This window comes from Gordonia westfalica, assembly GCF_900105725.1.
In the GTDB taxonomy this organism is placed as follows: domain Bacteria; phylum Actinomycetota; class Actinomycetes; order Mycobacteriales; family Mycobacteriaceae; genus Gordonia; species Gordonia westfalica.
Window position 1 is genome coordinate 460,138 of record NZ_FNLM01000036.1, and the last position, 57,671, is coordinate 517,808.

General features: G+C 68.6%; 49 protein-coding genes, 3 pseudogenes and 1 riboswitch (2 of these 53 only partly in view). Of the genes and pseudogenes, 28 read left to right on the forward strand and 24 right to left on the reverse strand.

The features are described 5' to 3' along the window. The 6 genes from BLU62_RS28445 to BLU62_RS28470 form a co-directional block, all read right to left on the reverse strand. A protein-coding gene (locus tag BLU62_RS28445) for a M20 family metallopeptidase (protein WP_074853841.1) crosses the window boundary here: on the reverse strand, nt 1-968 show its 5' portion. It extends 256 nt beyond the left edge of the window; the window shows 968 of its 1,224 coding nt (coding positions 1-968); the start codon lies at nt 966-968; the stop codon falls past the left edge of the window. Continuing rightward, entirely contained in the window at nt 965-2,206 is a 1,242-nt protein-coding gene (locus BLU62_RS28450) for an aminotransferase-like domain-containing protein (protein WP_074854303.1), read from the reverse strand. Before BLU62_RS28450 ends, BLU62_RS28445 begins: the two co-directional genes overlap by 4 nt. Before the next feature lie 181 nt (nt 2,207-2,387). Further along, nucleotides 2,388-3,581: a M24 family metallopeptidase gene (locus BLU62_RS28455; protein ID WP_074853844.1), complete on the reverse strand. Its 1,194-nt coding sequence runs from the start codon at nt 3,579-3,581 to the stop codon at nt 2,388-2,390. Between the two features lie 50 nt (nt 3,582-3,631). Then, the gene (locus tag BLU62_RS28460; protein WP_074853846.1) at nt 3,632-5,137 is read right to left on the reverse strand and encodes an NAD-dependent succinate-semialdehyde dehydrogenase; all 1,506 of its coding nucleotides are present in this window, start codon (nt 5,135-5,137) and stop codon (nt 3,632-3,634) included. Then, a complete protein-coding gene (locus BLU62_RS28465; RefSeq protein WP_074853848.1) occupies nt 5,134-8,118 on the reverse strand; it encodes an FAD-binding and (Fe-S)-binding domain-containing protein in 2,985 nt (994 codons plus the stop codon). Before BLU62_RS28465 ends, BLU62_RS28460 begins: the two co-directional genes overlap by 4 nt. A 28-nt stretch (nt 8,119-8,146) precedes the next feature. Then, nucleotides 8,147-9,454: an aspartate aminotransferase family protein gene (locus tag BLU62_RS28470; protein ID WP_074853850.1), complete on the reverse strand. Its 1,308-nt coding sequence runs from the start codon at nt 9,452-9,454 to the stop codon at nt 8,147-8,149. 435 nt (nt 9,455-9,889) lie between these two features. Between BLU62_RS28470 and BLU62_RS28480 the strand changes: the two genes are divergently transcribed. The 4 genes from BLU62_RS28480 to BLU62_RS28495 all read left to right on the forward strand — a co-directional run bounded on the left by BLU62_RS28480 (nt 9,890) and on the right by BLU62_RS28495 (nt 13,230). Beyond that, nucleotides 9,890-10,903, forward strand: coding sequence for a D-2-hydroxyacid dehydrogenase (locus BLU62_RS28480; protein ID WP_074853855.1), 1,014 nt, complete (start codon nt 9,890-9,892; stop codon nt 10,901-10,903). Between the two features lie 49 nt (nt 10,904-10,952). Continuing rightward, nucleotides 10,953-11,870: a type III secretion system chaperone family protein gene (locus tag BLU62_RS28485; protein ID WP_074853857.1), complete on the forward strand. Its 918-nt coding sequence runs from the start codon at nt 10,953-10,955 to the stop codon at nt 11,868-11,870. 99 nt (nt 11,871-11,969) lie between these two features. Next, nucleotides 11,970-12,551 (forward strand): orotate phosphoribosyltransferase, encoded by a 582-nt coding sequence (locus BLU62_RS28490; RefSeq protein WP_074853859.1) that lies wholly within the window; start codon nt 11,970-11,972, stop codon nt 12,549-12,551. Further along, a complete protein-coding gene (locus BLU62_RS28495; protein WP_074853861.1) occupies nt 12,544-13,230 on the forward strand; it encodes a TrmH family RNA methyltransferase in 687 nt (228 codons plus the stop codon). The genes BLU62_RS28490 and BLU62_RS28495 overlap by 8 nt, the downstream gene beginning before the upstream one ends. A gap of 6 nt (nt 13,231-13,236) precedes the next feature. Here the strand turns inward: BLU62_RS28495 and BLU62_RS28500 are convergent, their stop codons facing one another. Then, a complete protein-coding gene (locus BLU62_RS28500; protein WP_074853863.1) occupies nt 13,237-13,968 on the reverse strand; it encodes a VTT domain-containing protein in 732 nt (243 codons plus the stop codon). Between the two features lie 78 nt (nt 13,969-14,046). Next, nucleotides 14,047-15,027, reverse strand: coding sequence for a DUF368 domain-containing protein (locus BLU62_RS28505; RefSeq protein WP_074853865.1), 981 nt, complete (start codon nt 15,025-15,027; stop codon nt 14,047-14,049). Between the two features lie 184 nt (nt 15,028-15,211). On the opposite strand from BLU62_RS28505, the gene fbaA reads away from it, so the two are divergent. Continuing rightward, entirely contained in the window at nt 15,212-16,249 is a 1,038-nt protein-coding gene (gene fbaA / locus BLU62_RS28510) for a class II fructose-bisphosphate aldolase (RefSeq protein ID WP_074853867.1), read from the forward strand. 78 nt (nt 16,250-16,327) lie between these two features. Here fbaA and BLU62_RS28515 read toward each other — a convergent pair whose 3' ends face one another. Next, a complete protein-coding gene (locus tag BLU62_RS28515; protein ID WP_074853869.1) occupies nt 16,328-16,570 on the reverse strand; it encodes a hypothetical protein in 243 nt (80 codons plus the stop codon). Beyond that, entirely contained in the window at nt 16,567-18,690 is a 2,124-nt protein-coding gene (locus tag BLU62_RS28520; RefSeq protein WP_074854304.1) for an Rv0361 family membrane protein, read from the reverse strand. The genes BLU62_RS28515 and BLU62_RS28520 overlap by 4 nt, the downstream gene beginning before the upstream one ends. A gap of 168 nt (nt 18,691-18,858) precedes the next feature. Between BLU62_RS28520 and BLU62_RS28525 the strand changes: the two genes are divergently transcribed. From BLU62_RS28525 to BLU62_RS28545, 5 genes are all read left to right on the forward strand, one after another. Then, a complete protein-coding gene (locus BLU62_RS28525) occupies nt 18,859-19,305 on the forward strand; it encodes a DUF3151 domain-containing protein (RefSeq protein WP_074853871.1) in 447 nt (148 codons plus the stop codon). Between the two features lie 19 nt (nt 19,306-19,324). After that, a complete protein-coding gene (locus BLU62_RS28530) occupies nt 19,325-20,446 on the forward strand; it encodes an FUSC family protein (RefSeq protein ID WP_074853873.1) in 1,122 nt (373 codons plus the stop codon). Between the two features lie 67 nt (nt 20,447-20,513). Continuing rightward, the gene (locus tag BLU62_RS28535) at nt 20,514-21,425 is read left to right on the forward strand and encodes a cation diffusion facilitator family transporter (protein ID WP_074853875.1); all 912 of its coding nucleotides are present in this window, start codon (nt 20,514-20,516) and stop codon (nt 21,423-21,425) included. A gap of 48 nt (nt 21,426-21,473) precedes the next feature. Next, entirely contained in the window at nt 21,474-22,298 is an 825-nt protein-coding gene (locus tag BLU62_RS28540; RefSeq protein ID WP_074853877.1) for a polysaccharide deacetylase family protein, read from the forward strand. Nucleotides 22,299-22,405: 107 nt separating this feature from the next. Continuing rightward, nucleotides 22,406-23,818 carry an MFS transporter gene (locus BLU62_RS28545; RefSeq protein WP_074853878.1) on the forward strand — a complete coding sequence of 471 codons (1,413 nt, stop codon included), beginning with the start codon at nt 22,406-22,408 and terminating at the stop codon, nt 23,816-23,818. A 9-nt stretch (nt 23,819-23,827) separates the two neighbouring features. Here the strand turns inward: BLU62_RS28545 and BLU62_RS28550 are convergent, their stop codons facing one another. Next, nucleotides 23,828-24,484 (reverse strand): hypothetical protein, encoded by a 657-nt coding sequence (locus BLU62_RS28550; protein ID WP_074853879.1) that lies wholly within the window; start codon nt 24,482-24,484, stop codon nt 23,828-23,830. A 91-nt stretch (nt 24,485-24,575) separates the two neighbouring features. On the opposite strand from BLU62_RS28550, the gene BLU62_RS28555 reads away from it, so the two are divergent. After that, entirely contained in the window at nt 24,576-25,862 is a 1,287-nt protein-coding gene (locus BLU62_RS28555; RefSeq protein WP_074853880.1) for an adenylosuccinate synthase, read from the forward strand. 254 nt (nt 25,863-26,116) lie between these two features. Here BLU62_RS28555 and BLU62_RS28560 read toward each other — a convergent pair whose 3' ends face one another. Next, the gene (locus tag BLU62_RS28560; protein ID WP_074853881.1) at nt 26,117-27,523 is read right to left on the reverse strand and encodes a carotenoid oxygenase family protein; all 1,407 of its coding nucleotides are present in this window, start codon (nt 27,521-27,523) and stop codon (nt 26,117-26,119) included. 143 nt (nt 27,524-27,666) lie between these two features. Here BLU62_RS28560 and BLU62_RS28565 point away from each other — a divergent pair, with 143 nt between their 5' ends. Then, entirely contained in the window at nt 27,667-29,247 is a 1,581-nt protein-coding gene (locus BLU62_RS28565; protein ID WP_074853882.1) for an adenylate/guanylate cyclase domain-containing protein, read from the forward strand. A gap of 4 nt (nt 29,248-29,251) precedes the next feature. Here the strand turns inward: BLU62_RS28565 and BLU62_RS28570 are convergent, their stop codons facing one another. Further along, nucleotides 29,252-29,644, reverse strand: coding sequence for a hypothetical protein (locus BLU62_RS28570; RefSeq protein WP_074853883.1), 393 nt, complete (start codon nt 29,642-29,644; stop codon nt 29,252-29,254). Nucleotides 29,645-29,845: 201 nt separating this feature from the next. Beyond that, the gene (locus tag BLU62_RS28575; protein ID WP_074853884.1) at nt 29,846-31,438 is read right to left on the reverse strand and encodes a Na+/H+ antiporter; all 1,593 of its coding nucleotides are present in this window, start codon (nt 31,436-31,438) and stop codon (nt 29,846-29,848) included. 44 nt (nt 31,439-31,482) lie between these two features. Between BLU62_RS28575 and BLU62_RS28580 the strand changes: the two genes are divergently transcribed. The 6 genes and pseudogenes from BLU62_RS28580 (at nt 31,483) to BLU62_RS28605 (ending at nt 37,607) form a co-directional block, all read left to right on the forward strand. Further along, nucleotides 31,483-31,845, forward strand: coding sequence for a UBP-type zinc finger domain-containing protein (locus BLU62_RS28580; protein WP_074854305.1), 363 nt, complete (start codon nt 31,483-31,485; stop codon nt 31,843-31,845). 74 nt (nt 31,846-31,919) lie between these two features. After that, a pseudogene (gene purT, locus BLU62_RS28585) lies at nt 31,920-33,589 on the forward strand (formate-dependent phosphoribosylglycinamide formyltransferase). 15 nt (nt 33,590-33,604) lie between these two features. Then, complete coding sequence (locus tag BLU62_RS28590) at nt 33,605-34,084, forward strand: DUF456 domain-containing protein (protein ID WP_074853885.1); 480 nt, start codon at nt 33,605-33,607, stop codon at nt 34,082-34,084. Between the two features lie 124 nt (nt 34,085-34,208). Continuing rightward, nucleotides 34,209-35,324, forward strand: coding sequence for a ferredoxin reductase (locus tag BLU62_RS28595; RefSeq protein WP_074853886.1), 1,116 nt, complete (start codon nt 34,209-34,211; stop codon nt 35,322-35,324). A gap of 8 nt (nt 35,325-35,332) precedes the next feature. Beyond that, nucleotides 35,333-36,595, forward strand: a complete 1,263-nt coding sequence (locus tag BLU62_RS28600) for a fatty acid desaturase family protein (RefSeq protein ID WP_074853887.1) — start codon at nt 35,333-35,335, stop codon at nt 36,593-36,595. A gap of 131 nt (nt 36,596-36,726) precedes the next feature. Next, a pseudogene (locus BLU62_RS28605) lies at nt 36,727-37,607 on the forward strand (LLM class flavin-dependent oxidoreductase). A 71-nt stretch (nt 37,608-37,678) separates the two neighbouring features. Here the strand turns inward: BLU62_RS28605 and BLU62_RS28610 are convergent. Continuing rightward, complete coding sequence (locus tag BLU62_RS28610) at nt 37,679-39,226, reverse strand: MFS transporter (RefSeq protein WP_074853888.1); 1,548 nt, start codon at nt 39,224-39,226, stop codon at nt 37,679-37,681. A gap of 211 nt (nt 39,227-39,437) precedes the next feature. On the opposite strand from BLU62_RS28610, the gene BLU62_RS28615 reads away from it, so the two are divergent. Beyond that, nucleotides 39,438-40,475 (forward strand): Lrp/AsnC family transcriptional regulator, encoded by a 1,038-nt coding sequence (locus tag BLU62_RS28615; RefSeq protein WP_074853889.1) that lies wholly within the window; start codon nt 39,438-39,440, stop codon nt 40,473-40,475. A 79-nt stretch (nt 40,476-40,554) separates the two neighbouring features. Next, on the forward strand, nt 40,555-41,871 hold the full coding sequence (locus BLU62_RS28620; protein ID WP_074853890.1) for a ClC family H(+)/Cl(-) exchange transporter: 1,317 nt from the start codon (nt 40,555-40,557) through the stop codon (nt 41,869-41,871). On the opposite strand, the gene BLU62_RS28625 is transcribed toward BLU62_RS28620, so the two are convergent. Genes BLU62_RS28625 through BLU62_RS28635 form a run of 3 tightly spaced genes read right to left on the reverse strand, consistent with a single transcriptional unit; the run spans nt 41,868 to nt 44,874 of the window. Beyond that, nucleotides 41,868-42,698 (reverse strand): ABC transporter ATP-binding protein, encoded by an 831-nt coding sequence (locus tag BLU62_RS28625; RefSeq protein WP_074853891.1) that lies wholly within the window; start codon nt 42,696-42,698, stop codon nt 41,868-41,870. The genes BLU62_RS28620 and BLU62_RS28625 overlap by 4 nt on opposite strands. Beyond that, nucleotides 42,695-43,834: a FecCD family ABC transporter permease gene (locus BLU62_RS28630; RefSeq protein WP_074853892.1), complete on the reverse strand. Its 1,140-nt coding sequence runs from the start codon at nt 43,832-43,834 to the stop codon at nt 42,695-42,697. The genes BLU62_RS28625 and BLU62_RS28630 overlap by 4 nt, the downstream gene beginning before the upstream one ends. After that, nucleotides 43,831-44,874, reverse strand: a complete 1,044-nt coding sequence (locus BLU62_RS28635; RefSeq protein ID WP_074853893.1) for a FecCD family ABC transporter permease — start codon at nt 44,872-44,874, stop codon at nt 43,831-43,833. Before BLU62_RS28635 ends, BLU62_RS28630 begins: the two co-directional genes overlap by 4 nt. Nucleotides 44,875-45,045: 171 nt before the next feature. On the opposite strand from BLU62_RS28635, the gene BLU62_RS28640 reads away from it, so the two are divergent. Beyond that, nucleotides 45,046-45,552 (forward strand): hypothetical protein, encoded by a 507-nt coding sequence (locus BLU62_RS28640; protein WP_074853894.1) that lies wholly within the window; start codon nt 45,046-45,048, stop codon nt 45,550-45,552. Between the two features lie 78 nt (nt 45,553-45,630). Here the strand turns inward: BLU62_RS28640 and BLU62_RS28645 are convergent, their stop codons facing one another. Continuing rightward, nucleotides 45,631-47,028 carry an FAD-dependent oxidoreductase gene (locus BLU62_RS28645; protein ID WP_074853895.1) on the reverse strand — a complete coding sequence of 466 codons (1,398 nt, stop codon included), beginning with the start codon at nt 47,026-47,028 and terminating at the stop codon, nt 45,631-45,633. 245 nt (nt 47,029-47,273) lie between these two features. Then, entirely contained in the window at nt 47,274-48,299 is a 1,026-nt protein-coding gene (locus BLU62_RS28650) for an ABC transporter substrate-binding protein (protein ID WP_074853896.1), read from the reverse strand. Between the two features lie 136 nt (nt 48,300-48,435). Between BLU62_RS28650 and BLU62_RS28655 the strand changes: the two genes are divergently transcribed. Genes BLU62_RS28655 through BLU62_RS28665 form a run of 3 tightly spaced genes read left to right on the forward strand, consistent with a single transcriptional unit; the run spans nt 48,436 to nt 50,656 of the window. After that, nucleotides 48,436-49,032: an Rv0361 family membrane protein gene (locus BLU62_RS28655; protein WP_074853897.1), complete on the forward strand. Its 597-nt coding sequence runs from the start codon at nt 48,436-48,438 to the stop codon at nt 49,030-49,032. Further along, nucleotides 49,029-49,442: a rhodanese-like domain-containing protein gene (locus BLU62_RS28660; protein WP_074854306.1), complete on the forward strand. Its 414-nt coding sequence runs from the start codon at nt 49,029-49,031 to the stop codon at nt 49,440-49,442. Before BLU62_RS28655 ends, BLU62_RS28660 begins: the two co-directional genes overlap by 4 nt. Next, nucleotides 49,439-50,656, forward strand: a complete 1,218-nt coding sequence (locus tag BLU62_RS28665) for an O-succinylhomoserine sulfhydrylase (protein WP_074853898.1) — start codon at nt 49,439-49,441, stop codon at nt 50,654-50,656. Before BLU62_RS28660 ends, BLU62_RS28665 begins: the two co-directional genes overlap by 4 nt. 92 nt (nt 50,657-50,748) lie before the next feature. Here the strand turns inward: BLU62_RS28665 and BLU62_RS28670 are convergent, their stop codons facing one another. After that, nucleotides 50,749-51,693, reverse strand: a complete 945-nt coding sequence (locus tag BLU62_RS28670) for an ERCC4 domain-containing protein (RefSeq protein WP_074853899.1) — start codon at nt 51,691-51,693, stop codon at nt 50,749-50,751. Nucleotides 51,694-51,709: 16 nt separating this feature from the next. Beyond that, complete coding sequence (locus BLU62_RS28675; RefSeq protein ID WP_084811984.1) at nt 51,710-52,777, reverse strand: isochorismate synthase; 1,068 nt, start codon at nt 52,775-52,777, stop codon at nt 51,710-51,712. Nucleotides 52,778-52,895: 118 nt separating this feature from the next. Then, nucleotides 52,896-53,010, forward strand: a riboswitch (SAM riboswitch). Between the two features lie 18 nt (nt 53,011-53,028). Between BLU62_RS28675 and BLU62_RS28680 the strand changes: the two genes are divergently transcribed. Next, nucleotides 53,029-54,378: an aminotransferase class V-fold PLP-dependent enzyme gene (locus tag BLU62_RS28680; protein ID WP_074853901.1), complete on the forward strand. Its 1,350-nt coding sequence runs from the start codon at nt 53,029-53,031 to the stop codon at nt 54,376-54,378. Beyond that, nucleotides 54,375-54,827, forward strand: a complete 453-nt coding sequence (locus BLU62_RS28685; protein WP_074853902.1) for a hypothetical protein — start codon at nt 54,375-54,377, stop codon at nt 54,825-54,827. The genes BLU62_RS28680 and BLU62_RS28685 overlap by 4 nt, the downstream gene beginning before the upstream one ends. Before the next feature lie 271 nt (nt 54,828-55,098). On the opposite strand, the pseudogene BLU62_RS28690 reads toward BLU62_RS28685, so the two are convergent. Continuing rightward, nucleotides 55,099-55,281 (reverse strand): annotated as a pseudogene (locus tag BLU62_RS28690) (allantoicase); the annotation flags it as partial. Nucleotides 55,282-55,457: 176 nt separating this feature from the next. Next, entirely contained in the window at nt 55,458-55,970 is a 513-nt protein-coding gene (locus BLU62_RS28695) for an inorganic diphosphatase (RefSeq protein ID WP_074853903.1), read from the reverse strand. A 218-nt stretch (nt 55,971-56,188) separates the two neighbouring features. Between BLU62_RS28695 and dacB the strand changes: the two genes are divergently transcribed. Both dacB and BLU62_RS28705 read left to right on the forward strand, forming a co-directional pair. Continuing rightward, a complete protein-coding gene (gene dacB / locus BLU62_RS28700) occupies nt 56,189-57,589 on the forward strand; it encodes a D-alanyl-D-alanine carboxypeptidase/D-alanyl-D-alanine endopeptidase (protein WP_483099066.1) in 1,401 nt (466 codons plus the stop codon). Further along, nucleotides 57,586-57,671 carry the start of a zinc-dependent metalloprotease gene (locus BLU62_RS28705; RefSeq protein ID WP_074854307.1) on the forward strand. It continues 1,012 nt past the right edge of the window, so the window shows 86 of its 1,098 coding nt (coding positions 1-86); the start codon lies at nt 57,586-57,588; the stop codon falls past the right edge of the window. The genes dacB and BLU62_RS28705 overlap by 4 nt, the downstream gene beginning before the upstream one ends.

The window sequence follows — 57,671 nt, forward strand, 5'->3', positions numbered from 1 at the left end:
TCGGGGGCGGTCGCGAAGCCGGGCATCTCCATGGTGACGCGGACCTCCACCGAGATCCCGTCGGTGTCGATCTTCTTCTCGCGGATCGTCTTTCGGAGGGTCTCGGCGATCGCGTGCGGGTCCTCGTCGGGCATGAGGCGCCGGTCGATACCCAGGTAGCTCGTCGGTGCGACCACCGAGATGCCCTGTCCGCCCCGGATGATGCCGACATTCCAGGTGCCGCACCCGAGGAGGTCGTCGAGGGTCTCGGCGAGACGTCGGTGATCGGCGCGGACGATGTCGACGATCGCGGCGGCCGCGTCGATGGCACTCCGGCCGTCGGACGGACGACCCGAGTGTGCGGCGCGTCCGGTCACGTCGATCTCGATGTACGACGCACCGCGGCAACCGCGGACGACCTGCATGTCGGTGGGTTCGGCGACGATGCAACCGAGGAAGTCGGAGTCGGAGGGACGGCCGACGAAGTCGCGGACGCCGCTACCGTGCTCCTCCTCGTCGACCGTGCACACCAGGCGCACCGGGCCGGAGAGCGCGACGCCGAAGTCACGGGCGCGCGACAGCACGCTCATGGCCGCCACGACGGCCGCGATCCCGCCCTTCATGTCGGTGGTGCCACGCCCGTAGAGGCGGCCGTCACGCGTCCGCACCGTGTACGGATCGGCGGTCCAGTTGGGGCCCGCGGGCACGACGTCGGAGTGACCGAGGAACATCAGCCCCGGCCCGTCTCCGCCGGGGAGGGTGGCGATCAGGTTGGGGCGCTGTGGCGCCACCTCGTGGGTGTCGACGGCGAGCCCGAGAGCACGGCACGCCTTCTCCAGGACCTCGACGGCGGCGCCCTCGGTGCCGCCCGGATTCTCGCTCGGCGCCTCCACCAGCGCGGTGGTGAGCGCGGTGATCGCGGCCTCGTCGATCAGATCGACGATGGACTGCTCGGCTGGACTCAGCTCAGGTTCTCGGTCACCGCTCACCGTGCCATCTTCTCAAGACTCACGGTGAGGCGTCGAATACCTTCGTCGATCCGGTCCGGCGTGCTCGACGCGAAGCACAGACGCATCGAGTTCCGGAACCGGCCGCCCGGTGACAGTGCCGGGCCCGGGATGAACGCGACGCCGTCGGCGAGGGCGATCTCGAACAGCTCACGGGTGTCGATCTCGGCGAACTCCTCCCGCAGCGTGACCCACAGGAAGAAGCCGCCCTCCGGGTTGGTGGTGACGACGCGATCACCGAGGTGCCGCGCGATGGAGTCTAGCATCGCGTCCTTGCGTTCGCGGTACAGCGTGCGGATGCCGGCGAGGTGGTCCTCGAGGCCGCCGCGGGCGATGTACTCGGCGACGATGTGCTGGTTGGGCACATTGGTGCAGGTGTCCATGGCCTGCTTGCCGTTGATGAGCAGCTGCCGCAGCGACGGGTCGGCGTCCACCCAGCCGACGCGCCACCCGGGCGCCAGGATCTTCGAGAAGGTCCGCACCGAGAAGATCAGCGGATCGCCGGGGCTCAGCGTCTGGAAGGTCGGGATGTCGGTGCCGGCGAAGCGCAGCAACCCGTACGGGTCGTCGTCGATGACGACCGAGCCCCAGGTGTGCGCCAGGCGCAGCAGCTCGCGGCGTCGTTCCTCCGACATCGTGACGCCCGACGGGTTCTGGAAGGTCGGGATCGTGTAGATCGCCTTGGGGGTCTTGTGGGTGCGTGCCACCAGATCCGCGAGCTGGTCGACCTGCATGCCGTCGTCGTCGACGGGCACCTCGAGCAGCTGTGCACCGTAGGAGAGGGCCGTCGCGCTGCCGTTGGTGTAGGTCGGGGATTCGACGACGACCAGGTCGCCGGGGTCGACGAACAGCTTGCAGGCGAGGTCGAGGCCCTGCATGCCGCCGGTCGTGATCACCAGGCGGTCGTGGGTCGACGGGTCGGGTGTGGTGGCCAAGTAGTCGACGAGCAGCTGCAGCAGCCGGGGCTCACCCTCGGTGGCGCCGTAGGTGAACGACGTGTGGTCGAGGATCTCGCCGGCGATCTGCCGGAACTCGTCGGCGGGGACGGCCTCGTCGGCGGGTGAACCCATCGCGAAGCGCACGATGTCGTGGGACTGGGCGGCCAGCAGGGAGGTCGACGAGTCGATCATCGAGCCGACGAGATCCTTCGTCCGCCCGGCCAGGGGGAGCGTCGGGCCGGAATGACGCACTTCGTTGACGGATTCGGTCGTTGTGGTCATGTCGTGCACCTCGTCTCACCAGGCCTTCGTGGCTCGTCGCTTTCGCTCCTCGCACCTCAGGCATCAGTTCGGTTGTCGTGTGTTCCTCGTATTTCGGGCAGCAGTTCGGTTGTCGTGTGTTTCTCGTACTTCGGGCAGCAGTTCGGTTGTCGTGTGTTCCTCGTACTTCGGGTGGCGTTGTCTATTTCTGGATCAGTTCCCTCGGGAACGACGTGAAGCATTCGACGCCGGTGGGGCTCACCCGCACCGATTCGGAGAGCTCGAAACCGTAGTTGTCCATCCACATTCCGCAGACGATGTGGAAGGTCATGTTGGTCTCGAGGATGGTCTCGTCCTCGGAACGGATACTGATGGTGCGCTCACCCCAGTCCGGCGGATACCCGATGCCGATCGAATATCCCAGGCGCGATGGCTTCTCGAGGCCGTACTTGGCCAGGGTCCAGTTCCAGGTGGAGGCGAGCTCGCGGGTCGCCACTCCCGGTTTGATCGCCTCGAGGACGTTGTTCAGGCCCTCGGCGGTCGCCTTCGCGACGTAGTCGAGATCCTTGTTCGGCGTACCCAGCGAGACGGTCCGCGCGAGCGGGCAGTGATATCGGCTGTGTGCGCCGGTCAGCTCGACGACCACCGCCTCGTCCTCGGTGAAGGTGCCCTGATGCCAGGTGAGATGCGGGGTGTCGGCGGCCGCGCCGGTCGGCATCATCGGCACGATCGCCGGGTAGTCGCCACCGTAGTCCGGTGTCCCGGTGATCTGTGCCTGCGAGATCGCCGCGGCCGCATCGCATTGCCGCACACCGACATCGATGGTGTCGATGGCGGCGCGCATCGCCTCCGAACACACCATCCCGGCCTGCCTCATCAACTGGACCTCGGCCTCGGACTTGACCGAGCGCACCCAGTTCACGAGCTCGAAGTTGTCGACGAGCTTCCACTCCGGGATCGCATTGTGCAGGGCACGGTATGCCTTGGGGGAGAAGAAGTGTGAGTCCATCTCCAGGCCGACCGAGCCGCCCCGGGAGGCCGGTGCGATGGCGTGGCGCTGGCGCAGCGACCACGCCACCCAGTCGAACGGATGCACATGCGGCCGATGCACATAGCTCTCCGGATACCCGACGATCTGCTCCTCCGGCAACCACGTCGTGCGGTGTGCGCCATGGGCGTCCATCTCCCGGGCGTAGAACACCATGTCGCCCTCGATCGGGACGAACAGCATCTGCGGGGTGTAGAACGACCACGCGTTGTACCCGATCAGATAGAAGATGTTGGCCGGGTCGGTGACGATGATCGCCGACAACCCCTGACGGTCCATGAGTTCACGGACCTTCGTCAGGCGCTGTTCGTACTCGCTGTCGGTGAACAGCTGAGTACCGAGGTACATGGGCTTGTTACTCCTTGCTCACACGTCTGTGGTTCGGGGGATGTCGGTTTTCAGCGGCGGATCGGTGTCGCCGTGTACTTCATGTCGAGGAATTCCTCGATGCCCACGCGGCCACCCTCACGGCCGAGGCCGGATTCCTTGACACCGCCGAACGGAGCGGCCGGATTCGACACGATGCCGGTGTTCACCCCGACCATACCGGCTTCCAGCTCGGCCGACAGGCGAGCGCAGCGGTCGACGTCCTGGCTGAAGAAGTAGGCGACCAGGCCCCATGCGGTGTCGTTGGCCAGCGAGATCACCTCGTCGTCGGCGGCGGGGTCGAGGGGATTGTCGGCGTCGCCGAACGGGATGATCGCCGCGACCGGACCGAAGATCTCGTTGCGCACCAGGTCGGCGTCGAGTCCGACGCCGGTCAGGACCGTCGGCGGGTAGAAGTAGCCGGGCCCCTCGGGAGCCTCGCCGCCGCAGGCCACCGTCGCGCCCTTGGCCACGGCGTCGTCGACGAGCGAGGAGACCTTGGCCACGGCCTTCGGCTCGACGAGGGGCCCGACCTGGGTGCCGTCGGCCGCACCGTCGCCGACCTTCAGTGCGGCCATCTTCGCCGTGAACGCCTCGGTGAACTCGTCGATCACACTGCGGTGCACGAAGATCCGGTTCGCCGCGGTGCAGGCCTGTCCCGTGTTGCGCATCTTGGCCAGCATGAGGCCGTCGACGGCGCGGGAGATGTCGGCGTCCGCGCACACGATGAACGGCGCATTGCCGCCCAGCTCCATCGAGGTCCGCATGACGGTGCCGGCGGCCTGACGCAGCAACGTCTTCCCGACCTCGGTGGACCCGGTGAAGCTGACCTTGCGGGCGAGTCCGCTGTCCATCCACTCGGTGACCACCGACGACGGATCGGTGGTGGTCACGACGTTCAGCACGCCGGCGGGCAGGCCTGCCTCGACGAGGATGTCGGCCAGCAGGAGCGTGGTCAGCGGGGTGAGCTCGGCCGGCTTGAGGACCATTGTGCAGCCCGCCGCGACCGCCGGCCCGATCTTGCGGGTGCCCATGGCCAGCGGGAAGTTCCACGGCGTGATCAGGATGCAGGGGCCGACGGGTTGCTTGCTCACCACGATCCGGTTCGCGCCGTCGCCGGTGGTCGTCTGGTCGCCGCCGATACGCACGGCCTCCTCGGCGAACCAGCGGAAGAACTCGGCGCCGTAGGCGACCTCGCCCTTGGCCTCGGCCAGCGGCTTACCCATCTCGGCGGTCATCACCGAGGCGATCTCGTCGACCCGGTCCATGATGAGTTGATATGCGCGGTAGAGGATCTCGCTGCGGCTGCGGGGTGACGTGGCCGCCCACTCGGCCTGATGCGAGGCCGCGGTCTCGAGCGCGCGCCGGGCATCGGTGGCGTCGGCGTCGGCAACCTGCGCGAGCAGTTCGCCGGTGGCCGGATTGAGCACGTCGAATCGGTCGCCCGCGGCGGCCGGGACCCATTCACCGTCGATGAACAGGTCGGTGTGGATCGACGAGATGGCGTCGGGGACCTGGTGGGTGGCAATGGCCGTCATGATCGGGCTCTCCTCGGTTCTTCGGGGGTCGGTCGGTGTGATGTTGTGTCGGTGAGAAGTTCGGCGAGGTGGACCCCGCGAACCCCACGTGCGTCGGCGAGTCCGTCGTCGACCGTGGCGAGGTGTTCGACGGCCATCGCGCAACTGAACCCGTCGGTGATGACGGTTCGTTGCGGGTCGTCGCGCAGGGCCGGTGCGAGTCCGTTCTCCGCGACGGCCATGCTGACCTCGTAGTGTCCCTTCTCGAAGCCGAAGTTACCTGCCACGCCGCAGCATCCGTCGGCCGAGTGCACCGTGACGCCGAGCGCTTCGAGGGCGGCGGTGCCGGTGCGCGCGCCGAAGACCGCGTACTCGTGGCAGTGGGTCTGGAGGGTCACCTCGTCGGGGAGGGGCGGCGGTTGCCAACCCGCGTCGAGAAGGGTGGGGAGGTGGGAGGCGAAGCTGCGCACTCGTGCCGCCACACGACGCGCACTGTCGGTGGCGACCAGTTCGGGCAGGTCCTTGGCCAGTGCGGCAGCACAACTCGGCTCCGGCACGACGATGGGACGGTCGGTGCCGTCGTCGAGATTCGCGGCAGTGCGTCGAAGTACTCTGCGGGCCTTGCCCAACTGGCCGGTGGAGATCCAGGTGAGGCCGCAGCAGTTCTCCGCGGAACAGCCGACCTGTTCACCCGTGGCGCCCAGGACCTCTGCGGCGGCCGTGGCCACCTGAGGGCGGAATGCGCGGGTGAACGAGTCGACGAACAGAACGATCTGCGAGGTCGGGGACACCGGGGTGAGTGCGTCGAGATGCGTCTTGCGGCTGCGCCGCGTCGAGAACGCCGGCATCGTGCGGCGCGGATCGATGCCGCCGGCGAGTGCGGCGAGAGCACTGAGCTTCGACGACATCGCGCGATTGATCAACGGCGCGAACGCGCCTGCGGCCGACAGCCAGGCAGGCATCCAGCCGAGCGAGTAATGCGACAGCGGGCGGAGGCGGCGACGGTAGTGGTGGTGGAAGAACTCGGACTTGTAGGTCGCCATGTCGACGCCGGTCGGGCAGTCCGTCGAACATGCCTTGCAGGACAGGCACAGTTCGAGGGCCTCGGCGACCTCGGGGGAGCGCCAGCCCTCGTCGACCGATGACGCCGTGCGCACCATGTCCTGGAGCACGCGGGCCCGGCCACGCGTGGAGTCCTTCTCGTCGCGGGTCGCCCGGTAGCTCGGACACATCACGCCGCCGGTGTCGGCGCGGCACCGGCCGACGCCGATGCAGCCCTGAACGGCGTGCACGAAGGGGTCGATGAGCGGTAGTTCGGTGGCTCCCTGGGGCGCATCTCCGTGACCGTGGCCGAGGTCGAACGCGGTGGGCCAGGTCCGGCGGGGAACATCGGCGAGGGCGAGGTCGGCGGTGATCGACGGCGGGTCGACGATGCTGCCGGGGTTGAGTGTGCCCGCGGGGTCCCAGATCGCCTTGAACCGCGCGAAGGCCGCCATCATGCCGGGTGAGTACATGATCGGGAGGAACGCCGAGCGGGCGCGCCCGTCCCCGTGTTCCCCGGACAGCGAACCGCCATGACGGACAACGAGTTCGGCGGCGTCGGTGCAGAAGTGTTCCATCACCGCGCGTCCCTCGGCGGTGCGCAGGTCGAACGTGATGCGGACGTGCATGCAGCCGGCGCCGAAGTGGCCGTACATCACCCCGGTGAGGCGGTGGCGGTCGAGGAGCTCGGCGAAGTCGTCGAGGTAGTCGGCCAGTCGCTCCGGGGCGACCGCCGCGTCCTCCCAGCCGGGCCAGGATTCGTAGTTCCCGCCGACGCTCTCGTCGTCCGGGTCGGCGAGACGTGAGGAAAGCCCGGCGCCGTCCTCGCGGACGCGCCACAGGGCCTTGCGTCGTACCGGGTCGTCGACCACCGTGGCGTCGATCATCCGGCCCTCGCCGCGTAGGTGATCGAGGAGCCGTTCGGCGGTCGCCGGAACGTCGATTTCCCTTTGGGCCTCGGCACTTTCGGAGTCGACGTCGATGAACAGCCACGCCGATCCCTCCGGAAGTCCGGCGACGGTGTCCCGGCCGCGGCGCGCCGCCATGGTCGCGACGATCTTCTGGTCGATGCCCTCGATGGCCGACGGCGCGAACGGGAGGATCGCCGGGACGTCACGGGCGGCATCGGCGGGGGAGTGGTAACCGACGCAGAGGAGTAGCTGCGACGTCGCGACGGGGACGAGACGCACCTTGGCCGACACCACGATCGCGCACGTTCCCTCGCTGCCGACGAGTGCACGAGCGACGTCGAAACCGTTCTCCGGCAACAGTCGGGCGAGGTGATAGCCCGAGACCTGCCGAGGGATCGTCTCGAGTTCGGTGCGAAGGATCGCCAGGTTGTCCGACGCGAGCCCGCGGAGCTCGTCGGCGATCCCGGCTGCACGCGCCGCGGCGTCACGACCGCCGGGATCGGTGGCGTACAGCCCGTCGCGGGTTGCGGTGAGCAGGTGTCCGTCGGCGGTGACGAGGTGGAGCTCGATCACGTGATCGCTGGTACGGCCGTATCGAACCGAGTGATTGCCACAGGCGTCGTTGCCGATCGCGCCGCCGAGGGTCGCCCGCGACGCCGACGAGGGGTCCGGCGCGAAGGTGAGCCGGCCGTCCGTGGCCTCACGTGCATGTGCCGCCAGAGTGGTGAGCACGATGCCCGAACCGGCCACCGCGCTGGATGTCTCGGTATCGATCGACAGCACGCGGTCGAGGTGACGGGACAGGTCGATGACGACGCCGTCGCCGATCGCGTTGCCCGCCATCGACGTTCCGCCGCCGCGCACGATCACCGGGACTCCCAGGTCGTGACATCGGGCCACGATGGTCGCGACCTCGCGCGCGGATCGCGGGAAGGCCACCGCCAGTGGCGGGATGCGGTAGTTGGAGGCGTCGTACGAGTACTCGGCCAGCCGTCGCGGAGAGGCGTCGGCGTCGATGCCGAGGTCGGCGAGTTCGTTTCTGATGTCCACCACAGAGCGAGCGTCCACTGTGAGTAAACTAAAGCAACACGGAGGAAACCGCAGCCTGGAACCGCGCGACGCCGAGGTCGATCTCGTCGGCGGTCACGACCAGGGCCGGAATGAGGCGGACGACGTTGGCCGACGGGCCACAGGTCAGCGTCAACAGCCCCTGGGTCGTGGTGGCCTGCTGCACCGCGACGGCGGCAGCGGCGTCGGGCACGGTGTTGCCGGCCGCGTCGGTGGTGATGAACTCGATGCCGGCCATCAGGCCGAGGCCGCGGACGTCGCCGATGCCGGGGAAAGGTGCACACACCTCACGGAGTCCGGCGAGCATCTGCTCGCCGCGCTCGCGAGCGTTCTCGACGAGGTTCTCGTTCTGGATGACCTCGAGGGTCGCGATGGCGGCCGCGGCGGCCACCGCGTTGCCGCCGTAGGTTCCGCCCTGCGAGCCCGGCCACGCCTTGCTCATCAGCTCGGTCGACGCGGCGATCGCCGAGATCGGGAAACCGGAGGCCAGGCCCTTGGCGGTGATGACGATGTCGGGGGTCAACCCCTCGGCGTGCTGATGGCCCCAGAACTTGCCGGTGCGGCCGAAACCGGCCTGGACCTCGTCGAGGATGAGCAGGATGCCGTGGCGGTCGGCGCGCTCGCGCAGTCCCTGGAGGAAACGGGGCGGGGTCGGCAGGTAGCCGCCGTCGCCGAGGACCGGCTCGATGAGGAACGCGGCGGTGTCGTTGGGGGCGACGCGCGACTGCAGGAGGTAGTCCAGCTCGCGCAGCGCGAAGTCGACGGCGGTGTCGGTGTCCCAGCCGTAGCGGAAGGCGTAGGGGAACGGCGCCATGTGGACGCCGCTCATCAGCGGCGAGAAGCCGGCCGAGAACCGGGTGCCCGCGGTGGTGAGGCTCGCGGCGGCAACTGTGCGGCCGTGGAAACCGCCCTGGAAGACGATGATGTTCGGCCTGGCCGTGGCCATCCGGGCGAGCCGGATCGCGGCCTCGACGGCCTCCGAACCCGAGTTGGCGTAGAAGACGGAATCCAGGCCGAGCGGGAGGACCGCGCCGAGACGCTCGGTCAGCTCGAGCAGCGGCGGATGCATGACCGTCGTGTACTGCGCGTGGATCACCTTGGCGCACTGGGCCTGCGCGGCCGCGACCACATGCGGGTGGCAATGGCCGGTGCTGGTGACGCCGATGCCGGTGGTGAAGTCGAGGTAGTCCCGGCCGTCGGTGCCGTGAATCCAGGACCCCAGCGCATTGTCGACGACCACCGGCGTCGCCTGCTTGAGCGCGGGGCTCAGCGAGGCCGTCTGATGGGTGCGGGTGGGGGAGTCAACGCCGGCAGTCATGGGTACACCGTGACGGCAGATCGTACGATTGTCAACAATGTGACAGTTGGTGGTGGTGAGGCTCGCTTCGATACGGCCCCTATGGCTAGCAGCGGTCGGGCTTGCTGGTTGAGCCGGTAGCGAGCGGAGCGAGTCACCGCGTCGAAACCTCGCGCCATGCTGGTTGGGCCGGTCGGTGGGGTGTGCTGGCGGGCGGGTTTCGACGCGACGCCTCGCTTCGCTCGGTGTCGGCTCAACCGGCGTGGGGTGGCTCGCTTCGCTCGGTGTCGGCTCAACCGGCGTGGGGTGGCTCGCTTCGCTCGGTGTCGGCTCAACCGGCGTGGGGTGGCTCGCTTCGATACGGCTCCTCGCCGCGCTCGTCGCCGACTCAACGAGCGTGGCGGAGGGGTTGTCGCTATTCGGCGAGCAGGGTGGCATCGGGGTTACGGTGGCCGCATGAGCACCCGACGACCGGTCCTCGCGCTCCTCGGTGCCCCAGGTGTCGCGCCGCCGCCCAACCTCGATGAACTCGCCGAACTGGCCGAGATACGCCACTGCGTCGCAGACGATCTCGCACAAGCCCTCCCCGGTGCGGACGTACTGGTGTTGTGGGACTTCTTCTCTCGCGGACTCGCCGACAACTGGGGTGACAAGACCGCCGCGCTGCGGTGGGTGCACGTCTGCGCGGCGGGTGTCGATTCGTTGCTCTTCGACGAGCTCACCGCCTCCGACGTGGTGGTGACCAACGCGCACGGAGTCTTCGACCGGCCCATCGCGGAATTCGTCCTCGCCTCGATCCTCGCTCGCGACAAGCGTTTACACGAGTCGATGGCGCTGCAACGCGATCACGTCTGGAAGCACCGGGAGACCGTCGGGACATCGCGGAGTTCGGCACTCGTGATCGGCACCGGCGGGATCGGCCGCGCCACCGCGCAACTGCTCCGCGCGGTGGGGATGCGGGTCGTCGGCGGCGGGCGGACCGCACGGGACACCGACCCCGACTTCGGTCGGGTCATCCCCACCACCGAACTCGCCGATCATGTCGGCGACTTCGACAACGTCGTCACCATCGCACCGTTGACCCCGCAGACCGCCGGGTTGATCGACGCGCGGGTGCTCGAGGCGATGAAGCCGGGAGCACACCTGATCAACGTCGGGCGCGGGGAACTCGTCGACGAGCCGGCCCTCGTCGACGCACTGCGCTCCGGGCACCTGGGCGCGGCCTCGCTGGACGTGTTCGCCACCGAGCCGTTGCCGGCCGACAGCGAATTGTGGGACCTCCCCGGTGTCGCGATCTCGGCGCACATGAGCGGTGACGCCCTCGGCTGGCGCTACGCGCTGGCCGAGCAGGTCCTCGAGAACCTGCGCCGATATGTCCGCCTGGATGCGGCCGCTGCGGGTGCCGAGCTCGCCGAGGCGCTGGTCAACGTCGTCGACAAAGAGCGCGGCTACATATCGGTCACACGTTGACAGGGCGGATGACGTCACCGCGAGCCCGCCGATAGTAGGCTGTAGCGCGATGACCACCGTCTATTTCCTGATCGCCGCCGTGGCACTCGCGGGTGCGGGCGTCCTGTTGTGGCTCGACCGTCAACGGTCGAGCGTCGCGCGGCACCAGCGTGCGATCTGGGGGGATGAGCACGAGTTCAAGTTCCGCGAGACGGACACCAAGCTGCGCAAGGTGTTTCGCCGGGCGACGATGAACGTTCCCGACCATGTCGAGGTCCGTGACGTCGCCTACGGCCGCTATGGCGGCGTGGAGACCGTCGTCTTCGATCTCGCCGAGACCGCGACCGTGATCGCCGTCCGCCGCTCCTCGCCCTCGCACGTCGTCGTCGACCTGCGTCACGAGGACGTGCTCGCGCCCGCCGAAGAGGATGTCGAACTCCTCGGTGCGATGGGTCCGCGAGTCATGTTCTCCAACAACCTCGAGGTCGCGCGGCGCGTCTGCGACCGACGGATGGTCGCGCTGGCCAACAAGGCGCCGGCGTTCGTCGAGGTGCTGTGGAACGAGGGCAACTGGGCCCTCGGTTCGCTGCCGCTGACCAACGACCCCGCGACGCTCAACACCGGCCTCGAGGTGGTCCGCCGCTTCGCCGACCTGCTGCGCGTCCTCCCGCCAGTGCGCGAACCCGAGGATTCGCCCGATCCCCGCGATCCGCACGGGCCCACCCGCGCCGAACTCGCCGACGAGAAGACCGAGTCGATGCGCGACAAGCGTCGCCGGCAGGCGGCGGCCGCTCCCGCCACGGAGGCGTCTCCGGCGGCAAAGCCGACGCCGTCGGTCCGTAAACCACCGCCGGAAACCGGCACCTCGTCGACGACGGGCCGGGGCATGGCACCGATGCCGGTCCGCGGCGCCGCGTCGCGCAGGTCAGACGAGTCTCCTCGTCGCGCCGACGACTCGGGTGAGCGCTCGAATCGTCACCGCAGCTGATCGGACAGGGCCGATCTGACGGCGATGCGCACGCCGTAGGGTAATCGTCATCCAGCGCATACCGGCCGACGGCCGGAGAGTTCGAGAGTGAGTAGCCGCATGTCCTCGTCAATCCCGGTCTCCGACGACACGCCCCCCGAGGTCGATTCGGAGGCCCGGGCACGACTCGCCGAACTGGTCCGCGAGCTCGCCGTCGTGCACGGCAAGGTGACGTTGTCCTCCGGCAAGGAGGCCGACTACTACGTCGACCTGCGTCGCGCCACCCTGCATCACGAGGCGTCCCGGCTGATCGGCCGGTTGATGCGCCAGCTGACCGCCGACTGGGACTACGGCTCGGTGGGCGGACTGACCCTCGGTGCCGACCCCGTCGCGACGTCGATCATGCACGCCGACGGCCGCGACATCGACACCTTCGTGGTCCGCAAGTCCGCGAAGACCCACGGCATGCAGCGTCGCATCGAGGGTCCCGACATCGTCGGCCGCGACGTGCTCGTCGTCGAGGACACCAGCACCACCGGTGCCTCACCCTCGGCCGCGGTGGAAGCGGTACGCGAGATCGGCGGCAACGTCGTCGGCGTCGCCACCGTCGTCGACCGAGCAACCGGCGCCGATGCCGTCATCACCGGGCTCGGCGTGCCCTACCGCTCGCTGCTCGGGCTGAGCGATCTCGGCCTTGCCTGACGCACCGGACCCCGGCGCCGGGATCGCCGGTCCCACCGAGTGGGTCACCGGACCGCCCGTGGGAGTCGGTCCGTGGTCCGTCGAACACCCCGGCGAGCCGCTCCCGGACGACGAGCATCTCGACCCCGAGCTGCTGGCGGACGGGGACACCCGCAATGTCGTCGACGCGTATCGGTACTGGAGGCGTGAGGCGATCGTCGCGGACATCGACACCCGACGGCACCCGCTCCATGTCGCGATCGAGAACTTCGCCCACGACGCCAACATCGGGACCGTCGTGCGCACCGCGAACGCCTTCGCCGTCGCCGCGGTCCACATCGTCGGGCGTCGTCGCTGGAACCGCCGGGGCGCGATGGTCACCGACCGCTACCAGCACCTCATGCACCACGAGACGGTAGGCGACCTAATCGACTGGGCTCGAGAAGAAGGACTGGCCGTCGTCGCCGTGGACAACACCCCGGGATCACGGCCGGTGGAGACAGTGGAACTCCCGCGCGAATGCGTGCTGCTGTTCGGCCAGGAAGGGCCCGGCGTGAGCGACGACGCGCAGCGGCAGGCGGACATGACGGTCTCGATCGCCCAGTTCGGATCGACCCGCAGCATCAACGCCGGCGTCGCCGCCGGGATCGCGATGCATGCGTGGATTCGCCAGCACGCGGATCTCGATCAGGCCTGGTAGTCGGCCCTACTCGCCCGGCGGGGTTGCGGCCGGGTCCTTCGACGGGGCCAGCGGTTCTTCTTCGACGACGCCCTTGCGTGCCCGCATGATGCGCTTGACGACCTCCGAGATGATCGGCAGCACCGACACGAAGACGATCAGCAGGAAGATGTAGTCGACGTTGTCGCGGATGAACTCGATCTGTCCGAGGAAGTAGCCGAGTAGGGTCACGCCGGCACCCCAGGCCACCGCGCCGATGATGTTGTAGGTCAGGAAGACGGGGTACCGCATACGGGCGGCGCCGGCGACCAGCGGTGCGTAGGTCCGCACGATCGGGACGAAGCGGGCCAGGATGATCGTGACCGGGCCGTGCTTCTCGAAGAACTCGTGGGCCTCCTCGATGTAGACCTGTTTGAGCACCTTCGCGTCGGGTTTGAACAGCGTGTACCCGAGTTTCTTACCGATCCAGTACCCCACCTGGTCGCCCAGGAACGCGGCGATCGGGATGGTCACCAGCAGCACCCACAGGGGCGCGAACGGCTCGATGTCCGCCGACTTCGCGGCGACGATCAGGCCCGCGGTGAACAGCAGGGAGTCGCCCGGGAGCAGCGGGAACAGCAGACCCGACTCGATGAACACCACCAGCAGCAGACCCGCCAGCATCCAGGTGCCGAACGAGTTGAGCAGGTTGACCGGATCCAGGAATCCCGGCAGAAGTGCCAGGTTGGTGGTCGTGGTGGCAAGCGCGGAGTCGATCACGGGAACCCAGAGTACCTGCGCGGGCGACGGTCGCGGAATCGCGCGGGAACGGAGTCGGCGCGGGGCCGGGGATCGCGATCAGTCCGCAGCCGTGGCGGGTCGGTCGTCGGACGAACCGAGCCGGCGTTGGACGAGCGCCACGACCGTGACGGTCACGACCCCGAGGACGAACAAGCACAACGCCCCCGGCCAGTCGTCGCCGATGGGCATCGGCGCCCCGTCCTCCGGGTCCTGCCATGGCCACAGCGCGCGCAGCGACCCGAGTAGCAGGCCGGCGGCGCCCACCATCGCCAGGCCGTGGTGGTTGCGCAGCAGCCACTCGAGAGCCTGGACGAACGAGGCGAGGCCCACGACCGCGCCGGCCGCGAAAACCCCCAGATAGAGGAGCTCGCGGTCATCGACGGCGCCCAGCGTCGGCGCGTACAGACCGATCACGAGCAGGAAGAACGAACCCGAGACGCCCGGCAGGACGAGCGCGCAGACCGCGACCGACGCCGCGAAGAAGACCGCCACGAGCGGCGGATCGGACACCTCGGACCGTGGCAGCGACGTCAGCACAAATACTAGTACGGCCATCACCGCGAACGTCAGGACAGCGGACGATTTCGACGAGGTGGTCGTGAAGGTCCCGCGCGGGATCTCCTGCAACGGGATCGCCACCGACGCCGCGATCATGCCGATGAACAGAGCCCTCGAGTACACCGGCTGTTCGGTGACGAAACCCTCCATGACACCGGCGATGGTGAACACCGCGATCGCCATACCCGCCAGGACCGGTACCACCAGCCACCAGTCGACCCGTGCGGCGTCGTCGGATCGGACGCCTCGCAGGCGACGTACCGGGAAGGTCGTGGCCGCCTTGGCCGACGAGATGAGCCGGTCGTATATGCCGGTGATCAGCGCGACGGTGCCGCCGGACACCCCCGGAATGGTCTCGGCCACGCCGATGAGGGCACCGCGACCCACATTCGAGGCGACGGTGGTCGCCGAGGGTCGGCTGGGTGGGCTGCCGACATCCGAAGCGTCGTCGGACCGGACCGGAGAACGAGAGGCTGCCACACCGCGATCCTACGGAGGTCTCCCGGTGCAGGTCCGGGCGTGAATGCGGGCGCACCCGCAACTGTGGCACCTGCCATACTGGGAGAAGTCCGGCCGCGGGAAGTCCGGCTGCTCGCCACGGAGAACAACCGAGGGCGAGAGAACCCGAACACCAGAGCACATCAACACCCTGGAGGATTCGTCGATGCCCATTGCAACCCCGGAGCAGTACGCCGAGATGTTCGACAAGGCGAAGAAGGGCGGTTACGCATTCCCCGCGATCAACTGCACCTCGTCGTCGACGATCAACGCCGCGATCAAGGGTTTCGCCGACGCCGGCAGTGACGGGATCATCCAGTTCTCGACCGGTGGTGCCGAGTTCGGTTCGGGCCTGGGCGTCAAGGACATGGTTACCGGTGCCGTCGCACTCGCCGAGTTCGCGCACGTCGTCGCCGCCAAGTACGACGTCCTGATCGGCCTGCACACCGACCACTGCCCCAAGGACAAGCTGGACACCTACGTCCGCCCGCTGCTGCAGATCTCGCAGGAGCGCGTCGACGCCGGCCAGAACCCGCTGTTCCAGTCGCACATGTGGGACGGCAGCGCCGTGCCGCTCGACGAGAACCTGGAGATCGCCAAGGAGCTGCTCGCCAAGGCGGGCGCGGCCAACATCATCCTGGAGATCGAGATCGGCGTGGTCGGTGGTGAAGAGGACGGTGTCGAGAACGAGATCAACGACAAGCTGTTCACCACCCCCGAGGACTTCGAGAAGACCATCGAGGCACTGGGTGCCAGCGACTCGGGCAACCGCTACCTGCTCGCGGCCACCTTCGGCAACGTGCACGGCGTCTACAAGCCTGGCAACGTCAAGCTGCGTCCCGACGTGCTGAACACCGGCCAGGAGGTCGCCGCCAAGAAGCTGGGTCTGGACGATGCCGCGAAGCCCTTCGACTTCGTCTTCCACGGCGGCTCCGGCTCGCTGAAGAGCGAGATCGACGAGGCCCTGAGCTACGGCGTGGTGAAGATGAACGTCGACACCGACACCCAGTACGCCTACACCCGTCCGGTCGCCGGCCACATGTTCGCCAACTACGACGGCGTCCTCAAGGTCGACGGCGACGTGGGCAACAAGAAGGTCTACGACCCGCGCAGCTGGTCGAAGAAGGCCGAGACCAGCATGAGCGAGCGCGTCGTCGAGGCGTGCAACGACCTCAAGTCGAACGGCAAGTCGCTGCTCGCCTGATCTCCTGACACGATTCTGCCCGCACCCTGAAAAGGGTGCGGGCAGAATGTTTTTCGGGCTTGTGGTTCGCGGTGGGCGTCAGGAGGTCAGCAACCCGACCATGACCGCCACCGCCAGCGCGATCATCACCAGCGCGGAGATGACGACCGCCGGGTCGGTGCGCGAACCGGAACCCTTCCGAGAACGCGAGTCGGCACTCCGGAGATGGGAGGCCCGGATTCGACGCGACGGACCGCTCACCGGGGGCGGCGGGGTGGGCCGGCGCGGAGTGAAATAGGCCGGGACGCGTTCGTGCTGGTCCCACACCGGGCCGCCGGTCACGTGGGGTTGCACACCTTCCAGTCATCGCCCTCGCGCTGCAGGTTGAGCGTCACCGTCTCCGGGGTGTCCGGCGCACTCGTGTGCACCGCGACGACCTCGACGACGGCCAGCTCGCCGCCTTCGACCACGCGAACCGCGTTGATCGCCTGGGTCTGGACGAGCTCGTTGCGAGCCTTCTGCGCGTCGTAGGTCTTCTGGTATTCCGCGTCGTCGAAGTCCTCGTAGAAGGCGTGGAGCTCGCCGCAGGTGATCGAACGCAGGGTGGCGAGGTCGCCCTCGTACAGCGCGGTCGTGTAGTCGAGCGCGACCTCGGCGGCCTCGTCGGCCGGCGGCGTCGCCGTCATGTTCTGGTACGCGAAGATGCCGCCCACGACGGCCGCGACCACCACGATGAGCGCAGCGAGGGCGATCAGCGGACCCTTGCCGCGCTTCTTCTCGGTTCTCGCCGGCTTGCTGCCGGGGATGACCTGAGGCTGGTGCGCGGTGGTGGTCCACTCGCCGGTCGACGGCGGGGTCACTGCGGGCTCCGGCGCGGTGGCGGTGCGCTCACCCGTCGGCGCCTTCGCGGCCGCCGCGGATGCACCCGCCGCAGCGGCCGCAGCAGCGGCCGCGGGGATGACCTTCGTGGTGGCGTCGGAGTCGGAGTCGACGTCCGACTCGTCCTCCGGCGTGGTGCCCGCCTCGCCGGATTCCTCGTCGGTCGGCGGCAGCGCGATCGCCTCGGTGGGCGCCTCGGCGGCCGGTGCCTCCTCGTCGGTCTCGGTGTCCTCGGCGTCGGCTTCGGCGTCCTCCGACTCGGCCGGCTCGACTTCCTCCGCGGGCTCGACTTCCTCCGCGACCGCAGCCTCGGCGGGCGCCTCGGTCTCGGCAGCGGCCTCTTCTGCCGACTCGGTCGCGGCCTCGGGCTCGGTGGACTCGTCTTCGGTTGCCGCGGTGGTTGTTTCGGCGTCGTCCTCTGCGACGGCGTCGTCCGTCACGGTGTCCGCGTCCTCTGCGGTCTCCGCCTCGGCCTCATCCGACTCGGCCGCGTCCTCGCCGGAGGCGTCCTCGTCGGACTCGTGAGAGGCTGCCGCGGCCGCACCGACGGCTGCAGCGCCCACCGCGCCGGCCGCGACGGCTGCTGCTGAGCCCGACCCGGACTCGTCGTCGGTGTCGGCGGCTTCCGCGGTCACAGGTGCGTCGGCGCCGGGTGCGTCCGTTTCAGATGCGTCCGTCTCAGATACGTCCGCCTCAGATACCTCGGCCTCGGGTGCCTCTGCGTCCGCTTCGGCGGCGTCCGACTCCTCGTCGGCCTTGTCGTCGCCCTCGGCTGACCCGGCCTCGGCAGCGGTCTCCTCTGCGTCGGCAGTCTCGTCGGCGTCGGTCTCGGGCGCGTCGGTCTCGGGCGCGGCGGAGGTCGCGTCGATGTCGTCGAGATCCTCGAGTTCGCTCGGGTCGGGGAGGTCCTCGCGGCGGATCACGGTGGTCTTGGAGTCACTCGGGCCCAGGCGGGCCGGTTTGCTCGCCGGCTTTGCCGGGGCTTCCTCGACCTTGCTCGTATCCGCCTCATCATCGGTCCCGAGAGGATCGATCGAGTCCAGATCCTCGAGATCCTCGAGGGACGGCAGGTTGTCCCGGCTGATCACCTGGGTGGCGCCGTCGATCCCGCGCCCACCCTTCGGCTTCGGCTTCGGGGTCTTCGCAGGGGTCGGCGCGTCAGAAGCGTCGGTGCCGGCGTCCGTCGGATTCTCGGACTTGTTCTCGGCGGTGTCGTTCTGGGTGGGATCGTCCACGGCTGGCTCGTGGCCCTCTCTGCTGGTGCTCTGGTTCTCGGCGTCGTCGCCGGTCGGAACAGTATCCGGGGTGATGTCTGCGATGTCTGTACGAGATCCGGATTCCTGGCCGGAATTCGTCTCCGATTCGGGAGGCCTCGACGAGACGGTGCCCGGTGTGTCGCCGGGATCTGCGTCGGCTCGGCCAGTAGGGTTTCGACTCGCGTCCGCGCCACCCGGAGCGGGTGCGGCGGCTCCGGTGCCGGTGCCGCGTTGATCGGTGCGGCGCGAACGGCGCTCGTCGCGAACCTGGCGCAGCGTCGAAAGTGCCTTGGTGACAGCAGTTCTCGGCCCCTCGGATCGAGCCATCGACTGACCACCCCGCATTCTGCCCATCGCATGGTTTCGGTCCGGTCGCCGAGTGGCTCGGTGACAGGACCGATTGCGCCATTCACCCTAGCGAATCGTCGGCAGGTCGAGCACTAGGGCGTTCGGTCGATGCGGCCACCTTGACGGTTCCGATGCTTGAATGGGTACATGACGTCTTTCGGAGATCTCCTCGGTCCGCAACCGGTTCTGCTCACCGGTGACGACGACGCCGAGTCGGACCTGCTCAACGGGGCTGTCCCGGCCGAGGTCGCGGCCGCCCACCCCACGGCCTCCATCGCCTGGGCGTACCTCGCCGAGGCTGCGCTCGACACCTCGACCGCAGCCGGCGAGGCGGGCGACACCGGCGCGGTGATCGCGGCCTACGCCTACGCCCGGACCGGCTACCACCGCGGCCTCGACCAGCTGCGTCGTCACGGATGGAAGGGTTTCGGGCCCGTTCCGTGGAGCCATGAACCCAACCGCGGATTCCTGCGTTGCGTCGGTGCCCTCGCCCGGGCCGCCGAGCTGATCGGCGAGGAGGACGAGCACCTGCGCTGCCTCGACCTCCTCAACGACAGCGATCCCCGAGCAGCCGCCGAGCTCGGCCTGGTCTGACCGGCCCGCGACACGTCGAATGCCGGCAGCCGCGAGTGGTTCGTACCCGCGCCGGGTCTACGACTCCCTGCCCGGGACGCTGAGGCGACGCCTCCGGCGTCTGAAGATCTCGCTCGTCCCGATCGTCCAATGCGCGCTGGCCGCCGGTGCGGCGTGGTGGATCGCCATCCACGTCTTCGCGCATCCGGACCCGTTCTTCGCGCCCATTGCGGCGGTCATCTCGCTGGGCCTGGGTCTCGGACGCCGCTGGCGTCGATCGGTCGAACTCGTCGGCGGTGTCGCGATCGGCATCGCCGTCGGCGACCTGTTCATCGGCTTCGTCGGTGAGGGGGCCTGGCAGATCATGGTCGTCGTCGTCCTGGCGATGTCGCTGGCGGTCGTACTCGACGACGGTCTGCTGATCCCCATGCAGGCGGCGTCGTCGGCCGTCCTGGTCGCGACCCTGCTGCCGCCCGGGGGCGTCGCCGGGTTCCACCGGGCGATCGACGCGCTGATCGGCGGGGTCGTCGGCATACTCGTTGCCGCGTTGTTCCCGGTCAACCCGGCCAATCGGGCGCGGGAGGACGCCGCGGGGGTTCTGCTCACCATCCGAGACGCGGCGCGGTCGGTCGCCGCGGGTCTGCGCGAGGGGGATGCGGAGACGATCTCCGAGGCGCTCGAGACCGCGCGCGGCACGCAGGCGGCCATCAACAACATGCGGTCCGACATGACCGGCGGCCGGGAGGTCACCCGGATCTCGCCGCTGTACTGGAGTTCGCGCGACCGCCTCGACCGGCTGGTGAGGACCGCGGATCCGATCGACAACGCGGTCCGCAACTTCCGGATCATCGCCCGTCGGTCCCTGGCCGTCACCCAGCGTGGAGAGCGGGTGCAACCGGCGATCATCGAGATCATCGACGACGTGGGCGGGGCGTTCGAGGTGCTCCGGGAGATGATGCTGGCCGATCCCGGTGAGGACCCCGACCCCGTCGAGGCCGCGCGTGTCATCCGTTCGATCGTGCGCAAGGCACGCACCGACCTGGCCGTGAACAGCCATCTCTCCGAAGCCGCGCTGCTCGCCGAGATCCGATCCCTGCTCGTCGACCTGCTGATGATCGCCGGCCTGCGACGTTCGTCGGCGCTGGCCACCCTGCGGAGCTGAGGCTGCGCCGGCGGAGGCGTTCGACTGTTGCCACATATGCGAACTTCTGCATATATTGACGGCCATCATGGGTCATTCACATTCGCATTCGCACACCCCCGGCGCTGGGGCCGCAGGGGAGCGGCGGCTGTGGCCGATGGTGCTTGCGGTCGCTCTCATCGGCGGATTCTTCGTGGTGGAGCTCGTCACCGGCATCCTGGTGAACTCGCTTGCACTGATCGCCGACGCCGGCCACATGCTCACCGACGTGGTCGCACTGATCATGGGGCTGATCGCGCTGCTGCTGGGCCGCCACGGCCGCACCACCGACACCCGGAGCTTCGGCTGGCATCGCGCCGAGGTCTTCACCGCGGTCGCCAATGCGGTCCTGCTCATCGGCGTCGCGGCCTTCGTGCTGTTCGAGGCCATCGAGCGCATCGGCAACGATCCCCAGGTTCCCGGCCTGACGCTGATCGTCGTCGCCCTGTTGGGCCTGGCGGTGAACCTCGTCGTCATGCTCCTGCTCCGTGCCGACGCGCAGGAGTCGATCGCCGTCCGCGGTGCCTACCTCGAGGTCCTGGCCGACGCCGTCGGCAGCGTCGGCGTCCTGATCGCCGGGATCGTGGCGCTGACGACCGGCTGGGGCTACGCCGACATCGTCGTCGCGGTCCTGATCGCGCTCTGGGTGGTACCGCGGGCGCTCCGGCTGGCGATCGACGCGCTGCGCATCCTCAATCAGCAGGCGCCCGTCCACATCGACGTGGAGTCGCTGCGGGCCGACCTCGCCGGCATCCCCACCGTCGACGACGTCCACGATCTGCACGTCTGGACGCTGACCACCGGAATGGATGTCGCCACCGTGCATCTGGGCAGCAACCGACCGAACTCGGAGGTGCTGCCCGCGGCGCAGGCCGTGCTGGCTCGCCACGGCCTCGAGCACGCCACGGTTCAGGTGGACAACGACGATCAGGGGCGATGTCGTGACGAGATGACGTGGTGAACCCGCGTCGATGAGTCGAAAATGTCGGCTATGCCTTAAATTCCCCGCATGGAACGACGCGACTTCCTCGCGATACTGGCGGCCGGCACGGTGGGAGCCCTGGCCACGAACACGCTGACCGGGTGCGCCTCGCCGGTCCCGGCCGCCGAGATCAGGCCGTCCGGCACCCCCACGCCGACGCTGCCACCGGCGACCTCGCCGACGCCGTCACGGTCGCCCGCGGGACTGCTGCCGCCGGCGGTCGGAACCCGGCACCCGCTGCCCGCCGAACCGATCACCGGTCTGCCGGGCAAGGGCAGGCACATCGCCCTCACGGTCGACGACGGTGCCAGCTCCGAGGTCATCGGCGCCTACGTGAAGTTCGCCCAGGACACGGGTGCGCGCTTCACCTTCTTCGTCACCGGATCGTTCGACGGCTGGACCGACCACCGCGCGGAACTGCGGCCGCTCGTCGAGTCCGGGCAGATCCAACTCGGCAACCACACCTGGACGCACCCGGCGCTCACCGAACTCTCGGCCAAGGGGATCGCCGACGAACTCGGACGGACCAAACGGTTCCTGAAGAACCAGTACGGCGTCGACGGCACGCCGTACTACCGGCCGCCCTTCGGCTATCACAACGCAGCGGTCGACGCGGTGGCCGCCGACCTCGGCTACACGATGCCCACGCTCTGGTACGGGTCGCTCTCGGACTCCGGTCTGATCACCGAGAAGTACCTCGTGCAGTGCGCACGCAAGTACTTCCGCCCGCAGACCGTCGTGATCGGCCACGCCAACCACGACCCGGTCACCAAGGTCTATCCGAAGCTGGTCGAGATCATCAGGAACCGCAAGCTGCGGATGGTGACGCTCGACGACTACTTCGCAACCTGACGGTCGGGAACGACAAACGTCGCCCGGCTGCAAGCGGTCGGGGGCTTTCGCTCACGCTGATTCGTAGTCGGCGGCGCGCGGCACGTCGCGGATACCGTTGCCCGGTCATGGCCTCATCTCTGCAGACTTCCGCTTCCCCCAAGGTTCACGAGACCGACGCCGAGCGCCGCAAGCGGCTCCGCACGGTCGTGGCCGCGAGTCTCCTCGGCACCACGGTCGAGTGGTACGACTTCTTCCTCTACGCGACCGCCGCGAGCCTCGTGTTCAACCAGTTGTTCTTCCCGGACCAGAGCTCCTTCGTCGGCACGATGCTCTCGTTCGCGACCTTCGCGGTCGGGTTCGTCGTGCGTCCGATCGGCGGCGTGATCTTCGGGCACATCGGCGACCGGATCGGACGCAAACGCACCCTCGCGATCACGATGGTCATGATGGGCGTCGCCACCGCCCTGATGGGTGTGCTGCCCACGGCCGCGTCGGTCGGCGTGATCGCCCCGATCCTGCTGTTGCTGCTGCGCATCGTGCAGGGTTTCGCGCTGGGCGGGGAGTGGGCCGGCGCCGTCCTGCTGTCGGTGGAGCACAGTCCCGATCGCAAGCGTGGTCTGTTCGGCAGCATCCCGCAGATCGGACTCGCGCTCGGTCTGGCGCTGGGCACGGGCGTCTTCGCCCTGCTCCAGGTGACGCTCGACGACGACGCGTTCCTGACCTACGGCTGGCGTATCGCCTTCCTCGTGAGCATCGTGCTCGTCGTCATCGGGTTCGTCGTGCGGCTCAAGGTCGACGAGACGCCGGCGTTCGCCGAGGTCGCCGAGCTCGCCCAGAAGTCGACGGCGCCGATCCGCGAGGTCGTGCTCCCGCCGAACACCCGCAACACCGTGCTGGGTCTGCTCGCACGCTGGGGGGAGGGGTCGGCGTTCAACACCTGGGGCGTGTTCGCGATCGCCTACGCCACCACCGAGCTCGACATGGAGAAGGTGCCGGTCCTGGTGGCCGTGACCATCGCCTCGCTCGTGATGGCCGTCTTCCTCCCGGTGTCCGGGCTCCTCACCGACCGGTACGGCGCGAAGCCGGTCTACCTCGCCGGCATGACCGCCTACGGACTGTCCGTCTATCCCGTGTTCGCGTTGTTCGGTACGGAGGACCTCGTCTGGTTCACGGTGGCGCTCGTGATCGTGTTCGGCGTGGTCCACGCGCTCTTCTACGGCGCGCAGGGCACGCTCTTCGCGAGCCTTTATCCGACACGGGTGCGCTATACGGGCCTGTCGGTGGTCTACCAGTTCTCCGGCATCTACGCCTCGGGCCTGACCCCGCTGATCCTGACCGCGCTCTTCGGCGCGGCCTCCGGGTCGCCGTGGCCGGCCGCCGGCTACCTGGCGCTCACCGCGGTGATCAGCGTCGTGGCGACCTCGCTCATCCGTCGCGAGGACCTGCACCTGACGACGGGGAACGACGCCGTCGTCGAGGCCGCCGCGAAAGCCGCCGGCGATCCCACGCGCGCGTCGGCCCCGGTCACGGTCGGCTGAGCCGGCCCGTCAGGGACGGACGAGCAGCAGGTCGGTGACGTGGCGGTAGAACGTCGAGCGCTTCAGCACGCGCTCGTTCACGACGCCCTCACGTTCCACCACGATGTTGGTGCCGCCGGTCTGCACCGCCCGGCCGGTGAGCCAGCGTCCCGGCAGCAGCCACCGCTCGACCTGGGCGCGCAGACCGGGGGCCTCGAGGGTGGGTTCGATGAGGACCGAACGCACCTCGCCGTCGAAGAGTCGTTCGCTGTCGACGTAGGACTCGCCGTGCAGCTTCGCGCCCTCGGCGCCGAGATGGCGGGCGCTGCCGAAGATCACCGTCGCGGCGTCGTCGCGGATGAGGGGTACCGGTGTCGCGGTGCCGTTCTCGGCCAGTTCACGGGCGGCAGGCCCATGAGGGAGGCGGTAGCGGCGCGTCGCCGCGGTCGCCTCCGCCGAGACATATGCCACTTCGACATCGAGCCGCTCGGAAGCCATCAGGGCCGCCACCACCTGCCCGAGGAAGATGTCGTTCTCCTCGGCGACGGTGGGTGCGAACCGTTCGGCCACACGAGGTTCGACGACGAGGCGGGTGACGGCCGAATCGGAGAGGGCGTCGGCCACGGCGGCACGGATCGCCTTCTTGTCGTCGGCGCGACCGGCTTGGGTGATCAGGGCGAAAGACACGCGAATAGGGTATCGGGGGCCCGAACACAGTAGTGTTGGTGAGGTTTGTTCTGATCAGTTCAAGCGCGCCACCAGAAGGAGTACCTGAATCATGGCCGCGATCGTGCTTATCGGCGCACAGTGGGGCGACGAGGGCAAAGGGAAGGCCACCGACCTGCTCGGCGGCCAGATCAACTGGGTTGTCCGGTATCAGGGCGGCAACAATGCCGGCCACACCGTCGTACTCCCGTCAGGTGAGACCTTCGCCCTGCACCTCATCCCGTCCGGCATCCTGACCCCCGGCGTGCAGAACGTGATCGGCAACGGCGTCGTCGTCGACCCCGGTGTGCTGCTCACCGAACTCGGCGGACTCGAGGACCGCGATGTCGACACCTCCGGCCTGCTGATCTCGGCCGACGCCCACCTGCTGATGCCGTACCACGTGGCCATCGACAAGGTCACCGAGCGATTCCTCGGCAACAAGAAGATCGGCACCACGGGTCGCGGCATCGGGCCCTGCTACCAGGACAAGATCGCGCGCGTGGGTGTCCGGGTCGCCGACGTGCTCGACGAGAAGATCCTCACGCAGAAGGTCGAGGCGGCGCTCGAGCTCAAGAACCAGATCCTGGTCAAGATCTACAACCGCAAGGCCCTCGACCCGGCGCAGGTCGTCGACGAGGTCCTCGGCCAGGCAGAGGGCTTCAAGCACCGCATCGCCGACACCCGTCTACTGCTCAACCAGGCCCTCGAACGCGGCGAGACCGTGCTCCTCGAGGGCTCGCAAGGCACGCTGCTCGACGTCGACCACGGCACCTACCCGTACGTGACGTCGTCGAACCCGACCGCCGGCGGCGCCGCCGTGGGCGCGGGCATCGGCCCCAACAAGATCACCACGGTCCTCGGCATCCTGAAGGCCTACACCACGCGCGTCGGTTCGGGTCCGTTCCCGACCGAGCTCTTCGACGAGTGGGGCGCCTACCTGGCGAAGACCGGCGGCGAGGTCGGTGTCACCACCGGCCGTGCGCGTCGTTGCGGGTGGTTCGACGCCGTGATCGCCCGCTACGCCACCCGCGTCAACGGCATCACCGACTACTTCCTCACCAAGCTCGACGTGCTGTCCAGTCTCGACACCGTGCCGATCTGCGTCGCCTACGAGGTCGACGGCGAGCGCATCGAGGACATGCCGATGACCCAGACCGGGTTCCACCACGCCAAGCCCATCTACGAGGAGATGCCCGGCTGGTGGGAGGACATCTCCCAGTGCAAGACCTTCGAGGAACTGCCCCAGAACGCGCAGAACTACATCCTGCGGCTCGAAGAGCTCTCCGGTGCATACATCTCGTGCATCGGCGTCGGTCCGGGACGCGACCAGACGATCGTGCGTCGCGCGATCGTCTGACCTGTCGCTCCCCGATCCGCAAGAACGCAACGCACCCAGGCCCGCTGTCCGATGGGACAGAGTGCGACGCACCCAGCCACCGGTCGACGTCAACCCGACCGGCAGACGTCGATCGACGTCTGCCGGTCGGGTTGAGGTTCGGCAGTGGGGGCTCCGGACGCTCCTCAGGCAGCGGACCTGGGTGCGTCGGGCTCTTTCGGATCAGGCGGCAACCCATCCGCTCCCTGAGGAGCCCCGGAGCTTGCGGAGGGGCGTCACGAAGGGTCCGGCAGCCACGCCCCGTGGAGTCCCGCGGGCACGCGGATCGGTAGGTCCACGGTGGCGATCGGGCCGTCCTCCGGGGCGTCGGCGGTGAGCAGGTAGAACCGCGAGGTCATGTCGGTCGGATCGGTGCCGATCGCACCCCAGTAGTCGCGTTCGGCGCCCGGGATGTGGATCGGTTCGCCGATCGCGGCTCCCGGCGTCCAGACCTTCTCGGTTCCGGCCGCGAGGTCGTGGAACCACAGGCTGTCGAGGTCGCCGCTGTCCCTCGGTCCCTTCGCGACGCTGGCGATGCGGTGATGCTCCCGCGTCAGCAGCCGGTCGTCGACGCGGGGGAACTCCATGTTCGGCTCGGTGTTGCTGAGGACGGTCCTGGTGATCCCGGCATCGGGTCCGATCACCGCACGGGTCAGCGACGACGACGCGGGCGTCGGCTGGTCGGCGAAACCGCCGGGATAGGTCCACTCCACGTAGTCGACCGTCACCGAACCGTCGGGATTGTCGAAGGCGTTGGCGAAGTGCCAGACCCAGAACGGGTCGGCGTCGACCCAGCGCACCGCGGTGCCGTCCCGCGGGATCAGGGCGATGCGGGTCCCCCGTTGCGGCTGCCAGGACAGCAACGATCCGCCGCTCATCACCGACTCGAAGTCGAAGACCAGCGGGCACACGAACAGCACGATGTAGCGGCTGGTCAGCGCCATGTCGTGGATCATGATCGGCGCGTCGAGGCCGTCGACCGGCGTTGGTTTGCGGGTCGCCCGGCCGTCCGGGCCGACCACCGCCCACGTCAGGTAGGGCGCGTCGAGAACGTAGTTGAACAGCACCAGCTCGCCGGTCGACGGATCGATCTTGGGGTGCGCTGTGCTCCCGACGAACATCGCGCCGTCGCAGTCGGTGCGGGCCAGCGTTGCGAGGTCCGCAGGTGCGAGCTCGTATGGCCGGTCCGCCTCGGCCATCGCCAGCAGCCGACCACCGTGACGCACGATGTTGATGTCGGGGAGTTCGCGCACCGTCCCGGCGAGCTGGTCGCCGACCTCCGCCGCCGACGGTGTGTAGCCATCGGTGATGCCCGACCAGATCGCGTGTCCGGCATCCTCTTCCGCCAGCACCATCGGGGTGCGGACGAACCGGTTGCGATACGACGCCCGCCCGGCCTCGAAGCTGATGCGGTGCACCATCGCGTCGCCGTCGATCGGGTAGACATACGAGCCGATCGGGTCGAAGCGCAAATTGGGGCCGTTGCGCAGGTAGCTGCCGCGGAGATCGGCGGGGATCTCCCCGCTGACCGGGAGGCCGACGGCGTCGACCTCGTCGCGCTGTGGCGCGAACACGCCGGTCAGGAAAGGGTTGCGGGACATGTCGACCGGCGCGGGGCGGGTCGGGACATCGGGTGCGGTCATGGCGGTGCTTTCGGCGGCTGGGATTACTGATGTCGCTTCAGATTAGGTTGTTCGCGCAGGTCGCGCCGACGTTTCCCCAGCTCGTCGCTGAAACCGCGCGCCGCATACGGGCGGTCGCGGCCGTTGTCGTGATTAGCTTGGGCATGCTTGCGAGGCGGGGGAGCCGCGACTACGGGTCGATCCTGCTCGGCTCTGTCGAGGAAACCGGGATCAAGCAGCGCATTCGGATCCAGACGTTGCTGACCACGTCGATCGTCGTGGCGAACATCTTCGGCGCGGTGGTCGCGGCGGCGCTCGCCGCGGTCGGAATCCCGCAGCCGACCGTGTTCACCGCCGAACTGTGGTGGGTCAACTACATCGTGGTGCCGGTCTACATCCTGGCGGCGTTCGTGGTCGGGATCGGTTGGGGCACCGTCGTGGGCGTCCGGAATCTCCGGTGGGCCATTCGCGACGAGGTCCCGTCCAAACGCGACGCGCGCCGGACCATGCGTCTGCCGTGGCGGCTGTCGCTGGTGCAGGGTCTGCTGTGGGCGGGCGCCACGGTGATGCTGACGATCATGTACGGCCTCGTCGATCCGCAGCTGATCCCCAAGACGCTGTTCGTCGTCGGCATGAGCGGCGTGGTCGTGGTGGCGATCGCCTACCTGTTCATCGACTTCACTCTGCGACCCATTGTGGCCGAACTGATCTCGGCCGGATTCCACCGGCGGAAACGAACGGGTGTGAAGTCTCGGGCGGTGGTCTCGTGGATGGTCGGGTCGGCGATCCCGATCATCGGCATCCTGCTGGTCGTGGCGTTCGGGGTGGCGCGGGACGAGACCTCCAAACTCGACCTGTTCGTCGGGGTGACGGTCCTGGGGCTCACGGCACTCTTCACCGGACTGCTGCTGACGCTGCTCTCGTCGATGAGCATCACCGGCCCGATCAGTTCGGTACGTGCCGGGATGAATCGCGTGACGTCCGGCGACCTGGACAACGCAGATCTCGTCGTCTACGACGGCACCGAACTGGGTGACCTCCAGGTGGGTTTCAACTCGATGGTCGCGGGCCTGCGGGAACGAGACCGGATGCGCGACCTGTTCGGCCGGCACGTGGGCCGCGAGGTCGCGGAGGCGGCGTTGTCGTCGGACCCCGAGCTCGGCGGCACCGAACGCGTGGCCGCGGCCTTGTTCGTCGACGTCATCGGTTCGACGACCCTTGCGGCGCAACGCCGTCCGACCGAGGTCGTGGAGATCCTCAACAAGTTCTTCGCGGTCATCGTCCGGGCCGTCGAGAGCAACGACGGACTGGTCAACAAATTCGAGGGCGATGCGGTGCTCGCTATCTTCGGTGCGCCCATCGAACTCGACGACCCGGCCGGCGCCGCCCTGGCGGCGGCGCGGCGCATCGTTGCCGACCTCGCGGTCGAGGTGCCGGAACTGGCCGCGGGCGTGGGGGTGAGTTACGGGTCCGTCGTCGCCGGAAATGTCGGCGCCATCGAACGTTTCGAGTACACGGTGATCGGTGACCCGGTGAACGAGAGCGCCCGGTTGTCCGAACTCGCCAAGCGGGACCCGGCGAGCCCGCTCGCCTCGGGGCGTGCGGTCGAGGCTGCCGACCCGGCCGAGGCAGGCCACTGGCAGCAACTGGAGACGCTGTCGTTGCGCGGCCGGACGGCCGAGACGGTCGTCTACGCGGCCGCCGCCGGGGAGGAGACGACGACCGCGGAGACGGCGCTCGGGTAGGAACTCAGAGGGCGTCTTCGGAACTGATCAGGATGCCGTCGGGGCCGACGATGCTGAGGCCGAGTCCGTCGAAGACGGAGTACTTGTAACCGTTGTTGTAGGCGACGTAGTAGTAACGGCCACTGCCGTTCTCCTGCGCGTACACGCCGGACACCGGGATGCACAGAGTGTTGCCGGTGCTGCGCGCGACGCCGCGGTATTCGAGGTCGCCGTTGCCCCACTGGCAGATGGTCGCCGCCGACTTGGCGGTGACGACCGAGGTGACGGTGTACTGACCGACGTCGCACGACGGGGCGATCGGTGCCGCGGTGGCCGATGAGGTGCCGACGGCGAGTGCGCCTGCGGCGAGGGCGAGGGATGCGCCGGCCGTGGCCAGGCGGGTGTGGGTTGACTTCATGAGAACCCAAGCTAGAGCAGAGTTTTCGTCTGCAACATGGGCAGAACTACCCGCCATCGTTCGGATGGATGACCCTTCGATACGCCCTCCGCAGGCTCCGGGCTACTCAGGGAGCGGGTAACGCCCTCCGCAGGCTCCGGGCTACTCAGGGAGCGGGTAACGCCCTCCGCAGGCTCCGACCCCGCCGGCCGAGTAGCGAGGTCACACGTCGCGGTCGCCCTGTCCCTCCGCGAAGTCCAGGCGGCGGAGCGCGATACGGAGGACCTCGTCGTCGATGCGCCCGGCGTCGCGTTCTTCGATGAACACGGCGCGTTGCAGGTGCAGGAGTTCGGTGCGTATCCGCGAGCCCGCGGCCGTGGGACTCTCGCCGATCGCCTCGGGGCCGCGGCCGAGTTCCTCCCACGCCACGTTGCGCTGGGAGGTGATCCACTTGCGCATCAGGACCACCTGCATGCGGCGGGGATCGTCGTCGGCCAGGTCGGCGGCGATCTCGTCGAGTCGGTGCTCCGCTTCTCGTGAGGCCCGGTCCTGCGCGGCGGCGTACGCGAGTCGGTCCTGCGCGCGATCGTCGCCGGTGACGCCGAGCGTCCGGACCACCCAGGGCAGCGTGGTGCCCTGGATCAGCAGCGTGCCCACCACGACGACGAACGTGAGGAACAGGATCTCCGCGCGTGCCGGGAACGGTTCGTGCGCCTCGGTCATCAACGGGATACCGAACGCGGCGGCGAGTGAGACCACCCCGCGCATTCCCGCCCACGACACGATGAACACCGATGACGGCGGCGGGAGGGGTTCGTGTTCGCGAATCCGGCGGACGAACAGGCGTGGTAGGTATGCCGCCGGGTAGACCCAGATGAACCGGATCAGGATCGTGGCCGTGAGCACCGCCGCGGCGTCGATGCCGACCTGAACCCAGGACTCGCCCTCGACGCCCTCGATGATGAACGGCATCTGAAGGCCGATGAGGAAGAAGACGAAGGCCTCGAGAATGACGTCGATCGACTTGCGTACGGCCTCGTCCTGCAGTCGGGTCGCGTAGCCGAGGCGCACGGAACGCTGACCGAGGAACAGGCCGGCGGTGACCACCGCGATGACGCCCGAGCAGTGCAGTTGTTCGGCGACGAAGTAGGTGCCGAAGGGCACCAGGATCCCGATGGCGGTCTCCATCGGCGGGTCGGTCAGCCAGACCCGCACCCACGAGACCGCCATGCCGAAGACGAGCCCGACCACGAGTCCGCCGATCGCCGCGATCGCGAAGGTCAGCAGGCCCTGTCCCAGGGAGGTGGTCAGGCCGACCGCGGCGCCAAGCGCGATCCGGAACGCGGTGAGGGCTGTGGCGTCGTTGAGGAGACTCTCGCCGCCGAGCAGCGTCATGACCCGGCGGGGGAGTCCGAGGCGGCGGCCGATCGCCTGCGCGGACACCGCATCGGGCGGGGCGACGACGGCACCGAGGACGAGCGCCGCGGACAGCGGGAGGTTGGGCACGGTGAGGTGGGCGACGATCCCGACCACGAGGGTCGTTGCCAGCGGCAATCCGACCGCGAGCATGCCGATGGCGCGCCAGTTGGCGCGGATCGCCTGGTAGGAGCTCTCCTGCGCGGCCGAGTAGAGAAGCGGCGGCAGGATCAGGAAGAGCACGAGTTCCGGGTCGAGTTCGGGCGCCGGCAGGTTGGGAATCCACCCGGCGGCCAGGCCGACGGTCACCAGGACGAGTGGCGAGGACAGTCCGTACCGACGGCAGAGAGCAGCGATGCCCACCGCGACGACCGCGACGAGTAGGAGCGATGCACCCATCCGAGCGACTGTAATCGCCGGAAGCGCCGTTGATAATGGTGACCATGCACATCTTTCGCCGGTCCTCGTCCCGCGGCGGTGACGCGTCGGGCCCGGCCCCCGGCGCCGACGACGCGTCGAACCCGTCCGCGCGCTGTCCCGAGCTGGCCGCGGTCGCGGGCGAAACGATCCCCGCGCCGGAACCCGCGCCGGGCGAGAAGCTCTGCTGCGAGGGATGTGTGGCGATCGGGGAGGACCACTGGGCGCACCTGCGGATGTGTCTGCAGTGCGGCTATATCGGCTGCTGCGACTCCAGTCCGCGCCGGCATGCGACCGCGCACTTCCACGAGGCCGCCCATCCGGTCATGCGGTCCGCCGAACCCGGCGAGACCTGGAGGTGGTGTTACGTGCACGAGGTGCTCGGTTGAGAGTCGCACCACGACACCGCGCAACCGGGTGTCACCCTGGCGGATCAGGTATTCACGACAAGTAGGATTTGGGAATGACGTCGAACAGCGACAGCGCGACCAGCGCGGATCAGCCGGCGCCGACGATCGGCCCGCCGGACGTTATCGGCACGCCGCTGAGTCCGACGGCGACCAAGGTGATGGTGCTCGGTGCGGGCGAACTCGGCAAGGAAGTCGTGATCGCATTCCAGCGCCTCGGCGTCGAGGTCGTCGCAGTGGACCGGTACGCCAACGCACCCGGCCAGCAGGTCGCCCATCATGCCGAGGTCATCGACATGACCGACCCCGAGGCGCTGCTCGCCGTCATCGACAAGCATCGGCCCGCCTACGTGGTGCCGGAGATCGAGGCCATCGCCACCGAGGCCCTCGTCGACGTCGCGGAACGTGGCGTCGCCGAGGTCATCCCGACGGCGAGCGCCGTGGTCGCGACCATGAACCGCGAGGGCATCAGACGCCTCGCCGACGAGGAACTGGGCCTCCCGACGTCGCCGTACCTCTTCGCCGACACCCTCGAGGAACTGGCCGAGGCCGCCGGGCAGATCGGCTTCCCGTGCGTCGTGAAGCCGGTGATGTCGTCCTCCGGCAAGGGACAGTCGGTCCTACGCGGACCCGACGACGTCGCGTCGGCGTGGGAGACCGCGAACACCGGCGGCCGCGTGCAGGGCAACCGCGTCATCGTCGAGGGCTTCATCGAATTCGACTACGAGATAACGCTTCTCGCGGTGCGTGCGATCGATCCGCGAACCGGGTCCCTCACCTCCCACTTCTGTGCGCCGATCGGCCACCGGCAGATCAACGGCGACTACGTGGAGAGCTGGCAGCCGCATGAGATGAGTCCGGACGCGCACGCATCCGCGACGTCGATCGCGGCGCGCATCGCCACCGCGCTCGGCGACGGAAAGCTTGCCGGCCGTGGTGTTTTCGGTGTCGAGCTGTTCGTCAAGGGGACGACGTCTACTTCTCCGAGGTCAGTCCGCGGCCGCACGACACCGGTCTCGTCACCATGGCGACCCAGCGGTTGTCGGAGTTCGAGATGCACGCCCGCGCGATTCTCGGCCTGCCCGTCGACGTCACGCTGGCGTCGCCCGGCGCCTCGGCGGTCATCTACGGACAACTCGACCAGGCCGCCATCGGATTCGAGAACGTCGCCGCGGCACTCTCGGTGCCCGAGACCGACATCCGCCTGTTCGGCAAGCCGGAGAGCTTCCACCGCCGGCGCATGGGTGTGGTCACCGCGACCGCCGACGACGTTCCCGCCGCCCGCGAACGCGCCGTGCGCGCGGCGTCGCTGGTGACGCCGGTACGCGGTCGGGCCGCGGTCCGCAAGGCGACGGTCCTGCCGCCGCCCCCGGCCCCGCCCGCACCTCCGCGCCGTCCCGGCCCACCGCCGGGACATGCCGGACCTCCGAAGGGTCCTGCCGGTCCTCCGCCCGGACCCGCGGGGCCTCCGCCCGGGCCTGCCGGTCCTCCGCCCGGCCGTCCCGTCCCGCCGCCCGGCCGTGTGCCGGCCCCCGTTCCGCGACCGGTGCCCCGGCCCACCGGCGGTCCCGGCGGTCAGCGGCCGATCGCACCTCCCGGGGCACCCCGTCCGGCCGGTCCTCCGCGCCCGGCATCCCAGGGCCAGTCCCCGGTGATGACGTCCCTGGTGAAGACCGGGGACTCCGCCGACGACGTGGCCCCCGGGTCACCCGTCGCCGGCGAGTGACCGGGATATCCACAGGTGCCGCTCTGGGGTGAGCTGCTCGTCGCGGCCGTCATCGTCGTCGGGCTGATCGGGATCGTCGTCCCGATCCTGCCCGGAACACTGTTGATCGCCTCCGCGCTGTTCGTCTGGGCGCTCGTCGTGGGCGGCTGGGCGTGGTCGGTGTTCGCCGCGGCCGTCCTGGCGCTCGTCGTGGGCGAGGTCATCAAGTACCTCGTCGCCGGTAAGTCGTTGCGCACGGACGGGATTCCGAACCGGACCGTCGTCATCGGCGGACTCGTCGGGATCGTCGGATTCTTCGTCGTACCGGTGATCGGTCTGCTGCTCGGTTTCGTCGTCGGCGCGGTGCTCTCCGAACTCGTACGCACCCGGAGTCTCGAGCAGGCGTGGCGTGGTGCGCTGGCCGCGCTGAAGGCGGCGGCCAAGACGATCGGCATCGAACTCCTCTTCGCGCTCGTCGCCACCAGTATCTGGACGGGCGGGGCCTTCGCCTGGTGAAGGTGGTCTGAGCTGCCACTTTCGGTCGGTGTGACCGCAATCACGATACAATGTGTATTGTCGTGGTCCGTTGGGTACTACCGACCGGTAACTCCAGCCGGGAGAACCACGGAGGGGGATCAGCGTGAACCTGCTCAAATGGAGCAAGCGACCGGCGGCGGACGTCGAGGCGCGCAAACCGGGGATCAATGTGCTTCGCGGACTGGTGGCGCGGGCGACCACTCCGCTGCTCCCCGATGACTATCTCCATCTGGTCAATCCGCTGTGGAGTGCGCGCGAGCTGCGGGGCAAGGTCCTCGACGTCACCAAGGAGACCGACGACACCGCGACGGTGACGATCCGCACCGGCTGGGGGTTCCCCGAGAGCTACAAGCCGGGACAGTACGTCGGGATCGGCCTGCAGATCGACGGCCGGTGGCACTGGCGGTCGTATTCGCTCACCTCGATCGGAACGTCCGAGCAGGACAAGACCATCGCCATCACGGTGAAGGCGAATCCCGACGGATTCCTGTCGTCTCATCTCGTCGACGGCGTGAATCCCGGTTCCATCATCCGGTTGCAGTCACCCAGGGGCGATTTCCATCTACCGGAACCGGTACCGGGCAAGATCCTCTTCGTCACCGCAGGTAGCGGCATCACCCCGGTCATCGCGATGCTGCGCCAGCTGAGTTCGCACGGGCAGACGCCGGACATCGTCCACATCCACTCCGCCCCCACCCGGGAGGACGTGATCTTCCTCGACGAGATGGAGAAGCTCGCCGACGAAGCCGAGCAGTACCAACTCGATCTCCAGTTGACCAGGGAGATGGGCAAATTCGACGTAGCCCGGATGGACGAGTGGGCGCCGGATTGGCGTGAGCGGGAATGCTGGGCCTGCGGGCCGGTGGCGTTGCTCGACGCGATGGAGGCGCACTACGAGGACGGCGGCCTGCGAGACCGGCTGCACATCGAACGGTTCACCATCGCCCGCACCGATCACGGCGGGGAGGGCGGCACCGTTCGGTTCTCGATCTCCGACAAGGAGGTCGAGATCGACGGTGCGACAACACTTCTCGAGGCAGGCGAGGATCTCGGCATCCAGATGCCGTTCGGCTGCCGGATGGGGATCTGCCAGACCTGCGTCGTCCCGCTGGCGGGCGGGTACGTGCGTGATCTGCGCACCGGCGAGGAACGCCGCGAAGGAGAACGAATCCAGACATGCATCAGCGCCGTGTCTGGTGAATGCACCCTCGATCTGTAGGAGGCTTCATGGCCATCACCGACATCGATCAGTACGCACATCTCACCGACAGCGACATCGAGACCCTCGGAGCCGAACTCGACGCCATCCGACGGGACATCGAGGACTCCCGCGGTGAACGCGACGCCCGATACATCCGCCGCGCCATCACTCTCCAGCGCGGTCTCGCGGCCGGCGGGCGACTCGCCTTGATGTTCAGCAACAAGAAGGTCGCCTGGGCTGCCGGTACCGCGATGCTCTCGCTGGCCAAGATCATCGAGAACATGGAACTCGGGCACAACGTGATGCACGGGCAGTGGGATTGGATGAACGACCCGGAGGTGCACTCGTCGTCGTGGGAGTGGGACACCACCTGCCCGAGCGTGCAGTGGAAGCATTCCCACAACTTCGTCCACCACAAGTACACGAACGTCGTCGGGATGGACGACGATGTGGGCTACGGAATCCTGCGTGTCACCCGGGATCAGCCGTGGGAGTGGTGGAATCTGGGCAACCCGATCTACAACCTGACCCTCGGCACGTTCTTCGAATACGGTGTGGCGCTCCATCATCTGGAGACAGAGAAGCTCCGCAACGGTGAGAAGACGTACCGTCAGGCCGCGAAGGATCTGCGGGTGATCGGCACCAAGGTCGGCAAGCAGGCCGCCAAGGACTATCTGATCTATCCGGCCCTGGCGGGGCCCCACTGGAAGACGACGATCACCGCGAACTTCACCGCCAACATCATCCGCAACTACTGGGCGTACATGGTCATCTTCTGCGGCCATTTCCCCGACGGCGCGGAGAAGTTCACCGTCGCGGAGTTCGAGAATGAGGACCAGCCGCGCTGGTACCTGCGACAGATGTTGGGCTCGGCCAACTTCAAGGCCGGCCCGCTGATGCGATTCATGAGTGGCAACCTCAGTCACCAGATCGAACACCACCTGTTCCCCGACCTGCCCAGCAGTCGCTACGAGGAGATCGGCGTGCGGGTGCGGGAACTGTGCGACAAGTACGACCTGCCGTACACGACGGGTTCGATCCTGCACCAGTACTTCCAGTCGTTCCGCACGATCGCCAAACTCGCGCTACCGAATTCGTTGCTCAAGGCGACCGCCGATGATGCGCCGGAGACGGCCTCGGAGCTTCGGTTCGCGATCCGCGAGGGGATGGCCGACAGTTTCCGCGTCGACCCGGCGACCGGTAAGCGTCGCGGACTGCGAACCGCCCTGCGGGAGCTGCGGAACTCGCCTGTGCGGGCGGCGAACGTGGGCCGGGCCGCAAGCGCCTAGGGGGCATCGGAAACCGCTGTGCCACCGCAGATGTCGCGCATCGTGACGAACGGCGCCACGATACGCGACATCTACGAAACCGTCTCCGGGGCTGCGGAGTCCATGCCAGAATGGCGGCTGTGCGCATCGGGATGACGATGCCCGTGATGGAGCCGGACCTCGACGCAGGCACCCTCCACTCGTGGGCCACCACCATCGACGACGGTCCGTTCAGCTCCCTGTGCTGGGGTGAGCGGATGGCGTTCGACAACCCCGAGTGCCTGACGTTCCTCGGTGCGGTGGCCGCGTGGACCCGGCGCGTCCCCCTGGTCATGACCGTCGTCGTACCGCAGTTGCACGACCCGGTGATGCTCGCGAAGTCGCTGGCCACCGGAGATCTGTTGTCGGAGGGCCGCCTGACGGTGGCGCTCGGGGTCGGTGGGCGTCATGAGGACTACCGGGCCGTGGGCGCGGACCCGTCCACGCAGACGATGCGGCAACTCGCCGAACGAGCCGCCACGATGAAGCGGGTGTGGTCCGGCGAGAAACTGACCGAGTCGGTGCTGCCGGTCGGTCCGCCCCCGCATCGCAAGGGCGGTCCGGTGCTACACGTCGGCACCACGGGACCCAAGACCATCCGAAGCGCCGTCGACTGGGCCGACGGCATCGCCGGGGTCACCCTCGATCTCGACGCCGTCGAGCAGAACGAACTGTTCGACGTCGCGCGCTCGGCGTGGGCCGAGGCCGGAAGGCCGGCACCGCATCTCGCGACGTCGTTCTGGTTCGCGATCGGTGACGGTGACGGTCCGCGCGTGCAGGTGACGCGGCACCTGCACCACTACATGAACTGGATTCCGTCGGAGTTCGTCGACGCCATCGCACCCACCACGGGGTGGGCGGGTACCGAGGCCGAACTCGGGAGGTGCTCCGCCGCTTCGCCGACATCGGTACCGACGAGGTACAGCTCATCCCGACGAGTACGGACCCCGATCAGCTCCGACGCGCCGCCGATGTCGTCGCGGCGTTCGCCTGACCGGTCTCGAAAACCAGAGATGCGGCAGTTGGTTCCGGATTCCGGAACCAACTGCCGCAATCTCTGTCTGCCTACTGGTGGCCGGCGTTTGCCCTGGGCTTGAGCATCACCATGCACAGCACGGCGGCGGCGGCCGAGAGGACGCCCGAGAAGACCAGGCACACCTGCATGCCGTCGAGGAAGGCGTCGCCGACAGCGTTCATGACCGTGGGGGTGTCGGCGCCGAGGTCGAGCCCGGCGACCGCACCCAGGCCCTCGCCGTCCACGGCGTCGACGACGCGGTCGCGCACCTGTTCATCGATGCCGGCGTCGGTGAGCTTGGCCGGGAGCGAGTTGACGGCACCCGCTGTGAGCAGCGCGCCGAGGACCGCCGGACCGAGCGCGCCGCCGACCTGACGGAAGGCGTTGTTACCCGCCGCCGCCATACCCGCGAGCTGGTAGGGCACCGCGGAGACCGCGGTCGCGGTCATCGGTGCCATCACGAACCCCATGCCCAGGCCGAGCACGATGAGCCGCCACCCGATCGAGACGAAGGAGGTGTCGGCGTCGATGGTGAGCAGGGCGAACTGCGCCACCGCAACCGCGGCCAGGCCGCCGCCGATCATGTAGCGCGCCTGGACTCGATGCATCATCTTGCCTGCGAGCGCGCCCACGACCATGGAGGCGCCGTTCATCAGCGCGAGTCGCCAGCCGGCCTCGATGGTGCCGAGCTGCTGGACCATGCCCAAGTACATGCTGAGCACGAAGATGAAACCGATCAGCGCGAGGAAGCTGATCATCGCCACCAGGGTGGTGACGGTGAAGGCGCGACTGCGGAACAGGTCGAGGTCGAGCATCGGGCTGTCCGAACGACGTTCGACAGCAACGAAGGCCGCACCCGAGAGAACCGCGATCAGCAGGGCGACGATGACGCGGGGATCGCCCGGTCCGTTGACGCCGGCCTCGATCACGCCGAAGACCAGGGCCGTGACCGCGACCGCCGCAGTGACCTGGCCGGGCCAGTCGAGGCGCCGGGTGTGCGGGGCACGCGATTCCGGAAGCGCGGCGAATGCGATCGCGAAGGCGGCGACGGCGAACGGGATGGGCAGCACGTAGATCCAGCGCCAGCCGATGTTCTCGGCGATCGGACCGGCGATCAGCGGGCCGACGGTCAGCGCCAGCATCAGCGACGACGCCCAGATGCCGATGAACTTGCCGCGTTCACGGAAGTCCGGCACGGCATGGCTGATGAGCGCGAGGGTCGTCGGCAGCAGCGCGGCGGCGCCGGTGCCGGCCAGGGCCTGGCCGACCCATACGAACGTGATCGACTGCGCGGAGAGCGCGACGACGGAGCCCAGTGCGGACAGCGCGAGACCGGTCAGGTAGACCTTGCGGCGTCCGTGGACGTCCCCGAACACACCCGCGGTCAGGATGAAGGCCGCCATCGGCAGGACGAAGGCGTCCTGGACCCAGGACAGCTGCGCCGTCGAGGCGCCGAAGGCGTTGCCGATCGCCGGCAGGCTGACCGCGACGCTCGTGATCGGCAGATACGCCACGAAGACGCCGAGGCAGGCCATCACGATGGTGGCGGTCCGGCGCTCCGGCGGAGCGGGAAGCCTGGTGGACGTGGAGGTGGTCACGCACTCTCACATTCTCTTGTCGGGTGGGGCGGGCGCGGCCCGGTGACCGGACGCGACCGTTGGTCGTCGTCTCGGGGGGCAGGCGATGGATGCCGCGCGAACATGCGCAGGCGTCCATTGTCGGGAGGATCGCCGCGAAAACCGCAGTCAGCGGTCGAGGGGCGGAACATTTCACGTTGGAGGCGGGGGTCGGCGGTACGATTCCTCCACGATGGACGACACCGATGGCACAATCCTCCGCGCTCTGCAGGTCCATCCGCGAGCGTCGTTCCGGCGCCTCGGCGAGGCCGCCGGCATCTCGGAGCAGACCGCGGCCAGGCGCTACCAGGCACTGCGTCGCGCCGGGGTGATGCGAGTGGTGGGAATCGTGCGACCGGCGGTGCGCGGTGATTCCGAATGGGTGGCGCGCGTCCGCTGCCGTCCGGACCGCCTGGAGCCGCTGGCCGCGTCGCTGTCGCGTCGTCGGGACGTGGGCTTCGCGTACGTCGTCTCCGGCGGGACCGAGATCATCTGCGTGGTCCGGACCCCGATGGGGGCGGTCGGCGACGATGCCCTGCTGGCGGCACTCTCGTCCCGGGTGGGAGTCCTCGACGTCCGCGTCGACCTCCTGTTGCATGCCTTCAACGTCGGTTCGGCGTCGAAGTGGACCGGGTTCGGCGGTCATCTCTCCGAGTCCGCCCGGGATCTGGTGACCTCGAACGGATCCGCCCACGGCGCCGGGGACGACGATCCCGAGGCGGAGGGGGAGGACGCCGGCACCGGTGGTCCGGGGGAGAGTGCGCGTCTGACAGCCGAGGACGCGCCCCTCGTCGACGCGCTGACCCACGACGGTCGGCTCTCGCACCGGGAACTGGCGCGCATCTGCGGCTGGACCGTCGGACGCGTCCGGCGACGCCTGCGCACGCTCGAACGCAGCGGGGCACTGTACTACGACGTCGAGATCCTGCCCGAACGTCTCGGTTTCGACCTGAGTGCGACGCTGTGGCTCACCGTGGCGCCGTCGGCGATCGACGAGGTGGGCGCCGAGATCGCCGCACATGACGAGGTGGCGTTCGCGGCGGCGATCAGCGGTGACCACAACCTCATGGTCGCGGTGATCTGCCGCGACACCGACGACTTCTACCGCTATCTGCGCACCGGAGTCGGTGCCGTGGACGGGGTTCTCGGCTATTCGGTCAGCATCCGTGTCCGGCGGCTGAAACAGAATGCGTCACTCGTGGTGCAGGGCCGTCTGGTTCAGCCGGTGTGACCGCGATTCGCCCATCGGTGACACGGATCCACCGTTCGTCAAGCGCCGGTGTGAACGTCATGCGCGGTAACTTTCACGTGTGACCTCGCCGACGACGGACAATCAGGGCCTGGTGAGGTTGTGCGTGCTCGCCGTCCTCGCGGGATGTGTGACAGGTGTACTCGGCGGGGCCTTCCGTTGGTGCCTCGACCATCTCAACCGGTGGCGGTTCGAGATGCTGGACTGGGCCGACGGTCTCGGTGCGCCGGGGTGGTTCATCCCGGTGGCGGTGACGGCTGCGGGAGCCGCCTTCGGCGCGCTCGTGTCGCATCTCGTACCGACCGCCGCGGGCAGCGGAATCCAGCACGTGGAGGCCGTCGAACGCGGTGAGGCGGAGCCGGCGCCGCTCCGGGTCGTCCCCGCCCGCTTCTTCGGTGGCCTCGCCGCGATCGGTTCCGGTCTGATCCTCGGCCGCGAGGGACCGACCGTGCACATGGGTGCGGCCGTCGGTTCCGAGACCGGGCGCCGTGCCAAGCTCGACGAGCACGACGTCCGCGTCATGCAGACCTCGCTCAGCGGGGCCGGTCTGGCGGTCGCCTTCACGGCGCCGGTGGGCGGCGCGCTCTTCGCGCTCGAGGAGGTGACGCACTCGTTCCGGATCCGGGTGGTGGTGCCGACCATCCTCGCCGTCGCCGCGGCGGTGGCCTGCGGACACGTGATCCTGGGTGACCGGCCCGACTTCCTCGTCGGAGTGGTGGCCGCGCCCTCGATCACCCTGTTGCCGGTGTTCGTGGTCTTCGGGCTCCTCAGCGGACTCGTCGGAATCGCCTACGGGCGAGCGGTTCTCGGGGCGATCAACGCGGTTCGTGGGATCACGCGTGTTCCGGCGATCGCCAAGGCGGCGATCATCGGTGCGATCGTCGGCGGCCTGATGGCGATCGATGCCGACGCGGCCGGTGGGGGCGACAACCTCGCGCAACAGATCTTCGACGGTTCGGTCGTGCTCCCGGTGGTGGCCGCGCTGTTCCTGGTCCGGTTCGTCGCCGGTCCGTTGTCGTATGCCGCGGGAACCCCGGGCGGCCTGTTCGCGCCGATGCTCGCGCTCGGCGCACTGTGGGGGGTCCTGTTCGCCGCGGGCCTCGACGCCGTGCTCCCGCAATCGGATTCGACGCTGCGCGACGCCCTGGTGCTCGCCGGCATGGCCGCGCTGTTCGGTGCGGTGGTGCGGGCGCCGCTCACCGGCATGGTCGTGGTGATGGAGATGAGTGCGACGACCACGGTGGCGGTGCCCATGCTCGCCGCGACCGCGGCGGCCGTGCTCGTCGCACATCTCTCCGGAACGCCGCCCGTCTACGACTCACTCCGCGAGCAGATGCTCGCCAACGATGCCGGGCGCGAACGGGGCGCGGGAAACTAGAAGGCCCGCGTGTGCGCGCCGAGCGGCACGATGAGCGGCCCGCCCGCGATCGGGTCCGTCATCACATGCGCGCGCAGGCCGAAGGCGTCGTCGAGCATCTCGGCGTCGATGACCTCGGACGGGGTGCCGACGGTGACGATCGCGCCGTTCTTCATCACGACCAGCGAATCGCTGTAGCGGGCCGCGAGATTCAGGTCGTGCAACACCATGACCACGGTCTTGCCGTGCTCGTCGCGGAGGCGTCGGACGAGGTCGAGGACGTCGATCGAATGCGCGAGGTCGAGGTAGGTGGTCGGCTCGTCGAGCAGGATCAGGTCGGTGCCCTGCGCGAGCGTGAGCGCGATCCAGACCCGTTGCCGTTGACCGCCGGAGAGTGCGTCGAGAGTGCGGTCGGCGAGTTCGAGGGTGTCGGTCATCTCCATCGCCTCGGCCACCGCGGCCTCGTCGGCGGCGGTTGCCTGCTGGTACCACCGCTGATGCGGATGCCGGCCCCGGCCGACGAGGTCGGCGACGGTCAGACCCTCGGGTGCGACCGGATTCTGGGGCAGGATCGCCAGGGTCCGGGCCACCTGCTTGGGCCGGACATGCGAGATGTCGTCGCCGTCGAGGTAGACCGTGCCTGCCTTGGGCGGCAGCAGTCGTGCGAGGCATCGCAGCAGCGTCGACTTGCCGCAGCCGTTGGAGCCGATGATCGTCGTGACCTGGCCGTCGGGGATGTCGATGTCCAGGCCGTCGATGACCACGCGCTGGTCGTAGCCGACGGTCAGCCCGGTGCCGCGCAGCCGCGACGTCGACTGCAGCTTGTGATCGGTGGGGGAGATGGTCATACGGTCGCCTTCCGGGACATCGTGATCATCAGGTAGATGAGGAACGGTCCGCCGATCGCGGCGGTGACGATGCCGACGGGCAGCCCGCCGGGTAGCACCGTGCGGCACAACAGGTCTCCGCCGAGCACGAGGGACGCACCGATCAGGCCGGACAGCAGTGGGGTCGGTACCGCCGTCCGGGCCAGCCGCAGCGCGATCTGCGGTGCGAGCAGGGCGACGAACGCGATCGGTCCGGCGGCGGACACGCACAGCGCGCTGACCAGGACCGCCGTCAGCAGCAGCGTGGTGGACACCGCGCCGGTCCGGACGCCGAGTCCGCGTGCGAGATCCGGGCCGAGGCTGAGCATGCCGATCTGCCGGGAGAACACGACGATCATGACGACGCCGGCCACGACCCCGCCGACCACCGGCCAGACATTGGACCAGCCGACATTGGCGACCGAGCCCACCAACCACACCTGGGCACGCCCGACGTCGCGGATGTCGGCACGGGTGAGCAGGAAGTTGGTGAGCGCCTGCAGCATCCACGTCATGCCGACGCCGATCAGGACGAGGCGGAACGGATTGATGCCGCTGTTGGCCTTGCGGCCCGGCCAGGCCAGCACGTACATCAGCGCGGCGGTCAGCAGCGCACCGATCATCGCCGACGCCGGGACGCCGAGGTCGCCGAACCAGCTGCCCCAGCTCGTGTTCGAGAAGGCGAGGGCCGCGACCGCCGCCGCGCTTGCACCCGCGGTGATTCCGAGGATGTCGGGGGTGGCGAGGGGGTTCTGTGAGATCAGCTGGGTGATGGACCCCGACATGCCGAGTCCGATGCCCACCAGCAGGCCGACGAGGGCCCGGGGGAGCGCGACGTCGAAGACGACGACGTTCTCGATGCGGGTGCCGCCGCCGAGCAGGATGCGTGCGACGTCGACCGGGGTGAGCGGGAAGTCGCTGACGCCGACGCTCGTCAGGAACAGCACGACGGCGAGTGCCGCGGAGACGAGCGCGACGATCAGCATGCGCGGACGCACGACGACCGAGACCGGCTCGATCGCGAGGCGGTAGCCGCCGGGATGCGGCGCGATGCCCCGCGTACGGGTCGCGGGCCCACCTGAAGCCGGCTCGGGCGTCTTCACGTCGGACGTGCTCATACGGATGCCAATCTCTGCCGACGGACCATGAAGATCAGGAACGGTGCGCCGACGAGCGCCAGCATCACGCCAACCTGGACCTCGCCGGGGCGCGCGACGACGCGGCCGAGGATGTCGCAGCCGACGAGGAGTATCCCGCCGAACAGCGCCGAATACGGGATGATCCAGCGATAGTCGGAGCCGACGATCCCACGCGCGATGTGCGGCACCACGAGCCCGAGGAAGACGATCGGACCGCAGGCCGCGGTGGCCGCGCCGATCAGCAGGGTGATCGTCAGGATGCCGAGCGCGCGGATGAGCACCACCCGGGAGCCGAGCGCCTTGGTCATGTCGTCGCCGAGGCTCAACACGTTGAGGAAGAAACCGCTCGCCAGCGCGAAGACGAGTCCGACTCCGATGAACGGCAGGCTCGCCCAGAACACGTCGATCCCGCGGCCGGCGGTCGACCCGACGCTCCAGAACCGCCACTGGTCGAGCGAGTTGGTGTCGACCAGCACGATCGACGACGTGATCGCGGTGAGCATCGCCGTGAGACCGGTGCCGGCGAGCACGAGGGTGAGTGGACTCGAGCCGCTCAGGGCGGACAGACCGAAGACGACGGTCGCGGCGATGATCGCGCCGAGCAGCCCGAAGAACATGAACGCGAGGGGGCTGGTGATGCCGAGCACGTAGATCCCGGCGACCACCGCGCATGCGGCGCCGGCATTGACGCCGAGCATGCCGGGATCGGCGATGGGGTTGCGTGTGTGCCCCTGCGTGATGGCACCGGCCGCGCCCACGGCCAGACCGGCGAACAGCCCGAGCAGGGTTCGCGGGACGCGGAGGTCCCAGACGATGCCGTCGACGTCGGTGTCCTTGGGGATCACCGGCATCCGCAGATCGAGGAGGGCCGCCCAGATCTCCGAGACCCCCGTGGCGAAACTCGTCCAGACCTCGTCGAGCGGAACCGGACGCGTGCCGAAGAGCACCGAGGCGATGACCAGCCCCACCAGGGCCGCGACCAGCACGGGAATGCCGAGGACACGGAGGGAGCGGCGCACAAAGGGTTACCTTACCAACGCAGCTCGGCGGCCCGGACAGGGCGGCACCGTGCATGTCGTTCGGATAACGAAAGAACACGACGCCTGAGTCGAGCCTGTGTATTCGGTAACACTGCGTTGAGCTCGGATCGATATGCCCAATGTTTCCAGGGTTGTGAATCAGGAGGATCTATGAAGTCACTCAAACGGGCCGTTGTCGGGGTGTTGGCTGCGGGGAGCATCGCAGCGGGCACGCTCGTGGGTGCTGCGCCCGCGCATGCCGCCGTCCCCAATCTTCAGATGACGGGCGGGGTCTACTGCCAGTTCGGAGCGCCGGGTACGCCGTGGAACCAGGCGTGGAGCATGACCCGGTTCATGCGGGTCACCGCGCGTGACGGCGAGTTCCGCAACGTCACCCTGCAGGAGATCAACGGCGCGACGAAGTTCAAGTCGCAGCTGAAGAAGAACGAATCGCTGACGATCAAGACCACCTGGTTCGGGTGCTTCCCGTCGTCGATCGCCGGATACGCGATCTCCGACTACGCCGAGAACCTGACGGACAACGCCGGCTTCTGGTGGAACGTCCGACGCATCGACAACCCGCTCGACCGGTTCGGTACGGGCTCGTCCGCGTCGGCGGCGGCCCTGACGGGCGGCGGCACCGACGTCAAGGGAGTGCCCGCGATCCCCGGTCGCTAGGCCCGGCGCAGGCGAACGAACGACGAGGGGCGACCGGTGAGAACCGGTCGCCCCTCGTCGTTGTTCTGGCGGTGTCGATCAGGCCGACGGACGCGCCACCTTGGTGGGCTCCGACGCGGCGAGCATGTCTTCCCGCTCGACGACCTTCACGCGCTCACGGCCTTCGGCGGCACCGAGTGCGCGTTCGTGCTCGTCGAGGCGGTACCAGCCGTCCCACGTGGTGAACGGGATGTTCTTCGACTCGAGCAGCTCGATGATCGCGTCCTCGCCGGGCGTGGCGGGATCGAGGAGTTTCTCGGCCTCCATGTCCTTGAAGATGCAGTCGACGGTCTCGTTGGCGTCGCCCTTGGTGTGGCCGATGAGGCCGACCGGTCCGCGCTTGACCCAGCCGGTGGTGTAGACGCCGGTGAGCTGGCGGCCCTCGTCGAAGACGCGTCCGGCCTCGTTGGGGATGACCCCGGCCTGCGAGTCGAAGGGGATCTCGGGCAGGTTGTCCGAGAGGTAGCCGACCGCCCGGTAGACCGCGCCGACCTCCCAGTCGGTGATCTTGCCGGTCGGCTTGACGTTGCCGGTGCCGTCGAGCTGGGTGCGCTCGGTGCGCAGGCCGACGACCTTGCCGTCTTCGCCGAGGATCTCGATGGGGCTTTCGAAGAAGTGCAGGAACAGCTTGTGGATCGCGCCCTGCTTGGGCTCGCGGATCGCGTAGTTCTCGATGATCGTCGCGACCTGGTCGGTGATCTTCGAGCCGCGGCGGGCGACGGTCGAACCCTCGTCGTAGTCGATGTCCTCGGGGTTGACGATGACCTCGATGTTCGGCGAGTGATCGAGCTCCTTGAGCTCGAGCGGGGTGAACTTGGCCTGGGCCGGTCCGCGGCGACCGAAGACGTGCACCTCGATCGCCTTGTTGGCCTTGAGGCCCTCGTAGACGTTGGCCGGGATCTCGGTCGGCAGCAGCTCGTCGCCGGTCTTGGCGAGAACGCGTGCCACGTCGAGGGCGACGTTGCCGACGCCGATGACGGCGACCTTCTCCTGCTCCAGCGGCCAGGTGCGCGGGAAGTCGGGGTGGCCGTCGTACCAGGCGACGAACTGCGCGGCGCCGTAGCTGCCCTCGAGGTCGATGCCCGGGATGTCGAGCGCGCGGTCGTCGGTGGCGCCGGTGGAGAAGATGATGGCGTCGTAGTGCTGCTTGAGCTCGGCGAGCGTGATGTCGGTGCCGTAGTCGACGTTGCCGAGCAGGCGGACCTGCGGCTTGTCGAGCACCTTGTGCAGCGCGGTGATGATGCCCTTGATGCGCGGGTGATCAGGCGCGACGCCGTAACGGATCAGACCGAACGGAGCCGGCATACGCTCGTAGAGGTCGATGCTGACGCCGCGGTCCTTCGCGGAGTCGGACTTCATCAACGCGTCGGCGGCGTAGATCCCGGCGGGACCAGCACCGACGATCGCAACCCGCAGCGGGCGGCTGTTGTCGCTCATGGAGTAGGTGTCTTCCGTTGCTCGGCGCGCCCCGACGCAGGAACAGGATTCCGGAACCCTGGATCCTACTGTCGACACGCTTGGATAAGGCCTATCCCTTCTACGGTAGGCGCTTGGTGTCTGCGACCAAAATTAGCTGTGAGGTAATCCTCACTTCTCGACGTCATCGTGATGGCGGCGTCGGCGCGCCCCTCATCGCGAGTCGGCGGCGGTCGCGATTAGTCCGACGGCCGTCGGCGCGCTCCTCATCGCGAGTCGGCGGCGGTCGCGATTAGTCCGACGGCCTGACCGGCCACCCACGGGATCGTGAGCAGCGTCGGTACCGACATGGCGCTGCCGACTTCCTGCGGCAGGTAGGCGACGCGTCCGGAACGCGCCACCTCGAGACGGGTGAACGCCGGGTTCGAGCGCAGCTTGTCGTTGGAGCCCTGCCAGTCCACGGCGACGACGATGTCCGCAGAGTCGAGACGGTCGAGGCTCTCGGCGGGCAGTTCGCCGTAGAACCCGCTGGTGATCGCATCCCGCAGAGAGGGCGGATAGACGAGGCCGTAACCCGCGAGGGTCTGTGCGCGGCCGTCCCCGGGTCCGTACACCGAGACGCCGCCCGTCGGGCTCGCGGTCACGACGACGGCGGTCTTGCCCGCGAACTGCGGATTCTTCGCCCGGATGCCCGCGAGGAAGGACTCGGTCTCGCCGACCTTGCGCCGGGCGAGGTCGGGTTGCCCGATCGCGGTGCCGATCTGGATCGTCTGCGCATCCCACGGCACCTGCCAGGGCTCGAACCGCGCCTGCCGGAGGATGGTCGGCGCGGTCTTGCTGAGCAGTTCGAACTGGTCGCGGGTGGGATCGGCGCCGACCGCGGTGATCAGATCCGGGCGGGTGGCGAGGGCCTTGGGGATCTCGTCACCGAGAGCCGCCGAGGAGTTGGAGAGGACCACCGGCTTCGCGTCGCCGATGAGTTCGGCGTTCCACGGCGCGGTGGCCTGGTCGGGATCGGCGAAGGGGGCGATCGTCGTCGGCATGACACCGAGGGCCAGCAGTGTGTCCCCGTCGCCGACGCCGAGCGCGGCGATCCGCGTGGGTGCCTTCTCCACGATCGCCGGCGCGTAGGCCTGTTGCACCGTCACGGGTATCGCGCCCGCTTCCGGGGTGGGCACGCGCGCCGAAGCGTCGGCGACGTCCTCCTCGGGTGCCGAGCAGGAGGAGACCACCAGCGCGGCCGCGATCGCCGCGAGCAGGAGTCCGAACAGTCGATGGGTGAGCGAACGCATGAGGTCCTCGCCGGTCGGCAGCAGTTGTTAGGGCCACCTTACTGATCGCGGTCGGTGGCGCCCCCCGCGATTCGGCCGCAGGGCTGCGCCGACGCCGGGCGGAGATCACACCCGGTCGGTCGATACACTTCGCGCCATGGCCAAAGCTGCAGGCGGGGGCCCCGACAACAAGCCCTCCGGTAAGGGCGCCGCATCCCGGAACACCTCACGGGGCGCTGCGTCCTCGAAGAAGCCTGCGTCCGGGAAGGTCGGATCGCCGAACGAGGACGTCGACGCCGCCCTCGTCGAGGAGGCGCCGCCCAGTTGGAAGAACGCGTGGCCGTTCTTCGCCGCGGCGGGATTCGTCGGACTGGTGGTGCTCGCGATCGTGCTCTCCAGCATCTCGCGGCCGGCGGAGGAACGGGTCAGCGACGACGCGCGGGTCCAATACGCCATCAACGACCTGTACACGGCCAAGAACGGCCCGAACTACGTCGAGTACCGCGCGAATACATGTGAGGCCGATCTGAACATGCCAGGCTTCCCCGCCGAGGCGCAGTTCGTCGCCGAGAACCAGGCGTCGCTGGACAAGAACGGCCACATCGAGATCCCCGAGATCACCGACCTGGTGGTCGACGGTGACCGGGCGACCGTGAAGGTCCATTGGCACTATAAGAACACTCCCGACGACAAGCAGGTCGTCGAGACGACCGTGATTCGCGAGAACGGCGAATGGAAGGTGTGCTCATCATGACCTATGCCGGCGACCTGACCCCCCTCGAGGCATGGGAGAAGCTCGAGAACAACCCCGACGCGGTCCTCGTCGACTGTCGGACGCAGGCCGAATGGTCGTTCGTCGGCGTCCCCGACCTCGAGGTGCTGGGCAAGCGCACGATCTTCGCCGAGTGGACGACGTTCCCCGAGGGCCGGCGCAACGAGCAGTTCGTCGCGCAGCTGCGCGACGCCGGGGTCACCGATGACAACGAGGTCATCTTCCTCTGCCGCTCGGGCCATCGATCGATCGGTGCGGCCGAGGCGGCGACCGCCGACGGAATCGGCAAGGCCTACAACGTGGTCGACGGGTTCGAGGGTGCCCTCGACAGCAACGACCATCGGGGCGCGTCCGGGTGGCGTGCCGAGAATCTGCCGTGGAGGCAATCGTGAGTGCTGATCTGTCCGTGGGTCGTGAACTGCCGGAAGGTCTTTCGCCCGACACCATCGCCGTTCGCGGCGGCCTCGTCCGCTCCGGGTTCCACGAGACCGCCGAGGCGCTCTACCTGACCAGCGGATACGTCTACGACTCCGCCGAGGCCGCCGAGCGCGCCTTCACCGGCGAGGACCAGCGGTTCGTCTACTCCCGGTACGGCAACCCGACCGTGCACATGTTCCAGGAGCGCCTGCGTCAGCTCGAAGGTGCGGAGGCCTGCTTCGCGACCGCAAGCGGCATGGCCGCGGTGTTCGTCGCGCTCGGCGCCCTGCTGAAGGCCGGCGACCGGCTCGTCGCCGCCCGCAGCCTGTTCGGCTCATGCTTCGTGGTGTGTAACGAGATCCTGCCGCGCTGGGGCATCGAGACCGAGTTCGTCGACGGCGAAGACCTCGAGCAGTGGGAACGCGCATTGTCGAAGCCGACCGACGCGGTGTTCTTCGAGACCCCGTCGAACCCGATGCAGACGCTCGTCGACGTCGCCAAGGTGTCCGAACTGGCCCACGCCGCGGGCGCGAAGGTGGTGCTGGACAACGTCTTCGCCACCCCGCTGCTGCAGCGCGGCCTGGAACTCGGCGCCGACGTCATCGTCTACTCGGGCACCAAGCACATCGACGGCCAGGGGCGCGTCATGGGCGGCGCCGTCCTCGGCACCAAGGAATACATCGACGGCCCGGTCCAGCAACTGATGCGTCACACCGGTCCGGCGCTGAGCCCGTTCAACGCCTGGACATTGGTCAAGGGACTCGAGACGATGCGCCTGCGGGTCGACGCCTCGGTCGCCTCGGCGCTGCGCATCGCGGAGTTCCTGGAAGCCGATCCGCGGGTTCGCTGGGTGAAATACCCGTTCCTGCAGTCACATCCGCAGTACGAACTCGCCAAGAGCCAGATGTCCGGCGGTGGCACCGTGGTGACCTTCGAGCTCAACGACCACGACGGCATCGACGGCAAGAAGCGCGCCTTCGAGGTGCTCAATGCCCTGCAGGTCATCGACATCTCCAACAATCTGGGTGACTCCAAGTCGCTGATCACCCACCCGGCCACCACCACGCACCGCGCGATGGGACCAGAGGGACGTGCCGCGATCGGACTCAGCGACTCGGTCGTCCGGCTCTCCGTCGGCCTCGAGGGCATCGACGACCTGCTCGCAGACCTGGATCAGGCGCTCGGCTGACCGGCAAACCCACCCTTTTTCCGCAGAATCACCACCCCTCGGGGTGCTGGGTTTGCCGAAAAAGGGTGGGTTTCTGGCTGGCGGCTAGCCTCTCAGCCGTTCCGGGCCTCCCACGCCCGGCGTACCGCGCTCGGGATACGGCCTTTCGCCGGGACCTCGATGCCTTGGGCGGTCGCCCATGCGCGGATCTGCGCGGGAGTGGCTTCCGGACCCGCGAGACTCTCGACGACGGCTTCGGTGCCGACCGCCAGTCGCCACTCATGAAGTGCGGCGCCAAGCCAGCGATAGGTCCACTCCTCGGCGAGTTTTCGGTTGTCGCAGAACACGATCGGCACCGACGGGAACCGAACCTGGGCTTCGGCGACTGCCTCGGCCAGTGGCGAGGCTGCGACGTGTTCGTGGTTGAAGATCTTGCTGTAGGCCGCTTCGACGACGACCGCCGCACGGTGTAGGCCAGCGAGGTCCGCGAGCTGGTAGGTGAATTTCCCCGACATCAGGCCACCGGCGAGGTCGTCGATCGATTTTCGTTCGACCGCGGCGACGACGGTGTCCCCCTCGACGATCGCGTAGTCGCCGGCGGACAGCCGGCGCCGGGTGGTGGTCGCCTGCTGGTGACCGAACGAGTACGCGTACTTCTCGCCGGAGTCGACGACGATCTCGAGAGCCTGTCCGTGGGCCCGGGCTGTGGGTAGGGCTACGTTGGGTCGAGCTTGTTTGGTGGTACGACGCGATTGCCAGAAGATCATCTCTCGGCCCCGTGCGCGCGTCAGGACGAATTGTGACCGGTTCTCGCGGGCGCGGTCGAGGACGAGATCGATGGCGGCGCCGCGTCGTGAGACCGATCGAACCGGATGGGTCTCGACGATCTCCGGTTCCGCGGGCCACTCGAGTGCCCGGTGACAGTAGATCTTCGTCGCGCGGGGCCAGGTGTCACGGACCTTGAGCACGATTCCATTGGGGCCGAGGGGAATCCGCACGAGATAGGGCAGCGTCGACCCTTCTTCGGGGTTTCGCGCCACGACGAAATCGTCGATCATCGTCGACGATCGTAACTCAGATCGCTCTCATCCCGAGCGCGTTCAGCACAGTCCTCAACTTGAACGCGGTCTCGTCCAGTTCCGCCTGCGGATCGGAGTGTTCGACGATGCCGCCGCCGGCCCACGTCCGCAGGCTCCGACCATCGGCTGCGAGTTCGGCGCAGCGGATGGTGACCATCCATTCGCCGTCCCCGGCGGCGTCGCACCAGCCGACGGTGCCGGCATAGAAGCCCCGATCACCTTCGACGTCGCGGATGATCTGGGCGGCAACATCACTCGGGGTTCCGCAGACGGCGGGTGTGGGTCCCAGGAGTAGGGCCAGGTCGAGTGCGGTGGTCGCCGGGTCGCGCAGCGTCGCACGGATCGGGGTGGCCAGATGCCACATCTCCCCGGTCGACTCGAGCTGTGGTGTCGACGGTGCGTCGACGTCGTCGCAGAGGTGCCCAAGGCGTTCGCGAAGATGGTCGACGACGAAGGCGTGCTCGGCGAGATCCTTTGCCGAGGATGCCAATTCGTCGGCGGTCGCACGGTCGGCCGCCGGGTCGGCGGACCGCGGTGCCGAACCCGCATACGGGTGGCAGGTCACCGTCGAGCCCGACTTGCGCAGTAGTGCTTCGGGACTCGCGCCGAGCAGCCATGAGCCCGAACCCGTTGCGGCGCCGAGATCGACAGCAAACGCGTTGTGTCCGGCGTTTCCGCCGGCGAGTGCGTCGAGGAATTCGGCCGGCCGGATCTGTTCGTCGAGCACCAGGTCCACACTGCGCGCGAGCACGACCTTCCCGACGTCGCCGGCGACGATGCGTTTGACCGCGTGCGCGATGCGTTCGCGATGCTCGTCGGCGTCGGGGTGAAGCACGGTCGATACCGCTCGCCGGGACAGTGGCGCACTCCCGGTCAGGGGAGCCTCGCCGGTCTGCAGGCGGGCGGGGGCGACCAGCGCCGCCGGGTCGCGGACATCGAACGGGATCGCCCCGGTCAGCGCCTCGACCTCGCCCGCCCGCAGCGCAGCGGACGCCTCGTCGACGTCGGTGAACGACCGGACCACCCCTTCGCCCCGCACGGTGCCGTGCGGGCGCGACAACACGAAGACCTCACTCGATGTCGGTGACACGACAGCCAGGGTACAGGTAAGCCTGCCCTAACTTCGAATCACGGTGATCCTAAATTGACACCTCGTGGCGGGATCCGCGAACCTTGTCGCAGGTCATGAGTGCCAGTGACAAGCCCCGGCTCGCTGGTCGGCAACCCTCCTCCACGGTGGGGTGCTCCGGGTGACGACCCGGCTGCGTTCGAACCCGAACGCGGCAAGTGTGGATTTCTCGAGGAGTTCTCGTCATGACTGCTGTGCTCTCGGCACCCGTCGAACCCGCCCGTCCGGCTCGCGATGCAGTGCTGTCCGACGCCGCCCCGGCACCGTTCATCCCAGCCCTCGCGCCGGTCGTCGGCGCAGAGGCACAGGTCCCCGTCGCCGCAGGACGCAGCGTCGCCTACGCCAATCTCGACTACGCAGCGAGCGCGCCGGCGCTGGCGTCGGTCGCCGCGCACGTCGCCGGTGCGCTCGGTGAGTACGCCAGCGTGCACCGCGGCGCCGGGCACCTGTCGCAGGTCACCACCCGCCGATACGAAGCCGCCCGCGAGACCGTCCGCGGGTTCGTCCGCGGCCGGGTCGACGACACCGTCGTCTTCACCCGCAACACCACCGACGCCATCAACCTCGCCGCCCACATCACGCCCGGCGACGTCGTGGTCCTGGACATCGAGCACCACGCCAACCTGCTCCCGTGGTGCGCGCCGAAGAACGGCCGCAATCGGGCGCGCGTCGTCACCGCCCGCGACACCATCGAGGACACCCTCGTCGCGATCGAGGCCGAACTCGCCTCGAAGCCGGCGTCGCTGCTGGCCGTGACCGCGGCGTCGAACGTCACCGGCGAGGTCCTCCCGATCAGCCGGCTGGCCTCGATCGCCCACCGTCACGGCGCGCGCATCCTGGTCGACGCCGCGCAGCTCGTCGCGCACCGTCCCATCTCGATCGTCAGCCACGGCATCGACTACCTGGCCTTCTCCGGGCACAAGGCGTACGCGCCGTTCGGTGCCGGGGTGCTCATCGGACGGTCGGACTGGTTCGACGCCGCCGACCCGTATCTCGCCGGTGGCGGAGCGACCGCCGACGTCGATGTCCGCCACGACGACCACACCGCCGGCGCCACCTGGCACACCGGCGCCGCTCGCCACGAGGCCGGCTCACCCAACGTGCTCGGGGCCGTCTCGATCGCCGAGGCGTGCGCCGCGCTCGCCGAACTCGGCCCCGAGGCCATCGGCCTTCACGAACTCCGGCTCTGCGAACGGCTCGACGCCGGGCTGGCACGCATCGACGGAGTGCGACCGCTGCAGATCTTCACCGACTCCGCCGACCGCGTCGGCATCGCCGGATTCACCGTCGACGGAGTAGCGCCGCGGGCCGTCGCCGAATACCTGAGCGACGAACACGGAATCGGCGTGCGCGACGGCAAGTTCTGCGCCCACCCGTTGCTCAAACGGCTCGGTCACCCCGAGGGTGCCGTCCGCGCGAGCTTCGGCGCCGGCACCACCTCCGACGACGTCGACCGCCTGCTCGACGCACTCGCCTCGCTCTGCGACACCACGACCATCACCCGACCAGAACTCGACGAGGGGAACCCGGCATGACCATCCAACTCGACACCACTCGCGGCGCCGTCACCATCGGGCGCCCCGGCTTCCGGGTCGCGGTCGCGGGAGATGCTGTGGCACAGACCTTCCCGATAGTCGTGCGTCGCGAGACGCTGCGGGATGCGCAGCGTGCGCGTTCGCTGCTGCGGGCCGGTACCCACGATCAGGCGAACTTTGTGGTCGCCCTCGAGATCGAGGTGGCCATCGCGCCGCACGCCGCGTCGGCTCGCGCCGCCGTGGAACAGGCCGGCGCCTCCACCGAGGACTCGGAGACCATCCGCTACGTCGGCACCACCCACGGTCTGATCACGCTGCTGCGCGACATCTACGCCGCCGAGGTCGCCGACGCCGTGATCCTGGTCCCGATCGACGGTTCGGCCACCGATCGTCGTATCCGTGAGCAGGTTCTCCCGGTCTTCGCCGACGTGCGGCACCGGGTGGCCTGAGCCTTCGAGGCTCGCTTCGCTCGCACCTCCGGCAGCGGAGCTGGGTGCGTTGCGTTCTTTCGGATCAGTGCCCGCGGCCGGTGAACTGGGCGTCGTGGGGGTCGAAGAGGTTCGCTCCCTGAGGAGTGTGGCCGGAGCCCCGACTGCCGAACCTCAACTCGACCGGCAGACGTCGATCGAAGTCTGCGGGTCGGGTTGACGTCGACCGGTGGTTGGGTGGGCGACGGTGTCTCACCGGGCCTTCGAGGCTCGTCGCTTGCGCTCCTCGCGCCTCAGGCAGCGGAGCTGGTCGTCGGCGGGTCTCCCAGCCGTCGTACACCTGGCCTCTGTGGCCGAATGTCGCCGGCTGATACTCCGCGGGCGTCGTCTTGATCAGGTTCTGCGATTCGGCGAAGAGTTCGTCGTTGGTCCAGACGACGGCACCGCCGAGATCCCGTAATGCCAGGTCAGGCATCGAAGTGAAGTGCGGACGGGTTCCTGCGGGGTTCGGTGGCGGCAGCGGGGTCACGACAGTCGATCCTCCTATCGACGTTTCGCCGATGCGCAGGCCGGCGAAAGGCGGTCGAAACGCACAGACCGCCGACGACAGCGTGTGTCGTCGGCGGTCCGGGAGCGACTGATCGGGTGGCGTCAGCCGCGCGAGGGCTCGTTGGCCTCGTCGGGGTGTGCCGCGAGACGGTCGATGGCCTCCTGGGCGACCTTCTCGGCTTCCTCCCGGCCGACCCAACCGCCGGGCTGGACCTCCTTGCCGGGCTCGAGGTCTTTGTAGTGCTCGAAGAAGTGCGAGATCGGACCCAGTTCGTACTCCGACACGTCGGAGATGTCCTTGATGTGGTCCCAGCGCACGTCACCGGCGGGCACGCACAGCAGCTTGTCGTCGCCGCCCGCCTCGTCGGTCATCGTGTACATGCCGACGATGCGGGCACGCACGATGATGCCGGGGAAAACCGACTCGGGCAGCAGGACCATCGCGTCGAGCGGGTCGCCGTCCTCGCCGAGGGTGCCGTCGATGTAGCCGTAGTCGGCCGGGTAGCCCATCGAGGTGTACAGGTAGCGGTCGAGGTAGACCTTCCCCGTCTCGTGGTCGACCTCGTACTTGTTTCGGCCACCTTTGGGGATCTCGATGGTCACATCGAATTCCACTGTTCCTCCTGGCAGTTGCGGATCGGGGTGTGATCGCCGGACGGCCCAGATGGCCGCGCGTCGGAACAACGATACTGTTAGTCCGACGACCTCGGACTTCGTACCCCCGCTGTTCGTGGGTGCATCGGATCCCAGGTCGCTCGAATCCGACATATCGGCCGGTGCAGTACAGGTCGGTGCAGTGTCGGTCAGGACAGTGCGAGAGATCCGGAGGCTTCGTGGGCGCATCCACCAGACCCGCAGGTCGTGATGGCAGACCCCGTAGTCGCAAACTCCTCTGGTGGACCGTCGCCGCGGTCGTGATCCTCGCGCTCGCCTCGACCGCCGCGGTGGCCGTGGCACTCCGCCTCGACAAGGAGGCCGAGCTGCCGCCGGGGATTCCGCCGCAGCCCGCCGCGATCGTCGTCGACCCGCAGATCGACCCGGTCGTCGCGACCGCCCCGGCCCCTACACGCGCCGGCATCTCGCGGGCGATCGCCCCTGAGCTGCGGGATCCGGCACTCGGCGTTCTGAGCGGAATGATCTCCGACTCGCTGACCGGCGAGGTCCTCTGGTCGCGCAATCCCGATCGTCCGCGCATCCCCGCGTCGAACGACAAGGTTCTCTCGGCCGCCGCCGTCCTGGACGCCATGCCGCACGATGCGCGACTGACCACGACTGTCGTCGCGGGCTCCGACGGCCAGATCATCCTCAAGGGTGCCGGCGACCCCACCCTGTCGGCGCAGCCGGCCGGCGCGGACACCTTCTACAGCGAGCCCGCCCGCATCGCCGACCTCGCCGAGCAGATCAAACAGGCCGGCATCCCGGTCACCTCGGTCGCGGTGGATCTCAGCGCCTTCTCGGGGCCGACGATGGACCGGACGTGGGACCGCCGGGACATCCAGGGCGGCGACATCGCGCCGATCGAGTCGCTGATGGTCGACGGAGCCCGGCTCGAACCGCTCGACGAGTACTCACCGCGTTCCGCGACGCCCGGGATCATGGCCGGTGAGGCACTGGCCGCGGCCCTCGACGTCGACGCGCCGGTGACCGAGGCCTCCGCCCCCGCCGGCGACCGCGTGATCGCGAAGGTCGAGTCCGCCCCGCTGGTGACACGGGTCAACGACATGCTCCGCCACAGCGACAACGTGCTCGCCGAGACACTGTCGATCGAACTGTCCGTGCACCGCGGCGGGCCGGCGACACTGGCGGCCGGCGTCGACGCCATCGAGCAGGTCCTGTCCTCGACGTTCCCCGAACAGTGGAAGGGCACGACGTTGGCCGACGCGTCGGGCATCTCCTACGCCAACCGCACCACGCCCGCACTGCTCGACGCGGTGATGACCGCGGCCAGCGGGCCGTCGCGGCCGGCGCTGCGACCGATGCTCGACGGACTGCCGATCGCCGCCGGTACCGGTACCCTCGCCGACCGATTCCCGATCGCCACCACGCCCGGTGCCGGCTGGGTGCGCGCGAAGACCGGAACACTCACCGGGGTCAGTTCGTTGACGGGCATAGTGCAAACGATCGACGGCCGCGTGCTGTCGTTCGCCCTGATGTCCGGCGGCACCTCGCCGGCGGACGCGAGACCCGCCCTCGACGCCGTGGTGGGCCAACTCAGAGAGTGCGGGTGCCGATGAGCATGTCTGGAATCGACAGCGAGACCGGGGTCGAGCCGGTGGGTGAGGACCATCACCTGAGCATCGGGTCGCAGATCGACTG

Coding starts and splice junctions, on each gene's coding strand:
- BLU62_RS28450 (WP_074854303.1), bottom strand. CDS start 2,206: ATGACCACAACGACCGAATCCGTCAACGAAGTGCGTCATTCCGGCCCG.
- BLU62_RS28455 (WP_074853844.1), bottom strand. CDS start 3,581: ATGTACCTCGGTACTCAGCTGTTCACCGACAGCGAGTACGAACAGCGC.
- BLU62_RS28460 (WP_074853846.1), bottom strand. CDS start 5,137: ATGACGGCCATTGCCACCCACCAGGTCCCCGACGCCATCTCGTCGATC.
- BLU62_RS28470 (WP_074853850.1), bottom strand. CDS start 9,454: ATGACTGCCGGCGTTGACTCCCCCACCCGCACCCATCAGACGGCCTCG.
- BLU62_RS28480 (WP_074853855.1), top strand. CDS start 9,890: ATGAGCACCCGACGACCGGTCCTCGCGCTCCTCGGTGCCCCAGGTGTC.
- BLU62_RS28485 (WP_074853857.1), top strand. CDS start 10,953: ATGACCACCGTCTATTTCCTGATCGCCGCCGTGGCACTCGCGGGTGCG.
- BLU62_RS28490 (WP_074853859.1), top strand. CDS start 11,970: ATGTCCTCGTCAATCCCGGTCTCCGACGACACGCCCCCCGAGGTCGAT.
- fbaA (WP_074853867.1), top strand. CDS start 15,212: ATGCCCATTGCAACCCCGGAGCAGTACGCCGAGATGTTCGACAAGGCG.
- BLU62_RS28520 (WP_074854304.1), bottom strand. CDS start 18,690: ATGGCTCGATCCGAGGGGCCGAGAACTGCTGTCACCAAGGCACTTTCG.
- BLU62_RS28525 (WP_074853871.1), top strand. CDS start 18,859: ATGACGTCTTTCGGAGATCTCCTCGGTCCGCAACCGGTTCTGCTCACC.
- BLU62_RS28530 (WP_074853873.1), top strand. CDS start 19,325: ATGCCGGCAGCCGCGAGTGGTTCGTACCCGCGCCGGGTCTACGACTCC.
- BLU62_RS28535 (WP_074853875.1), top strand. CDS start 20,514: ATGGGTCATTCACATTCGCATTCGCACACCCCCGGCGCTGGGGCCGCA.
- BLU62_RS28540 (WP_074853877.1), top strand. CDS start 21,474: ATGGAACGACGCGACTTCCTCGCGATACTGGCGGCCGGCACGGTGGGA.
- BLU62_RS28545 (WP_074853878.1), top strand. CDS start 22,406: ATGGCCTCATCTCTGCAGACTTCCGCTTCCCCCAAGGTTCACGAGACC.
- BLU62_RS28555 (WP_074853880.1), top strand. CDS start 24,576: ATGGCCGCGATCGTGCTTATCGGCGCACAGTGGGGCGACGAGGGCAAA.
- BLU62_RS28560 (WP_074853881.1), bottom strand. CDS start 27,523: ATGACCGCACCCGATGTCCCGACCCGCCCCGCGCCGGTCGACATGTCC.
- BLU62_RS28565 (WP_074853882.1), top strand. CDS start 27,667: ATGCTTGCGAGGCGGGGGAGCCGCGACTACGGGTCGATCCTGCTCGGC.
- BLU62_RS28570 (WP_074853883.1), bottom strand. CDS start 29,644: ATGAAGTCAACCCACACCCGCCTGGCCACGGCCGGCGCATCCCTCGCC.
- BLU62_RS28575 (WP_074853884.1), bottom strand. CDS start 31,438: ATGGGTGCATCGCTCCTACTCGTCGCGGTCGTCGCGGTGGGCATCGCT.
- BLU62_RS28580 (WP_074854305.1), top strand. CDS start 31,483: ATGCACATCTTTCGCCGGTCCTCGTCCCGCGGCGGTGACGCGTCGGGC.
- BLU62_RS28600 (WP_074853887.1), top strand. CDS start 35,333: ATGGCCATCACCGACATCGATCAGTACGCACATCTCACCGACAGCGAC.
- BLU62_RS28615 (WP_074853889.1), top strand. CDS start 39,438: ATGGACGACACCGATGGCACAATCCTCCGCGCTCTGCAGGTCCATCCG.
- BLU62_RS28625 (WP_074853891.1), bottom strand. CDS start 42,698: ATGACCATCTCCCCCACCGATCACAAGCTGCAGTCGACGTCGCGGCTG.
- BLU62_RS28630 (WP_074853892.1), bottom strand. CDS start 43,834: ATGAGCACGTCCGACGTGAAGACGCCCGAGCCGGCTTCAGGTGGGCCC.
- BLU62_RS28640 (WP_074853894.1), top strand. CDS start 45,046: ATGAAGTCACTCAAACGGGCCGTTGTCGGGGTGTTGGCTGCGGGGAGC.
- BLU62_RS28645 (WP_074853895.1), bottom strand. CDS start 47,028: ATGAGCGACAACAGCCGCCCGCTGCGGGTTGCGATCGTCGGTGCTGGT.
- BLU62_RS28650 (WP_074853896.1), bottom strand. CDS start 48,299: ATGCGTTCGCTCACCCATCGACTGTTCGGACTCCTGCTCGCGGCGATC.
- BLU62_RS28655 (WP_074853897.1), top strand. CDS start 48,436: ATGGCCAAAGCTGCAGGCGGGGGCCCCGACAACAAGCCCTCCGGTAAG.
- BLU62_RS28660 (WP_074854306.1), top strand. CDS start 49,029: ATGACCTATGCCGGCGACCTGACCCCCCTCGAGGCATGGGAGAAGCTC.
- BLU62_RS28670 (WP_074853899.1), bottom strand. CDS start 51,693: ATGATCGACGATTTCGTCGTGGCGCGAAACCCCGAAGAAGGGTCGACG.
- BLU62_RS28680 (WP_074853901.1), top strand. CDS start 53,029: ATGACTGCTGTGCTCTCGGCACCCGTCGAACCCGCCCGTCCGGCTCGC.
- BLU62_RS28685 (WP_074853902.1), top strand. CDS start 54,375: ATGACCATCCAACTCGACACCACTCGCGGCGCCGTCACCATCGGGCGC.